This window comes from Gordonia otitidis NBRC 100426, assembly GCF_000248075.1.
In the GTDB taxonomy this organism is placed as follows: Bacteria; Actinomycetota; Actinomycetes; order Mycobacteriales; family Mycobacteriaceae; genus Gordonia; species Gordonia otitidis.
Genome location: NZ_BAFB01000098.1, coordinates 1 through 48,016, shown reverse-complemented (window position 1 = coordinate 48,016; position 48,016 = coordinate 1). Strand labels below are relative to the sequence as shown.

Genomic DNA, 48,016 nt, shown 5'->3' with positions numbered 1-48,016 from the left:
GTCGCATATGGCGTTTACGGTGGTGCCGAAGCGGTGGTGTTCGACCTCGCTGACACCGCGACCGTGATCGCCGTGCGTCGCAGCACGCCGTCGAACGTGATCGTCGACCTGCGTCACGAAGACGTACTCGCGCCGGCCGAGGACGACGTCGAATTACTCGGGGCGATGGGTCCGCGCGTCATGTTCTCCAACGATCTCGACGTGGCCCGCCGTGTGTGCGACCGGCGCATGGTCGCGCTGGCCAACAACGCGCCGTCGTACGTCGAGGTGTTGTGGGACGAGGGTAATTGGGCGCTCGGGTCGATGCCGTTGACCAACGATCCGACCCAGCTGGACACCGGACTCGAAGTGGTGCGACGCTTCGCGGATCTGCTTCGTGTACTCCCGCCCGTGCAGGACCCGCAGGATCCGCCGGACCCGCGTGATCCGCACGGACCCACACGCGAGGAGTTCGCCGACGAGAAGACCGAATCGATGCGCGACAAGGAACGGCGTGCCCGCGCGCAGGCGCAGGAGTCTGCAGCCCCGAGCGCTCGGCGCGAACCCGCTCAGGGTGCGGGCGAGACGGGCGCGCGCAGGCCGTCGACACCGACCACGGGGCGGGGCATGACCCCGATGCCGGTGCGCCGCTCACGAACCGCGCAGCCGCCGGAGACGGGCGATCGGCCTAATCGGCACCATCGTCGTGACTGATGGTGACACCGGATTCGAGCCATCCGACCACGACGCACGAGCAGGAAGATTGAACCCACTGTGACTTCATCGACGCCCTTCGCATCCTCGACCCCTGACGTCGACGCCGAAGCTCGCGCTGCACTCGCGCGACTCGTCGCCGAACTGTCGGTGGTGCACGGCAAGGTGACGCTCTCGTCAGGACGTGAGGCCGACTATTACGTCGACCTGCGGCGCGCAACGCTGCACCACGAGGCGTCGCCACTGATCGGTGCGTTGATGCGTCAACTCACCTCCGACTGGGCGTATCAGTCGGTCGGCGGGCTGACCTTGGGGGCCGATCCCGTCGCGACGGCGATCATGCACGCACCGGGGCGTCCCGTTGATGCCTTCGTGGTACGCAAGGCAGCCAAAGCCCACGGGATGCAGCGGCGCGTCGAGGGGCCCGACATCGAGGGCAAAGCCGTGCTGATCGTCGAGGACACCAGCACGACCGGCGGATCGCCGGCGACCGCGGTCGAAGCCGCGCGTGAAGCCGGTGCAGTTGTCGTGGGGGTTGCGACTGTCGTCGACCGAGCCACCGGCGCAGACCAGGTGATCACGAAACTCGGTGTACCGTACCGGTCTCTGCTCGGGCTCGCCGATATCGGTCTTGCCTGAGGCGATGCCGGAGGACGCGTCCGAGCAGCCCGGCCCAACGGAATGGCAGTCGGGGGCGGCCGTCGGGGTGGGCCCGTGGGCCGTCGAACACGACGATCCCGTTCCGGACGACCCCCGATACGACCCGGAGTTGCTCGCCGAGGGTGACACGCGCAATGTCGTTGACGCCTACCGGTATTGGCGCCGCGAAGCGATCGTCGACGACATCGACTCGCGGCGACACCCGTTTCACGTGGCCATCGAGAACTTTGCCCACGACGCCAACATCGGCACCGTTGTACGCACCGCCAATGCTTTCGCCGCCGCCGCCGTCCACATCGTCGGGCGACGGAGGTGGAATCGCCGGGGAGCGATGGTGACAGACCGCTACCAGCATCTGCTACACCACGAGTCGGTGTCGGAGTTGATGGCATGGGCGCGCGAGGAGGGACTTGCAGTGGTCGCCGTCGACAACACCCCGGGGTCGGTGCCGCTCGAGACCGCCGATCTCCCGCGCGACTGCGTACTGCTGTTCGGTCAGGAGGGGCCGGGCGTCAGCGACGACGCCCAGGCCCAGGCCGACCTGACCGTGTCGATCGCGCAATTCGGTTCGACGCGAAGCATCAACGCCGGGGTGGCGGCGGGCATCGCGATGCACGCGTGGGTTCGGCAACATGCCGACCTCGACTCAGCCTGGTGATCGAGGAGCCGTTGCACGCGCAGCGCTGCGACGCGTAGATACTCTTCGGCCAATGACATCCCCGGTTTGACGGTTCTTGCCCCGGCGATCACCTCGCGCGCATCGCTTTCGGCACACCGACGACCGTGTTTTCGCGGTCGACCACAGTGGTGCCAACGGCCGCTGGTTGCCGATCAACCTCGCGGAGACATCGGCGGAGTAGTGGGCGCTTTTCATCTCTCGATGTCGGCGCCTCACAGCCAGTGCGGCGCAGTCACTTCGGTGGAGGTCCGCACACAGTCGACGGTGCGTCCGGTCATCCAGCCGACGACGGCCGACAACTTGCCGCGCACCTCGATACGGTCGCCGGTGAAATGCCGGTCGACATCGGTGATGCCTACCGGCGTGATCAGCCGCAGATCTGCGCCGCTGCCCTTGCGTCCCCACGCGCCGACGATGTCGTCGAAGAGGTCGATCAGCACGGCCTCGGGGAGGTCGGCGAATGAGCCACCGGCACCGAGGTCGATGGTGTGGATCCAGACCTCTCGGGTGCGCATCCACGCGGTCTCCGTGGCCGGGACAGTTCGCCCCTGAATGGTCTTCACCTGCGCGTCCCACTTCTCGGTGGGCAGGTTGCGCCACGCCTCGTCGAGACGTGCCGCAGTGTGATCGACGAGGTTACGCAAGGCCTGCGCCCCCAACGTCGATCCTTCGTCGATCTCCTCATTGCGTTGCGCGGGCGAGGAATACATCGGTGTTTCGTACCCGGTCGCTGCCCAGGTCATCAGGTTGCACAGGGCTGCGGCGTTGTAGCCCACGTGCGCGACGAGATGCTTGCGGGACCAGTCGGGCAGAAGAGACGACCCGGCGAGGTCGTCGTCGGAGACCCGTGCCAGGTGTTGTACGAAATAGGCGGTTCCATTGCGGGCGATGGCGAGTTGTTCATCGAGGGAGAGTTGGTGGTAGCCCGCGATGTCGGTCCCCGCCGCGTTGGCGCTACTTGACAATGGTCTTGTTCCGGACGGTTCCGAGTCCCTCGACGGTGACCTCGACGGTCTGGCCGTCGCCGATGTAGCGGGCCGGTTTGCGGGCGTGGCCGACACCGCCGGTGGTGCCGGTGATGATGACGTCGCCCGGGTTGAGGGTCACGATGTGCGAGATATATTCGACGAGTTCAGCAGGCTTGAATACCAGGTCATCGGTGGTCGATTCCTGCATGACCTCGTTCTCGAGTCGGGTCTCGATGCGGGTGCCGAGCTGGTAGTCGGTGTCGAGCCACGGCCCGAAGCCGCTGGTCTTCTCGAAGTTCTTGCCCTGATCCCACTGCAGGGTGCGGTATTGGTAATCACGCATCGTGTAATCATTTATGACCGAGTAGCCGGCGATGTGGTCGGCGGCTGACGCTGCGGTGACCTGATATGCCTGCATGCCGATGACGACGGCCAGTTCGGCCTCCCAATCGAGCTGCGAGGCAGCGTAGTCGGGGACGACAACGTCGTCGTACGGGCCTGTGAGGGCATCGGCGAGCTTGAGGAACAGGGTGGGATACTCCGGCAGGTCGCGGCCCATCTCCTTGATGTGCGACGCGTAGTTCAGCCCGACACAGAACACCTTGCCGGGGCGGGGGATCACCGGTGCGTAGTCGGCGCCGTCGAGGGCGACGGTAGTACCGTGGGCAGCCTGGGCGATATCACGCCAGTTGTCTTGGGCGAGAAGGGTTCCCAGATCGGCGTAGCCATCGATTAAGGTTGCGGTGGTGTCATCGACACGGGCGGCAGTGGTGGTGCCGGCGAGGCGGAGGGTGCTGAGTTTCATCCGGGGGCGGTCCTTTTCGTGGGGATGGTGGGCTTGTCGGGTGTACTACTTCTGGATCTGGGTGCGATCGAAGTGCAGGCGCTCCATGATCGGTGCGTCGGAGAAGGTGAACAGATCAATCCCGGCGTCGGTGGCCAATGACCACGGCACCCACGAGGGGATGACCACGAGGTCGCCGGTGGACAGCTCGCGGCGGTCGTCGCCGATGGTGACCTCGCCCTCGCCGTCGAACACCTGGAAAACGGTAGAGCCGACGTCGCGACGGTTGGCGGTCTGTGCGCCAGCGCGCAGCCGATGGAACTCGGCGCGGATGGTCGGCATGACATCGCCGGCGGTGGTCGGGTTGGTGTAGCGGACGGCGGCGTGACCGGGTTCGGTTGTCGAGGCGTAGCCCTCGGCCTCCAGCTCGAGCTGCTGACGCAACGCCGCGTCGGTGTATTCCCAGCGGTAGCACGCGATCGGGGAGCTGGCCCTGGCGTCGAGCCCAACGAGCGGACGCAGACCCGGATTGCACCACAGGCGTTCCGATCGCGACACTTTGGGCATCGACTCGTCGGTGACGCCATCGGAGCCGAACTCGAAGAAGCCGGTGTCGGCGTAATAGCTGAACGGGATGTCGAGGCCGTCGATCCAGGCCATCGGTTGATCGGTCTCGTTGTGGTGGCCATGGAAGTTCCAGCCGGGGGTCAGCAGGAAGTCGCCGCGGCGCATAGCGACCGGGTCTCCGTTCACGACGGTCCAGACGCCCTCACCCTCTACTACGAAGCGGAAGGCGTTCTGGCTGTGCCGGTGCTCCGGTGCGGTCTCGCGCGGTCCGAGGTACTGGATGGCGGCCCACAGGGTCGGGCTGACGTACGGGCGTCCGCCCAGGCCCGGGTTGGCGAGGGCGATCGCGCGGCGTTCGCCACCTCGGCCGACGGGCACGAGTTTGCCGGCCTGCTCGGCAAGGGGCAGGAGTTCGGCCCATCGCCAGACGTATGGAATCGCCTGGGGTGCCGGGGACATCGGCATGAGGTCGCCGATTTGGGTCCATAGCGGGATCAGGTTCGCGGCGTTGAAGTCGGAGTACAGGGCGTTGAGGGCGGCGTCTTCTTCGGAGGCGCCGACGTAGGCGGTGTCGGTCTCGCGGGAGGTGGTGGTCATCTCGTTCTCCGTCTGGCTATGGGGTGAAGCACAAATCCTGACGGTAGAGGGCGGATGACATTTGATCTCGAGATTTCTGCACAGAAGAAAAGGGGCCAGTGGTCGGGTGGATCTAGGTGTCAGGGTTCGAGCTCGGCGACGTCGATCTCTATCTCGTGCACGCACCGGCGCATCTGTCCGATCAGCGGTCCGCGCGCGTGCTGCTGGTAGCGGGTGGACGGCACGGCGACAGTGATCGCGCCGAGAGCCAGGCCGCGGTGATTGTGGATGGCGATGCCGAACGCGGACACCCCGTTCTCCGACAGCTGGAGGTTGATGCCGACGCCTGAGTTGCGGACCGTGGACAGCGCTGCGGTGAACGCGGCGAACTCGTCGGTCGGGAGTCGGGGGTCGGCGTCGTCGCGACGCTCCTGACCATCGGGGAGCAGGTAGAGCTGGGTGAGCACCGCCTCGTCGAGTTCGGCGAGTAGCGCCTGACCTCCCGCGGTGCGGTGCGCGTCGAGCACTTGGCCCTGCCGATCCCCAACCCGCAGGATGGTGGCGGATTCGGCCGAGTAAAGGAATCTCGCTTGAGTTCCCACGCGGATCACCAGGTTGGAGGTCTCCCCAGTTTGGGCGGTCAATGCCTCGAGGTGCGGCCGTGCGCGATCGGTGAGATCGCGAGTCCAGCCTCGTCGTGCTGGTCCGGCTCCGAGCGCCGGCCCAGGGTGATAGATGCGATGTTCGTCCTGTACTGCGAAACCGCGGTACACCAGCATGGCGAGGAGTCGGTGGGCGGTCGAGTTGGCGACCCCGAGTTCGGCGGCTGCATCCGACAGACGCACCGCGCCCACGTCACGGAGTAGAACGACCAGGCGCAGAGCGTTATCGGCGGAGGCGATGACATAAGACGGCCGCTCGATCACGCGTTTCTGCATAGCAGAACTATATTGCGACGGGATTGTGGTGTCCATCACCGTAATGCCATGACCGCTACACCACATCACGCCCACTCGCTGGGTGATGCGGCCGCTCGTCACGGCCTGTCTCCACGTCGCGCCGCCATCACCGTCACTGTGTGCTGGCTCTTCGTCGTCTTCGACGGATATGACCTCATCGTCTACGGCAACGTCATCGGCAGCCTGCAGAAAGAATGGGGCATCAGTGCTTCGACCGCCGGAACCCTCGGCAGCCTCGCCTTCCTCGGGATGATGATCGGCGCCGTTCTCGCCGGCCGACTGTCCGACCAGATCGGCAGGCGCAACGCCATCGTCGGATGCGCCATCGTGCTGTCGGTGTTCACCGCTGCGTGCGCGTTCGCGCCCGGACCCTTCGTCTTCGGCATCTTGCGTCTGATCGCCGGGCTCGGCCTCGGCGGATTGGTGCCGACGGCCAATGCTCTTGCTGCCGAGCTTGTTCCGGACCGGTGGCGCTCACCGGTGGCCACCCTGATGATGTCGGGTGTGCCGCTGGGCGGATCGGCGGCCGCACTCATCGGTATGTCGGTCATCCCGGCTTGGGGATGGCAACCGATGTTCCTGTTGGCCCTCGTCCCGCTGGCGCTGTTGGTTCCGTTGGCCGGCTTCGTCTTTCCCGCCGCGCGAGTCGATCACGCCGGGCATCCCGTCGGATTCCGGGTACTGCTCGGCGAGCGCTATCGCACCCTGAGCATTCTGTTCGCCATCGCCACAGTGTTCACCCTGCTGGCGTGGTACGGACTGGGTACCTGGCTGCCGAAGCTGATGCAGTCGACCGGCTCCGATCTCGGCAGCGCGCTGACCTTCGCGCTCGCGCTGAATCTGGGAGCGGTGCTCGGATCGGTCGTGACCGCTTGGGCCGGAGCGCGATTCGGTGCGGTCCGCACCGCAGTGGTGGCGGCACTCATAGCCGGTGGTGCACTTCTGCTTCTTGTGACCAGCCCGACTACCGGCATGATCTATGCGATCTTCGTCCTCGCCGGAGTAGGAACCCACGGGACCCAGTGCCTGATCATCGCCGCGGTGGCCTCGGCGTATCCTGCGCCGTTGCGCGGCACCGCACTCGGGTGGGCGCTCGGCGTCGGACGTATCGGCGCCGTCGCCGCGCCGCAGATCGGCGGCTGGCTGATCGCCGCGGGGCTCGGGTCGAACTCCAACTTCATTCTCTTCGGTGTGAGCGCGTTGATCGCCTCGATGGTGCTCATCGCGGTCTCCGCGGTGCGCAGCTCGCAACCGTCAGCCGTCGCCAAGTCACCGATCGCCGCCTGACGATCGGTGACCCTTCTCCGTCAACGTTTTCCACTTTCTCACCTCCAGATCGGAGTCAAAGTATGTCATTGTCAACTTCCCGGGTCCTGATCGCCGGCGGCGGAATCGGCGGCGCCGCCGCCGCACTCGCCATGGCGCGTAAGGGCGCCTCGGTCACCCTCTTCGAACGCGCCGCCGAGTTCGGTGAGGTCGGCGCTGGCCTCCAGATCGGCCCGCACGGAGCACGCATCCTTGACTCCTGGGGCCTGCTCGACACCGCGCTGCAGCGCGGCGTGCTGCCCGGCAACATTGTCTTCCGGGATGCAGTCACCAGCGAAGAGCTGACCCGCGTCGACCTTGGCGCCGACTTCCAGAACCGTTACGGCGGACCGTATTTCGTAATCCACCGCAGCGATCTGCACTCGCTCATAATCGACGCAGCGCGCGGAGCGGGCGCCGAACTGCTCACTGGGCAGACCGTCGCCGACGTCACCACCGAAGGTGACAAGGCGGTGCTGTCGACCGCCGACGGACGGGCCCACGAGGCGGATGTGGTGTTGGCGATGGACGGGCTGAAATCCCGCCTGCGCCGCAAACTCTCCGTCGACGAACCCGTCGCGTCCGGATACGTGGCCTACCGTGGCACGTTTCCGAGGGAGGACGTCCCCGCGGGCGCCGGCATCACCGACGTGGTCGGCTACATCGGACCGCGCTGCCATTTCATCCAGTACCCATTGCGCGGCGGCTCGATGCTCAATCAGGTCGCCGTATTCCAATCACCGAAATATGCTGCCGGCGAAAAGGAGTGGGGTGGTCCAGACGAACTCGCGCATGCCTACGACCATTGCCACGAGACCGTCCGCCGCGCTACTGATCACCTGTGGCGTGACCGGTGGTGGCCGATGTATGACCGCGAGCCCATCGAGAACTGGGTCGACGGCCGAATGATGCTACTCGGTGACGCTGCGCACCCGCCGCTGCAGTATCTCGCTTCCGGCGCGGTGATGGCGATCGAGGACGCCAAGTGCATCGCCGATTACGCCGAAGAGGAACTGGCCGTTGGTGGTTCGGATGCTTGGGACCGAGCACTGGCGGCCGTCAATGCCGAACGGGCCCCACGATGCAACCGCATCCTGACCACCGGCCGGATGTGGGGTGAACTGTGGCACCTCGACGGGGTAGCGCGCATCGCGCGCAACGAACTGTTCCGGACCCGCGACACCTCGAGCTACAAGTACACCGACTGGCTGTGGGCCTACTCCAGTGAACGCACTACGGCCGACGCTCTGACCGTTTGAATCGCTACGTTGTCTGGCGGTACAACGCCCATCTGACGGCATCGATGGTCGATCAGACCGAGCCGGGGCCGGGATCGTCGACGGTCGTCGGTGTCGCCGCGACGGCGTCGGCGGCGACCTTCTTCGCGGCACGGTGGCGGCGGTACCACTCGATGAGCATCGGAGCGATCGACAGCACGACGATGAGAATGAAGATCGGCTCGATGAGGTTCTGCACCACCTCGAACCGCCCGAGCCAATAGCCGAGCAGAACAATGCCGGCGCCCCAGACGATCGCACCGATCACGTTGTACAGAGCGAACACCGACCACCTCATGCGGGCGGCGCCGGCAACGATCGGAGCGATCGTGCGCACGATCGGCACGAAGCGCGCAAGGAAAATGGTGATCGGACCGTGCTTGTCGAAGAAGTCCTGGGCCTCGGTCAGGTAGCGCTGCTTCAGGAAACGCGCGTCGGGTTTGAACATCTCGATGCCGATGAACCGCCCGATCCAATAACCGACCTGCCCGCCGAGGATCGCGGCGATCGGCACGAAGATGAGCAGCTGCCACAGCGATGCGAACTTGTCGATCCCCTCCTTGCCGCCCGCGGCGACAACCATGCCCGCAACGAACAGCAGGGAATCACCGGGAAGAACCGGGAACAGCACGCCGGACTCGATGAACACGACGAGGAGCAGCCCCCAGAATGCCCAGGCCCCGAACCAGCTGAGGACATTGATGGGGTCGAGGATGCCGGGTAGTGCGACCACAGTGGTCGTGTGGGCAAGCGCGGTGTCGATCACGGGTCACCAGGCTACTTGGCCAAGCTGTGGGAGAGCCAATGAGTGCCTGTCAGCCGCTACGCGACTCGACAGTATTGCCGCTACGCGACTCCACAGTATTGCCGCTACGCGACGTCGACCTTCTGTTCGACGACGGGTCGTCGCGCGCGGCGCCACCGCTTGAACACCTCGGAGACGATGGGGAGTACCGAGACGAACACGATCAGCAGGAAGATCAGGTCGACGTTGTCGCGGATGAAGGCGATCTGGCCGAGGAAGTAGCCGAGCAGAGTGACACCCGCGCCCCACACGACCGCGCCGATCGCGTTGTAGGCGAGGAACACCGAATAGCGCATCTTGGCCGCACCCGCGACGAGCGGGGCGTAGGTGCGCACGATGGGTACGAATCGAGCCAGGAAGATGGTGACCGGACCGTGCTTGGCGAAGAATTCGTTGGCCTCGACGATGTAGGCCTCCTTGAGTACCCGGGCGTCGGGCTTGAAGAGCGAATAGCCCAGCCTGTTGCCGATCCAGTAGCCGACCTGGTCGCCGAAGAACGCGGCGATCGGGATCGTCACGAGGAGCACCCACAGCGGGGCGAACGGTTCGATGTCCGCGGACTTCGCAGCCACGATCAGGCCGGCGGTGAACAGCAATGAATCGCCGGGCAGGAGCGGGAAGAGCAGCCCGGACTCGATGAACACCACGAGCAGCAGACCCGCGAGAATCCACGTGCCGAACGAGTTCAACAGGTTGACCGGGTCAAGAAAACCCGGAAGGAGTGCGAGGTCGGTGGTGGCCGTGGCGGCGAGTACGGAAACGTCGAGAACTGGGGCGGTCACGGCACCGAGGGTAGCGGAAACGGACAAATCGACCGATCCGAGCGGTTGAGCGCGGCGTCGAACATCGTCGTGCGGCGCGACGGCAGCCCAGGTGAGAGCGTCTTGCACACGCGTGAGCGCCACTTGCCATACTGAGATGGAGTCAACAGAACTCGAAGCGTGAGACCCCATCCGGTTGGAGGACGTGACATGCCCATTGCAACGCCAGAGCAGTATGCCGAGATGTTCGCGAAGGCGAAGGAGGGTGGTTACGCGTTCCCCGCGATCAACTGCACCTCGTCGTCGACGATCAATGCGGCCATCAAGGGCTTCGCCGACGCAGGTAGCGACGGCATCATCCAGTTCTCCACCGGTGGTGCCGAGTTCGGCTCGGGCCTCGGTGTCAAGGACATGGTGACCGGTGCGGTCGCGCTGGCCGAGTTCGCGTACGTCGTGGCGGCGAAGTACGACGTGACCATCGCCCTGCACACCGACCACTGTCCCAAGGACAAGCTCGACACCTACGTGCGTCCGTTGCTTGCCATCTCGCAGGAGCGCGTCGACGCGGGCAAGAACCCGCTGTTCCAGTCGCACATGTGGGACGGCAGTGCCGTGCCGATCGACGAAAACCTCGAGATCGCCCAGGACCTGCTCGCCAAGGCGGCTGCTGCGAAGATCATTCTCGAGGTCGAGATCGGCGTCGTCGGTGGTGAGGAAGACGGCGTCGAAGCCGAGATCAACGACAAGCTGTACACCTCGGCAGAGGACTTCGAGAAGACCGTCGACGCGCTCGGAGCAGGCGAGAAGGGTAAGTACCTCCTCGCAGCCACCTTCGGCAACGTCCACGGCGTGTACAAGCCGGGCAACGTGAAGCTGCGTCCCGACGTACTCAAGATGGGGCAGGAAGTCGCGAGCAAGAAGCTCGGACTGCCCGACGGCTCCAAGCCGTTCGACTTCGTTTTCCACGGCGGATCGGGTTCGCTCAAGAGCGAGATCCATGAGGCGCTGAGCTACGGCGTCGTGAAGATGAACGTCGACACCGACACCCAATACGCCTACACGCGGCCGGTCGCCGGGCACATGTTCAGCAACTACGACGGTGTGCTCAAGGTCGACGGCGAGGTGGGCAACAAGAAGGTCTACGACCCGCGTTCGTGGTCGAAGAAGGCCGAAACCGGCATGTCCGAGCGGGTCGTCGAGGCGTGCAGCGACCTGAAGTCCAACGGAAAGTCGATCAGCGCCTGACCGTCTGACTACGACACGACCGCCTACGACACGACCGCCCCTCCCGGAACCGGGAGGGGCGCAGTCGTCTCTGCGACCGCCCCGAGTCGGCAGAATGCTGTGCTCGGCGAACAAAATCGGACATAGTGTCCGCTATGAGGCGAATCAGGATGATGCGTGTCGCACGGGTCGTCGGCCATGCCGCGTGGTGGGTGTTCGTGGTCGCAGTGCTACTAGCGGGCGGTGTGACCTGGTGGAGCAGTTACTCGATGGTCGACGCATCCTTCTGGGGCAGCACCGGATGGACCGCGTACACGCCCCTGCGGACGACCGATGAGATCGGCGCCGGCGTCCGCTGGAGTGCGGGGACGGAGCACTGGTGGCAGGACGTCGGCGTGTATGCCCTGATCGCGTTCGTCGTGGTGATCGTTGCAGCGGTGATCGATGCGGTGGCGGGACGGCGCATCGCGCCGGGCCTGGTCACTGTGCTTGTGCCGTTCATCTCGCTCGGCTTCTTCGTCCTGGCGACGCCGGGAACATTCGACGGATTCACGTTCCGCGCAGTCCTGATGATGCTGATCGTCCTCGTCGGCGTTGCGATACGCGAGGTCTGGATGCGAGTGTTTCTGCCGCGCTTCGTCGATCGCTCGATTGCTGCGGACGGGTAGCTGGCGGGGGCGAGCCGAGATCAGGTCCAGGTCAGTCCGACAACGACCGTCAGGGCGAGCGCGATCATCGTGATCGCCGCACAGACCACGGCAGGATCCACGCGGCGCTGGACCCTCACCCGCTGCGAACGTGAGCTGGGCGAAGTCGGCCGCGGCGTCGAGTTCTCGACGAGTGGGCGTGCTGGATGGAGCGGCGGGGCGGCGGGACCGGCAACGTCGGCAGCAGGAACGTAGGGGCGACGCCCCGGTCGCGGCGCGACATGCAGCGGTTGGGTCGGATGATGGCCGGGGGCCTGTCGCCCGGGCACCCACCCCGTGCCCGGGATGTTGTCGCGAGTGGCCCCAGGTGCCCGGCGAGCGGTCACCGCGGCGTGCAGACCTTCCAGTCGCTGCCGTCCTTCTGCAGATTGATGGTGACGGTCTGCGGTTCGTTCGGCTTGCTGGTCTGGTATGCCGTCACTTCGACGACAGCCTTTGCTCCGTCGTCGGTGACCTTCGACGCCTTGATGTCCCCGGTGCGGACCAACTCGTTACGCGCCTTCTGGGCGTCGTAGATCTTCTGGAAGTCGGCGTCGGAGATATTGGAATAGAACTGGTTCTCTTGGCCACAGGTGATTGACCGCAGCGTGGAGAGGTCACCGTTGTACAGCGCGGAGGAGAACTTCGACGCTGTGTCGGCAGCTTCGTCGGCGGCGGGCTTGGCGCGTGAGGCGAGCACACCCCACACCACTCCCACGACGATCAGCGCGATGACGACCACCGCGCCGATGGTCAGCAGCAGGCCGCGCTTCGATCGCGTGGTGCTCTGCGGCGTGGTCGTCGTGGTCTTCGTAGAGCCAGCGGGCGGGATCACTTGCGGCTGGTGCGCTGTGGTCGACCAACCAGACGACGTTGCGGGTCGCGACGTCGAGGCGCCTGCGGTCGCGGCACCTGCCGCCGCAGCGCCGACCGCTGCCGCACCACCGGCAGCGACAGCTACCTTGCCCGCCGCGCCGTCTTCGTTGTCCTCGTTGTTCGAGGTGTCGGAGCCTGCGGTATCGGTGGGATCGGCCTCGCTGCCGGGCTTCTGCGCCCGCAACGCGACGGTCTCCGCGTCCTCTGCTTCGCTGTCTGTTTCCGCGTCGCCGTCTGTGCTCGTGTCGCCGTCGGTGTCCGATTGCGATTCGTCGGTGTCGGGCTCGTCGGCTGTGGTGTCGGGTTCGTCGGTGACTGTGTCGGTGTCGGGCTCGTCAGTCTCGCTCGCGGCCGACTCGGCATCGGTCTCGATCCCCGTCGTGGGGTCGTCGTCGTGCTCGGCCTCGGCGCTGCTCTGGGCCTCGGCGTCGCTCACGTTCTCGGTGTCGTCGGCAGTTGCGTCCTCGTCGGGGACGGACTCGTCGGCGGCGACGGGCTCGTCGTCGATCTCGTCGATCGGTTCGAAATCGCCGATGTCACCGTCGGTCGCTGCCTCTGCGATGCTCGCGTCGCCCGCGTCCGTCGTCGCCTCGAATGCTTCGAGGCGAGCCTCCGCGTCTTCCTTGTCGGCTCTCGACTCTTCCGCTGATTCCTCAGCGGCTGCGGCGTCGGGATCCGACTCCTCGAGCTCTGCGTCGGACTCCGCCTTCGCCTGGTCGGCGGCGACAGCATCCGCCGTGTCGTCTGCATCCTCGATCTCGGCGGCAGAGGATTCGTCGGCTGCGGGGAACTCGGTGGACGTCGGCGTATCAGGTTCTGCTTCAGGTTCCGTTGTGTCGGATTCGGCGGCTTGTGTTCCGTCAGGGTGCGCTTCGTCGGAGCCAACGCTTGAAGTGTCGGTATCTCCGGAGGAGTCGGTATCCGCAGCGTCGGTGTCTGCGGTGTCTGCGGTGTCGGCGGGGGGCACGCCCGCGGTGTCGACGTCAGCGTCGGCATCCGGGGTCTCGCCGTCGGCGTCGCGCTTCACCAACGCCGCCGCCCCGGCAGCGCCAGCCACGGCCGCACCCGCTGCCACAGCTTTTCCGCGGTGTCCGTCGGCGTCTTCGGCGGTTCCGTCAGCTTCTTCTGCGGTGCTGTCGGCGGGGTTCGTGGTGCTGTCGGCGGGTTCCGTGGTGCTGTTGGTGGCTGTTTCGGTGCTGTCGGCGGCCGTTTCGGTGCCGTCGGCGTCTTTTTTGGTGCCGTCGGCAGCATCGTCATCGTCGGCCGGCGAGCTGTTGCCTGTGATGTCGACGTCGTCGAGTTCGGGCATATCGCTGGTGTCCGGCAGCTCGTCACGCTTGATGACCGTGGTGTCGGTGGCGCTCGGGGACGCAGTGCCTGACACCTTGGCGACCGCGGATTTGCCGTTCGAATCGGAGGAGTCAGCGTCGGAAGCTGAAGTGTCAGGATCGGAGGCGTCGGATTCTGCGGCGTCGCGCTTCTGTCCGCCTGCGAGCGGATCGATGTCGTCGAGATCCTCGAGGGTGCTCGGATCGGGCAACTGGTCGCGCGAGATCACCTTGGTCGCGGAGTCGATTCCACGCCCGCCGCGCGGAGTCGGACCAGCAGGTCGCGGGTCAGAGGCCTTCGCGCCGTCCGCGTCCACTTCGTCGACCCGAGATTTGTCTACCGAAGTACCAGTTCCCCCCGCGTGAGCGTCCGTGGTCGCCGTCGATGCTTTCGATGACGAACCGCTCGGTGTCGGGGACGACGACTTCGTCTGCGACGAGCCGCCTCGGCTGGAAGCGCCCTCCAGGCGTTCGACGGCCTTCTTCCGGATCACCGAGAAAGCCTTGGTGACAGCCGATTTCCGATCACCGGATTGCGGCATCGTCGATCACCAATCCTTCCTCGACCAAGTGGATTCCGCCGCGCAGTGCGGCATGGGGGGTCGTGCAACGACCAAGTGCGCCATTCACCCTAGCGAATCGCGATTGTCAGAGGCATCTGGGCAGGGCGATGTGCATTCTGCGCAGACTACTACCGCCGCGTCGACGTCGTCGGGCGCCTCGGGCGAGCATTCTGCGTTGTGGATATGCCGGGAGACCCGAAGCGGACACCGCGCCGGGGCTCGATGCTTGAATAGGGGAGTGACTTCCTTCGGAGATTTGATGGGCCCCCAACCGACGCTCCTGCCGGGCGACGACGAGTCCGAGTCGGACCTGCTCAACGGTGCATCTCCCGCTGCGGTCGCCGCAGCGCATCCCACGGCGTCGATTGCTTGGGCATACCTGGCAGAGGCGGCGTTGTCGGCAGGTGGCGTGAGCGCCGACGGCCAGCCGGAAGGCGGCCAGACACCCGATGTGAACGCGGTCATCGCGGCCTACGCCTATGCACGCACCGGATACCACCGTGGACTCGACCAACTGCGTCGAAACGGATGGAAGGGTTTCGGGCCGGTCCCATGGGCGCACGAGGGCAACCAGGGGTTCCTGCGCTGCGTCGGTGCGTTGGCACGAGCTGCTCGCGTCATCGGCGAGCATGACGAGTACCTGCGCTGCCTCGACCTGCTGAACGAAAGCGACCCGTCCGCGGCAGAGCAACTCGGACTGGTGTGATCGCTACGCTGCGTGCGCGGGTCAGCGCCAGGGTCAACGCGCTCCCGCGTCCCTTGCGTACCCGCGTCCGGCGGCTGTACCTCTCACTCCAACCGATCCTGCAGTGTTCGGTCGCCGCCGGTCTGGCGTGGTGGATCGCGCTCGACCTGCTGCATCACTCGCGCCCGTTCTTCGCGCCGATTGCCGCCGTGATCTCGCTCGGGCTGTCGCTGGGACAGCGATGGCGTCGGGCAGTCGAACTGGTCGTCGGCGTGTCCATCGGCATCCTGATCGGCGACCTGCTCATCTCCCGAATCGGCTCGGGCACGTGGCAGATCATGGTGGTGGTGGCCCTCGCGATGGCGACCGCGGTGTTCCTCGACGACGGTCCACTCATCCCGATGCAGGCCGCATCGTCGGCAGTACTGGTCGCCACACTTCTGCCGCCCGGTCAGGCCGGCGGCTACTACCGTGCGTTCGACGCGCTGATCGGCGGGCTCGTCGGCATCATCGTGGGGGCGCTGCTACCTGCCAATCCGGCCTCACGCGGACGACGCGACGCCGCCGGCATCCTCGCCACCATGCGCGACGCCGCGAAGACACTGGCTGCCGGGCTGCGCGTCGGCGACGCGGACGTGGTGTTCTCGGCGCTCGAGAGCGCTCGTGGGACGCAGGCCGCGATCAACACCATGCGGTCGGATATGCGGGGCGGCAAGGAGATCAGCACCATCTCGCCGCTGCACTGGCGTCAGCGATTGCGCCTGCAGAGAATCGCCGCCACCGCCGACCCCATCGACAACGGCGTGCGCAACTTCCGGATCATCGCGCGACGCGCGCTCGGGATGACACAGCGCGGCGAGAAACTGCGTCCCGAGCTGATCGAGATCATCGACGACCTCGGGGACGCGTTCGAGACGTTGAGACGAATGATGCTCGCCGAGCCAGGCGAATCACCAGACCCGGCAGACGCCGCCCGCGTGCTGCGCACCATCGCGCGTAAGGCGCGTGCCGAGCTCGTCGCGGAGAGCGGCATGAGTGAGACGGCATTGCTGGCGGAGACGCGATCGCTGCTGATCGACCTGTTGATGGTGTGCGGACTCAGGCGTTCATCGGCACAGGCGACGCTGCGCTGACCGCCGACTCCCTGAAATGGCGAGCTCGCGCGACGGCACCGAGAAACCCGCCGACGGCACCGGGAAACCCGCCGACGGCACCGGGGAACGCGCCGACGGCACCGGGGAACGCGCCGACGGCACCGGAAGACCCGCTGATAGCACCGAGTTGCGCCTTTGCGTTGCTCTGGTCCGGAGCCATGCAGCGCATTTAGGTGGTCCTAATTCTTGTCATATATGCGAACTCGTGCATATATTGGCTGCACCATGGGTCACTCGCATTCACACACGCACTCGCACGGTGTCGCCGCCGTGACTCCGAATCGTCGAATCTGGCCGATGGGCGTCGCGGTCGCGATGATCGGAACGTACTTCGTGGTCGAACTCGTCGTCGGAATCGCGGTCAACTCGCTCGCCTTGATCGCCGACGCCGGGCACATGCTCACCGACGTCGTCGCTCTGCTGATGGGTCTCGTTGCGCTGCTGCTCGCGCGACACGGAACAACTACCGCCACAAGGAGTTTCGGCTGGCATCGCGCCGAGGTGTTCACGGCCGTGGCCAATGCCGTCCTGCTGATCGGTGTGGCGATCTTCGTGCTCTACGAGGCGATCCGACGCATCGGGTCCGACCCCGAGGTCCCCGGGCTGACACTCATCGTGGTGGCGTTGGTCGGTCTGGCGGTCAACGTCGCGATGATGCTGCTCCTCCGTGCCGACTCCAAGGAGTCGATCGCAGTGCGGGGGGCGTACATGGAGGTCCTCGCGGATGCCGTCGGCAGCATAGGGGTGTTGATCGCCGGCATCGTCACCATGACCACCGGCTGGGGTTATGCCGATATCGTCGTCGCGGTCCTGATCGCCATCTGGGTGGTGCCCCGCGCGGTGCGACTCGCACGCGACGCTCTGCGCATCCTCAACCAGCAGGCGCCCGACCATGTCGACGTCGACGCGCTCGAACACGAACTCGCCGCCATCCCCGAGGTGCACGACGTCCACGACCTCCACGTCTGGTCGCTGACCACCGGGATGGACGTCGCGACAGTGCATCTGGCAAGTAACTGCCCGAATGACGAGGTGCTTCCCCGGGCGCGTGAGGTGTTGGCCCGTCATGGGCTCACCCACGCGACGATCCAGGTGGACCCTGACCAGGTCGAGAAGCGTTGCCGCGACGATCTGGGCTGGTGACCTCGGCTCTCGCACGATGTGACGTAACGAATGCCGTCAATGTCGCGAATGTCGGTGTAAGCGATCCGACCCGCATGAGGAGCACGGCATGAACATCGACAGCACGCGTTTTCATACGACCGCCACTGTTCGACGTATCGCGACGGGAGCGGCTGTCGCAGGTCTTGCCCTCGGCGGAGCCCTCGTCGCCGGAGCGGGTGACGCGCAGGCGGCCTCGCCACGCGACTGCAGAACCTACAGCTACTGGGCCGGGGCATCGATCAACTGCCCTGCAGGTGTCCGGGCTGTCCTCGAACTCGACTGCGTCGGACTCGGTCGCAATTCGGGTGAGCGAGATGGCGTTCGGGTGTTCTATCACCGCACGAGCCCGGTGACCGACCGCAGCGGGTTCGCTGCAACCGACTGCGGTCAGGGCAGCTACATCGGTAGCGGGGTGAACACCCGCTCGTGGGTACGTGGAGCGTGACCACGGACTGCGGTGCAGGATGCCCCACTGATCGAGCGCAGCGTGAGTTACCTGCTCTGCTCCGCGTACCTCGCGGTTCGGCAGCCCCTGTCGACGGTCATGTGCGCCAGAACATGAAGACGTTCCAGCCCTGGATAGCGAGATTCGACGGAACGCCCGACAACTCGTACAGCCACCGGATGAGGTCGAAGAAGGCGGCGTTGAGCTGGGGGATGAACAACAGCGCGAACACGATCAGAAACCCGTAGGGCGCGATCTTCGCTGCATTCGCCCGTGCCTGCTGCGACAGGTAGGGCTCGATGGCGTTGTAGCCGTCGAAACCCGGCATGGGGATCAGATTGAGCACGGCGGCGGTGATCTGCAAGAAGGCCAGCATCGCCAGCGCCGCCCACAGATTCACGCCGTCGACCGCAAGGATCATCCCGGACAGCACACCCGAGTGCAGCGGGACGAACGCGTCGGGCGCCGCGATTCGGATCACCACCAGCAGGATCACCGCGAGCACGATGTTCATCCCGGGACCGGCAAGCGAGACCAGTGTCTTCTGCCGATTGGTCATGCCGCGTTCGTCGAGGTAGACGGCCCCACCGGGGAATCCGATGCCGCCGAGCAAGATGATCAGCAGCGGCAGACCGAGGGAGAGTCCCGGGTGGGTGTAGCGCATCGGGTTGAGCGTGAGATAGCCGCGCAGTTCGGCGTTGCGGTCGCCGAATCGGAACGCGGTGACGGCGTGCCCGAACTCGTGCAGGCACAGCGAGATCACCCAGCCTGCGAGCACCAGCAACAGCGTCCCGCCGATCGACATCGCGTTGCGGCCGGGTGCCGAGACAGCGCACATCCACCCGCCGACTACCGCGACGGCGACGAACGCCAGGAACAACCAGCCCGGTCGGATCGCCCGTGCGATCTCACGCGTGGTCGGCCGCTCGGGCCTTCCGCCGGCCCATGCACTCGAGGTCACGGACATACCAACTTCCAGTCGACGTGGTGGCGGTAGAAGGTCGACCGCTTCACGATTCTCTCGGTCACGACGCCTTCGCGTTCGACGACGAGATTGGTGCCGCCGGTCTGGGCCGCCCGACCGATGTGCCATCTGCCGGAGCGCAGCCGACGTTCGACTCGTGCGCGCAGGCCCGGAGCCTCACGCATCGGTTCGATGCGGATGCCACGCACCGATCCTGCGAAGAGTCGGGAATCGTCGACATAACTCTCACCGTGCAGTTTCGCGTCGGCACCGAGATGACGCGCGGTGCCGACGAGCACGGTTGCGGCGTCGTCGCGGATGAGCGGCAGCTCGCGGGCGTCGCCGTGGCGTGCGAGATCGAGCGCTGCGGGTCCATGTGGCAACCCGTATCGGGTCGTGGCCGCGGTCGCGGACGTTGGTGCGTAGGCGATCTCGACGTCGAGTCGTTCGGCGATCATCAGGGTCGCGACGACTTCGGCGAGCAGAACGTCTGGATATGCGGAATCCCCCGGTTCGACGATGAGCCGATCCGGACGGTCGGCCAGAGCAGCGTCGACGACCCGCCGCACAGCCTTGCGCGTCGGAGGTGACTTCCGGGCGTCGTCGACGGTCACCGACGAGATGACTGCATGGGACACGCCGACGAGCGTAGCCGTGCCCGAGCGAGAGGGTGGGGGGTGGAGCCGCCAGTGTGGGGCGTCGTCGCGGGTTCTGCCCGGTCAGCAAGTAGGGTAGGTCCGTTACGGCGCGCACCGCATGCCTGCGACTGACGTTCCGCACGCGTGCGACTAAGGAGTATTGGGACATGGCAGCGATCGTGCTTATCGGCGCCCAGTGGGGCGACGAGGGCAAGGGCAAGGCGACCGATCTGCTCGGCGGGAAGCTACAGTGGGTGGTCCGCTATCAGGGCGGCAACAATGCAGGTCACACCGTTGTGCTCCCGAACGGCGAAACGTTCGCCCTGCATCTGATCCCGTCGGGAATCCTGACACCGGGAGTCAACAACGTCATCGGCAACGGCGTCGTCGTCGATCCGGGTGTGCTCCTCACCGAGCTCAGCGGCCTCGAGGATCGCGACGTCGACACCACCGGCCTGATGATCTCGGCCGACGCCCATCTACTCATGCCCTACCACGTCGCGATAGACAAGGTCACCGAGCGATTCCTCGGCAACAAGAAGATCGGCACCACCGGCCGCGGCATCGGGCCGTGCTACCAGGACAAGATCGCGCGCGTCGGTGTGCGCGCAGCCGACGTGCTCGACGAGAAGATCTTCGCGCAGAAGGTCGAGGCGGCGCTCGAGCTCAAGAACCAGATCCTGGTCAAGATCTACAACCGGCGCGCGCTCGAACCGGCGCAGGTCGTCGACGAGGTCCTCGCGCAGGCCGAGGGCTTCAAACACCGCATCGCGAACACGCAGCTCCTGCTCAACGAGGCGCTCGAACGCGGCGAGACCGTGCTGCTCGAAGGGTCGCAGGGCACGCTGCTCGACGTCGACCACGGCACCTACCCCTACGTGACGTCGTCGAATCCGACAGCCGGCGGTGCGTCGGTCGGATCCGGCATCGGACCGAACAAGATCAGCACCGTGCTGGGCATCCTGAAGGCGTACACCACCCGCGTCGGCTCGGGTCCGTTCCCCACGGAACTGTTCGACGAATGGGGTGAGTACCTCGCCAAGACCGGGGGCGAGGTCGGCGTGACCACCGGCCGTGCCCGACGTTGCGGTTGGTTCGACGCTGTGATCGCCCGCTACGCGACACGCGTCAACGGCATCACCGACTACTTCCTGACCAAGCTCGACGTGCTCTCCAGCCTCGACCGCGTGCCGATCTGCGTCGCCTACGAGGTCGACGGCGAACGCGTCGACGAGATGCCGATGACACAGACCGGTTTCCATCACGCGAAGCCCGTCTACGAGTACATGCCGGGCTGGTGGGAAGACATCTCTCAGTGCACGACCTTCGACGAACTACCGCAGACCGCGCAGGACTACGTGTTGCGACTCGAGGAGCTGTCGGGCGCGCACATCTCGTGCATCGGCGTCGGTCCCGGTCGTGACCAGACTGTAGTGCGCAGGGCCATCGTCTGAGTCGCGTCAGCGTCGGCGGCCGGCGGTCGGGTGTGGTACGCCGGGTCATCGTCTGACGGTCGCTGTCGGGGCGCATCCGCCTCTCTAAACGGAATCAGTCGCCGAGGGGCCGTATCGCATCGAATTACCTCCCGATCAGACCGTCGATTGTGCTGAATCCGCAGCATTCCGGTTCGAGTCTTGTCGATTCACTCAGCGTGAGGCGACCTCGGCTACTACATTCGTAGGGGAGTCGGCCGAGCGGGCCGTGCGTGCAGACGAGGAGAGTCCGATGAGCTTGTACCAAGTGGTCGACCCCGCGACCGGCGACGTCGTCAAGGAGTATCCGACCGCGACCGACGAACAGGTCGACGCCGCGATCACCGCGGCGTACGACGCGTTCCAGACGTGGTCGAAGAAGTCCACGGTCGCCGAGCGTGCCGCTCTGATCCGTCGCGTCGGCGAGTTGCACACCGAGCGTAAGGACGAACTCGCCAAGATCATCGTCCGTGAGATGGGCAAGCCGTACGACCAGTCCGTCGGCGAGGTCGAGTTCAGTGCCGCGATCTACGAGTACTACGCCGACAACGCGGAGAAGTTCCTTGCCGACGAGCCCATCACGTTGCTCGAGGGTGAGGGTTCGGCGTTCATCCGACGCAGCGCTGTCGGTGTACTGCTGGGCATCATGCCCTGGAACTACCCCTACTACCAGGTCGCGCGATTCGCCGGACCAAACCTGGTGCTGGGCAACACGATCGTACTCAAGCATGCTCCGCAGTGCCCCGAGTCGGCGGCGGCTCTGCAGCAGATCTTCCTCGACGCGGGTTACCCGCCCGGTGCGTACGTGAACGTCTACGCCACCAACGAGCAGATCGCCGAGGCCATCGCCGACCCGCGTGTGCAGGGTGTCTCGCTGACCGGTTCCGAACGTGCGGGGGCTGCGGTCGCCGAGGTCGCGGGACGCAACCTCAAGAAGGTCGTTCTGGAACTCGGCGGGTCGGATCCGTTCATTCTGCTCTCCACCGACGACCTCGATGCGACTGTGTCCGCCGCTGTCGACGGTCGATTCGAGAACACCGGGCAGGCGTGCAACGCGGCCAAGCGGTTCATCGTCGACGAGAGCGTCTACGACGATTTCATCGTCAAGTTCACCGAGAAGGTCAAGGCTGCGGCCGAAGAACTCGGGCCGCTGTCGTCGGTGGCCGCGGCCGAGCGACTCGACGAGCAGGTGCAGTCGGTGTTGGCTGCCGGGGCGAGTCTCGAGTCGGCGGGCGAGCGAAAGGGCGCCTACTTCCCGCCAGGTGTGCTGACCGGCGTCGACCCTGAGTCTGCGGTTGCCAAGCAGGAGCTGTTCGGTCCGATCGCGACCGTCTACAAGGTGTCGGGTGAGGATGCCGCTGTCGAACTCGCCAACGACACCCCGTTCGGTCTCGGCTCGTACGTCTTCACGACCGATCCCGACCAGGCGCTGCGCGTCGCCGACAAGATCGAGGCAGGCATGGTCTTCGTCAACGCGGTCGGCGCGGAAGGGGCCGAACTGCCGTTCGGCGGCGTGAAGCGATCGGGCTTCGGCCGCGAACTAGGGCGCTTCGGCATCGACGAGTTCGTCAACAAAAAGATGATCAGGATCAGCTGAATCCGGTCGCGAGGCGTCGTTTCCCCTCATTGTTCGACGACGCCTTGCGGTCGGATTGTTTCATCACCGATGCCCACCATTTCTCGAGTGGGGATGGTTCGGGCCAGACGACGTCGACGCGATGATGCCCACCGTGATTGCTGTGCTTCGTTTTGATCCGTTCGGCGATGTTGACGCGCTTGCGGAGTGCGCCGTCTGACGATGGTGTGCAATGGCTTGCGAGCGAACGTTTTTCGGGGACGTACCGAAGGCAGGTGTCCCTCGGTGAAGGTATCGACGTCACGAAGATCGTAGCCAACTACGACAACGGTGTGCTGTCGGTGACGATCCCTCTCGCCGAGGAGGCGAAACCACGCAAGATCGTCGTCGAATCCACCGGCCGTCAGCAGGCCATCACCGCGAATGCGAGCGGCTGAGCACTGCCCCGTGGGCTGATGCCCGTGGAAGATGCTGCTGCACAGGTTCTTTGAAGAAAAATTTCGGACATTGAACGAAGGGGGTGGTATATCACTGCGAGTCGATTGAGGATCTGTCCATCGCGCGGCGGGACCGGTCGAGCCGTCAACGAGTTTTGGAACGGTGCGACCGTCCCGCCGCCCGTCTGTCGCACGTTCCGCCGATACATGTCGCTGTGGCCGCTGTCGCTGTGGAAAGCGACTGTGACACAGTATGTGGATGATCCGGGGTCGATCCGAGCGCGATTACGGGTCGATCCTGCTGGGGTCGGCCGCCGAAGGCCGAATCAAACGACGGGTTCGTGTCCAGACGGTGCTGACCGCGACGATCGTCGTCACCAATCTCGTGGGTGCGATCGCCGCCATCGCCCTGTCGACCGTCGGCATTCCGGAACCGTCGACTTTCCTCCCCGAGCTGTGGTGGGTCAACTACATAGTCGTGCCGCTGTATGTCTCCCTGGCATTCGTCGTAGGTATCGGTTGGGGCACGTTCACCGTCACGCGAGATCTACGGTGGGCAATCAGACGCGAGCAGCCGACCAAGGGTGACGCCAAGCGCACCCAGCGGGTGCCCATCCGACTGTTGGGGCTACAGGCGATGCTGTGGCTCGGGGCCGTGGTGATGTTCACCATCATGTACGGCGTCCAGAGTCCGATGCTCATCCCGAAGATGTTCTTCGTCATCGGGTTGTCAGGCACAGTCGTCGTCGGTGTCTCCTACCTGTTGATCGAACTCGCGCTCCGCCCGGTCTCGGCGGATCTCATCAGTGCCGGGTACCGCCGACGCAAGCGATCGGGTGTGTTGTCACGGTCGGTGGTGGCGTGGATCGTCGGTTCTGCGACGCCCATCGTCGGAATCCTGCTCGTGGTCTCGTTCGGCGCATTCCGCGAGGACACGAGCAAACTCGACCTGTTCGTCGGGGTGTTCGTGCTCGCTGTCATCTCCCTGGCCACCGGCCTGCTACTCACGGTGTTGACCAGCCTGAGCGTGACCGGACCACTGCGCAGCGTGCGTAACGGTATGAACAGGGTGCAGGCGGGAGATGTCCGCGACGAGGTCGACCTGGTTGTGTACGACGGCACCGAGCTCGGCGACCTTCAGGTGGGCTTCAACTCGATGGTCGGCGGACTCCGTGAGCGTGAGCGCATGCGTGATCTCTTCGGACGACATGTCGGTCGTGAGGTCGCCGAAGCCGCACTGAGTTCCGACCCCGCACTCGGCGGCACCGAACGCACCGTTGCCGCACTGTTCGTCGACGTCATCGGTTCGACGACGCTTGCCGCCGAGCGCTCACCGACGGAGGTCGTCGAGATCCTGAACAGGTTTTTCGCCGTGATCGTCAAGCAGGTGGAGCGGCACCGGGGTCTGGTCAACAAATTCGAGGGCGATGCCGTGCTCGCAATCTTCGGCGCGCCGATCGATCTCGACGACGCCGCGGGTGCCGCGCTGGCTACCGCCCGCGAGATCGCATGCGAACTCGCGCGTCGGGTTCCCGAACTCTCGGCGGGCATCGGTGTCGGGTTCGGGTCGGTCGTCGCGGGCAACGTCGGCGCGATCGAACGGTTCGAGTACACGATCATCGGTGATCCGGTCAACGAGAGCGCCAGACTTTCCGAACTCGCCAAGCGGGATCCGCGCCGCCCGCTGGCTTCGGGGCGGGCCGTCGACGTAGCCAATGCCGAGGAGGCCGCTCACTGGGAGGAACAGGAGACCACCTCGCTGCGTGGGCGCACCGAGGAGACCCGCGTGTACGCGGCGATCCCCGAGGACGATCCCTCCGCCCCGACGGAAGCCGACTGATCGTTACCCGCGGTCGGCGGAAGGCCCCCGGATGGGAGTCGACCGACGTCCTCGACGCCTCATCCCTCGCGGTCGGTGACCCCTTCGGCGAAGTCGAGCCGTCGCAGTGCTGCGCGCAGCACCTCGTCGTCGATGCGGCCGGCGTCGCGTTCGTCGATGAACACCTTTCGTTGGATTTCAAGCAGCTTGGTACGCATGCGGTTTCCCGCTGATGTCGGGGACTCGCCGATGTCCTCAGGCCCCCGGCCGAGTTCCTCCCACGCCGTATTGCGTTGGGTGGTCAGCCATTTGCGCAGCATCGCGACCTGCAGACGGCGCGGATCGTGCTCCTCGATGTCCTCCGACACCGAGTCGAGGTAGTTCTCGGCCTCTCGTGACGCGCGGTCCTGTGCCGCGGCGAATGCCAGGCGATCCGACGCGTCGTCGTCTCCGCACACACCGAGACGTCGGATCACCCACGGCAGGCTGATTCCTTGGATCAGTAGCGTCCCGACGACGACCACGAAGGTCAGGAACAGGATCTCGGCGCGGGCGGGAAAGGGCTCACCCGACTCGGTGGTCAGCGGAATCGAGAACGCTGCCGCCAGTGACACGACGCCCCGCATGCCCGACCATCCGACGACGAACAGCCAGGACGGTTTGGGTGGGGGTTCTCGCCGTCGGACGCCCGGCAGCAAACGTGACAGATACGTGAACAGATATACCCACGCGAAGCGCACAAGGATCGTCGCGAGCAGAACCATCACGGCGTCGAAAGCGATGTGCAGCCACGATTGTCCTGCCAGACCACGGATCAGGTCGGGTAACTGCAGCCCGATCAGTAGGAAGACGAACGCCTCGAGCAGCGCATCGATCGATTTGCGAACCGCTTCGTCCTGCAGACGTGTCGCGTATCCGAGTCGAACGGACCGCTGGCCGAGGAACAATCCGGCGACGACGACGGCGATCACTCCGGAGGTGTGCAGTTCCTCGGCGACGAAGTACGTCGCGAACGGCACGATGAGGCCGATCGCCGTCTCGATGGTGGGATCAGTGAGCCAGTCGCGCACGCGGAACACCAGGTAACCGATCAGCAGGCCGACAACGAGGCCACCGATCGCGGCCAGCAGGAAGGTCTCGAGCCCGTTCCAGACGGAGGTCGTGGCGCCGACTGCAGCGGCCAGGGCGACTCGCAGGGCGGTGAGTGCGGTCGCGTCGTTGAGTAGGCTCTCACCGCCGAGCAGCGTCATGATGCGTCTCGGCAGTCCGACCCTGCGCCCTATTGCCTGCGCCGACACCGCGTCGGGCGGCGCGACGATGGCACCCAGCACCAGTGCGCCAGCGAGCGGCAGATGTGGGACCGACAGGTAGGCCACCAGTCCGACGACGACTGTGGTGACCAGCGGAAGTCCGATTGCCAACAGGCCGATCGCCCGGCGATTCGCACGGATCTCCTGATACGAGCTGTCCTGCGCGGCCGAGTAGAGCAGTGGCGGAAGGATGACGAAAAGCACGAAGTCGGGGTCGAGTTCTGCTGCCGGAAGCCCGGGGATCCAGCCTATGGCGAGACCGACGAGTACGAGTATCAGAGGCGCCGACAGCCGGTAGTGCCGGCACACCGCCGCGATCGCCACCGACAGCACGCCGACCAGCAGAAGGGATGCGCTCACTGCGTCAACCTAGCCCGACTGTGACGTGCAGTCGCGCGATAATGGGGCATGCGATTGTTCGGTCGATCTCGTGCCCGTGCCGGTGAGTCCCGCAGCGAGGGTCCCGCGGCAGCCAGATGTCCAGAGCTCGCGGAGTCCGGAGTCGACGCCGCGACCGATCCACCGCCAGCGAACGGCGACATCAGCGTGTGTGAGGACTGCATGCAACTCGGCGAACAGCATTGGGCTCACCTGCGCATCTGCCTGGACTGTGGCCACGTGGGGTGCTGCGATTCGAGTCCGCGTAAACACGCCACGGCGCATTTCCACGATGTCGGCCATCCGGTGATGCGCTCGGCAGAGCCGGGCGAGATCTGGCGGTGGTGCTACATCCACGAGGTGCTGGGCTGAGGTCGTCGGGGTGTGCCACTGCGCTCGGGGTGATCGAAGGCGGAACGACAAATCCGGCACGTAAGATTGCGGTATGACCTCGACCAACGGGAGTAGCGCGGACAACCACGCCACCGGCGCGGCGACACCGAACGTGTCGCCCGTGCAGCCGACCGTGGGGCCGCCGGACATTCTGGGAACACCGCTGTCGCCGAACGCCACCAGGGTGATGGTGCTCGGTGCCGGCGAACTCGGCAAAGAGGTGATCATCGCCTTTCAACGGCTCGGCGTCGAGGTGGTCGCCGTCGACCGATACGCGGGTGCGCCCGGGCAGCAGGTTGCCCATCACGCCGAGGTGATCGACATGACCGACGCCGACGCGTTGATCGGGTTGGTCGAGAAGTACTCGCCCGCCTACGTCGTCCCCGAGATCGAGGCGATCGCGACGGACGCACTGGTGACGATCGAACAGCGCGGACTCGCAGAGGTCATCCCGACGGCGTCCGCGGTCGTCGCGACGATGAACCGTGAGGGGATCCGACGCCTCGCCGACGAGGAACTCGGCCTTCCGACGTCCCCTTACCTGTTCGCGGGTTCGCACGACGAACTGGCGGTCGCCGCCGAGCAGGTCGGCTATCCGTGCGTGGTCAAGCCGGTGATGTCGTCGTCGGGCAAGGGCCAGACCGTCGTTCGTGGTCCCGAGGACATCGACAAGGCGTGGGAGACCGCGACGACCGGTGGTCGGGTGGCGGGCGAGCGCGTGATCGTCGAGGGCTTCATCGACTTCGACTACGAGATCACGCTGTTGACCGTGCGCGCCATCGATCCGGCGACTGGTCGGCTGGTGACCCATTTCTGCGCCCCGATCGGGCACCGTCAGGTCAACGGCGATTACGTCGAGAGCTGGCAGCCCCACGAGATGAGTTCTTTCGCACTCGGTGCGGCGACGTCGATCGCCGCTCGCATCGCCACCGCGATGGGTGACGGCAATCTCGGCGGCCGTGGCATTTTCGGTGTCGAACTGTTCGTCAAGGGTGACGACGTCTACTTCTCGGAGGTCTCGCCACGACCACACGACACCGGGCTCGTGACGATGGCGACCCAGCGACTCTCGGAATTCGAGATGCACGCGCGGGCGATCCTCGGTCTTCCCGTCGACGTGACCCTTGCCTCGCCCGGGGCCTCGGCCGTGATCTACGGTCAGCTCGACGAAAAGGGTATCGGCTTCGAGTACGTCGCACAGGCACTTGCGGTGCCCGAGACCGATATTCGACTCTTCGGCAAGCCGGAGAGCTTTGTCCGTCGCCGCATGGGCGTGGTCACCGCAACCGCCGACGACGTCTCGACGGCGCGCGAGCGAGCCGTGCGTGCCGCGTCGATCGTCACGCCGGTCCCGGGACGGCCCGCGCGGCGGGGGGTCGTGGTTCCGCTGCGCGCCTCCGCACCTGCGCCCCAGCCGCCGGTCCGGCCCATCGCGCCCGGTGCAGCGAGGCCCGACAGTCGGGGCCCGCACGGGCAGCCGCATCAACCGGGTCCGTCGATGCAGCACCCGAATCAGCAAGCGGGACAACGTCACCCGGTCGGTCCGCGACCTCCGCAGGCGGGTCCGCGACCTCCGCAGGCGGGTCCGCGTCCGCCGCAGCGTCCGGCTCCGCAGGGTGACCCGCGGGCCGCTCAGCAGGGTGCCGCTCGCCCGACGGTTCAGCCGGGTCGGCCCGTTCCGCAGAACGGGCATCCGGCAGCTCCGAGTCGCTCGGCCGGAGACGCAGGTGTCACACGTGTCCCGGCCGGCCCGCCGCCAGGTGATGGCCGCGAGGTCGAGGACGCGGGCGAGACGCCGCCGTCACCCGATCGTCGGGCATCGGGCGCTGCGGTCGACTGACCACACGTCCGAGCACGGCGTGATGCGGATCAGTCCGCTTCCACGCCGATGGTGTGGTCGCCCACCGATGTCACGACGTCCCTGCGCGCGCTTCGCGTACCGATCGGCACGATCAACGGATCGCCGTACACCGGGTCCTCGATCACCCGTGCGGTGAGTCCGAACGCTTCCTCGAGGAGTTGCTCGGTGATGACCTCGTGCGGGTCGCCCTGCGCGACAATCCGACCCGATGTCATGACGAACAACGAATCGCTGTACCGCGCAGCGAGATTGAGATCATGGAGCACCATCACGATGGTCTTGCCGTGCTCGGTGCGCAGCGAGTACACGAGATCGAGCACGTCGACCGAGTGCGTGAGGTCGAGGTAGGTGGTCGGTTCGTCGAGCAGTAGTAGATCGGTGCCCTGAGCCAGGGTCATCGCGATCCACACGCGCTGTCTCTGGCCTCCGGACAGCTCGTCGATCTGCCTGTCGGCCAGTTCAGTGGTGGCTGTCATCTCCAGCGCCGACGCCACGGCCGCCTCGTCCTCGGGCGACGCCTGCTGATACCACTTCTGGTGCGGAAAGCGGCCTCGGCCGACGAGGTCGGCCACGGTGAGACCTTCCGGCGCAACAGGATTCTGGGGAAGGATGCCCAGCTTGCGTGCGACCTCTTTTGGCTTCGTGTGGTTGATATCGGCGCCATCGAGAAGCACCACGCCCTCGTGTGGCCGCAGCAGTCGTGACATCGAGCGCAACAGCGTCGATTTGCCGCAGCCGTTGGGTCCGATGATGGTGGTGACTGCCGCGTCTGGGATCTCGATGTCGAGTCCCTCGATGACGATGCGGTCGTCGTATCCGACGGTCAGTCCTTGGCCGACGAGTCTGCTCATACTGTCGCCTTCCGTGACATCGAGACCATGAGGTAGATGAGGAACGGACCGCCGACCGCCGCGGTGACGATGCCGACGGGCAGACCGTCGGGAAGTAGCGTGCGGCACAGCAGATCGCCGGCGAGGACGAGGACCGCCCCGATCACGCCTGCGAGCAGCGGTGTCGGAACCGGCGTCCGGGCAAGGCGCAGACCGATCTGTGGTGCGAGCAGGGCGATGAATGCGATGGGCCCGGCAGCCGAGACGGCGAGTGCCGTCAGCCCCACGGCGACGAGCAGGACGGTGGTCGACACTCCCGTGGTGCGTACGCCGAGGCCACGCGCCATGTCCTGCCCGAGTGAGAGAGCGTCGATCTGTCGGGACATCATCACGATCACGACGACACCCACGACGACTGCGATCGCGACGGGCCACACACTCGACCAGGTCGACTGGGAGACCGATCCGACGAGCCAGACCTGTGCCCGGGCAACATCTTTGATGTCGGCCCGGGTGAGGAGGAAGGACGTGAGCGCCTGCAGCAACCACGTCACGCCGACGCCGATGAGAACGAGTCGCAACGGATTGATGCCGTGATTGGCCTTGCGTCCCGGCCACGCGAGCACGTACATGACGATCGCGGTGACGACACCACCGAGAAGTGCTGCCGCGGGGACGCCGATGTCGGCGAGCCATGAACCCCAACCGTTCCCGAACGCGATGGCAGCGACGGCCGCCGCGCTCGAACCTGCCGTGATGCCGAGGATATCCGGTGTGGCAAGGGGATTGCGTGCGATCAACTGACTCAGCGCACCAGCCGCACCCAGTGCGAAGCCGACGAGAACGGAGACCAGCGCGCGCGGAAGAGCGTCGGAGAGTACGACGACGTTCTCGATGCGGGTGCCCCCGCCGAGCAGGATGCGCGCCACGTCGAGAGGTGACAGCGGGTAGTCGCTGACGCCGACGCTGAGCAGGAACAGCAACAGGGTGAGCGCGAGGCCCAGGAGGGTGACGGCCACCATACGCGGACGGATGACCCACGACGACGGCCCGATTCGGACGATGCGGCGGCGACGGTCGGGCGTCGTCGATCCGGTGTCATCGGTGGACACGGGTGCGGTCTCGCGTTCGGTGGTTCCGGGTCGGGTAGTCATACGTTCGTCAGCTTCTGTCTGCGGACCATGGCGATCAGGAACGGCGCGCCCACCATCGCGAGAACGACACCGACCTGGACCTCACCCGGCCGTGCGATCACGCGGCCGATGACATCACAGACCAGCATGAGGGTGGCGCCGATCAGTGCGGAGTAGGGGATGATCCAGCGGTAGTCGGGTCCGGTGAACGCACGCGCGATATGAGGTACGACCAGGCCGAGGAAGACGATCGGTCCGCAGGCGGCCGTTGCCGCTCCGACCAGCAGGGTGATGGCGGCGATTCCGACGGCGCGGATCACCAGCACCCGCGATCCGAGCGCCGTCGTCATCTCGTCGCCGAGGCTCAGGATGTTGAGGAAGAATCCGCTCGCCAGGGCGAGGACCAGCCCGACGGCGACGAATGGGAGCGCAGCCCAGAAGATCTCGATGCTCCGGCCAGACGTCGATCCGACGCTCCAGAAGCGCCAGGCGTCGAGGGATGCGGTGTCGGAGAGGACGACGGCCGACGTGATCGCCGTGAGCATCGCGGACAGGCCCGTCCCCGCGAGGATCAGGGTCACGGGACCGGTGCCGGTCAGCGCGGAGACACCGAAGACCGCGCACGACGCGATGATCGCGCCGAGCAGGCCGAAACCCATGAACGCCATGGGGGAGGAGATTCCGAGCACGTAGACGCCACACACAACCGCGCACGCTGCTCCCGCGTTGACGCCGAGCATGCCGGGGTCGGCGATGGGGTTGCGGGTGTGACCCTGAGTGATGGCGCCTGCGGCACCTATCGCCAGACCACAGAGCAGACCCAACACGGTTCGCGGGATACGAAGATCCCAGATGATGCCCGCGGTGTCGTCGGGCTTGGTGACCTCGGGTGCGCGGAGATGGATGATCGCGCTCCAGATCTGACCGACGCCCGAGGTGAAGGCATCCCACGTTTGCGCAGGTGGGATCGTGCGAGTGCCGACGATCACCGACGCGATGACCGCGGCGGCGAGGACCGCAACGATCACCAACAAACCGGAGAAACGACGCACGAAGGGCAACCTTACCTGAGCTGATTGTGCGCTCCCGGATGCCCGGGGCCGAAGTCACGAGGAGATTGCCGAACGGGCAAGATCTTTCAGTGGGGTAACAACTTTCTGTGAGTTTCCGATAAGTATGTTCAGACGGGACGAACCGTCGGGGGGTGAACGTCCGCAGTGGTATCCCCCGGTGCATATCGGCAGTTTGCAGGTCGATCAACGCACGACGACACGTGAATCAGGAAGGTCATACGACATGAAGAAGTCTGTGAAGCGCGCTATCGCCGCGGTCGCCGCCGCCAGCGGTATCGCTGCGGGGTCGGTAGCCGCAGCAACACCCGCCCACGCTGCAGGTCCGGGAGACCTCGCGCTCGTCGGCGGCGTCAACTGCTACTTCAAGGGCTGGGGCCCCACCTGGGATAACCTCCCCGGCTGGCGCATGCACCGCTGGATGGGCGTGAAGAACATCGGTGGCGCGACCATGACCAACGTGAATGTCACCGAACCCGGTGGTGCCACCAAGCTCGCGACCGTCGACAAGAAGCATCCGGGCGTACTGAAGCCGGGCCAGTTCTACATGGCGTTCGAAACCACCTGGCGAGGCTGCTTCCCGTCGTCGATCTCCGGCTACACCATCGGCGCACAGGTGGAGAACATCTTCAACAACGCGGGCTTCTGGTGGAATCTCAAGCAGTTCGAAGGTGACCGCAAGCAGGCGCCGAACACGCAGAAGGTCGACCCGTCGCAGGCCAAGGTCGGCGACCAGGCTCCGCCCGCCGCAGCGGTCAAGGCTGCACAGAACTGATCGACCCGATCGCCTGGCGATCGGTTTCCTCTCACACAGAGAACGCCGACCGGAATCCCGGTCGGCGTTCTCTGTTGTTCGTTCCAGGCGGAGTCAGGCCTTCTGAACCTTGTGTGGCTCGGAAGCGGCGATCATGTCCTCGCGCTCGACGACCTTGACGCGTTCGCGGCCCTCAGCGGCGCCGAGGGCACGCTCGTGCTCATCGAGCCGGTACCAGCCGTCCCAGGTGGTGAACGGGATGCTCTTGGACTCGAGCAGCTCGATGACCGCGTCCTCCGACGGGTTGGCCGGATCGAGCAGCGCGTCGTTGCCCATGTCCTCGATGATGCACTCGACGGTCTCGTTGGCGTCGCCCTTGGTGTGGCCGATGAGGCCGACGGGGCCGCGCTTGACCCAACCGGTGGTGTACAGACCGGTGAGATGGGTGCCGTCGTCGAAGATGCGGCCGGCCTCGTTGGGGATGACGCCCGCCTGCGAGTCGAACGGGATCTCGGGCAGGTTGTCCGAGAGATAACCGACGGCACGGTAGACCGCGGTGACGTCCCAGTCGGTGTGCTTGCCGGTGGGTTTGACGTTGCCGGTGCCGTCGAGCTGTGTGCGCTCGGTGCGCAACCCGACGACCTCACCGTTCTCGCCGAGGATCTCGATCGGGCTTTCGAAGAAGTGCAGGAAGAGCTTGTGGATCGCGCCCTGCTTGGGCTCGCGCATCGCGTAGTTCTCGATGATCGTGGCGACCTGGTCGGTGATCTTGCTACCGCGCCGTGCGACGGCCGAACCCTCGTCGTAGTCGATGTCCTCGGGGCTGACGACGACCTCGATGTTCGGCGAGTGATCGAGCTCCTTGAGCTCAAGCGGTGTGAACTTGGCCTGCGCGGGTCCGCGGCGACCGAACACGTGGACCTCAACGGCCTTGTTCGACTTGAGGCCCTCGTAGACATTGGCCGGGATCTCGGTGGGAAGCAGTTCGTCGCCGGTCTTGGCGAGCACCCGGGCGACGTCGAGTGCGACGTTGCCGACACCGATGACGGCGACCTTCTCCTGATCGAGCGGCCATTCGCGCGGGAAGTCGGGGTGGCCGTCGTACCAGGCGACGAACTGTGCCGCGCCGTAGCTGCGGTCGAGGTCGATGCCGGGGATGTCGAGTGCGCGGTCGTCGGTGGCGCCGGTCGAGAAGATCACGGCGTCGTAGTGCGCCTTGAGTTCGTCGAGGGTGATGTCGGTGCCGTAGTCGATGTTGCCGAGCAGTCGCACCTGCGGCTTGTCGAGCACCTTGTGCAGTGCCGTGATGATGCCCTTGATACGCGGGTGGTCGGGGGCGACGCCGTACCGGATCAAGCCGAACGGAGCAGGCATCCGCTCGTAGAGATCGATGCTGACACCGCGATCTTTGGCGGTGTCGGACTTCATCAAGGCATCGGCGGCGTAGATGCCGGCCGGGCCGGCTCCGACGATGGCGACCCGCAGCGGGCGGCTCTGATCAGTCATAGAGTGTCGTCTACCTCGTACTCAGGGGTGTCTCGACGCGCCAGGTATGTCGCTGGAGTGCGGCGGAGCGTCGACGCTTATCCCCTCTACGGTAGGCGCTGGACAGCGATACCCAAAATCATCTGTGAGGGTTGCCTCAGTTGGCGCGAGGGCGCACCGTGCTCTTGCGTGCGGCGTCCGAGATCGGTCCGATCGTCTTGTCCGCGACCCAGGGCACGGTGAGCACGGTCGGCACCGACATCGCGCTTCCGACCTGCTGGTCGAGGTACACGGCGCGGCCCTGGGTGACGTAGCGCTGACGGTTCCAGGTCGCGTCGCTCTTCAGCTTCGCGTTCGCACCCGACCAGTCGACGACGACCACGACGTCGGCGGCGTCGAGCAGGTCGAGTCTCTCGGCTGAGATCGATCCGTAGAAGCCGTTGGTGATCGTGGACTTGAGGGCTTGGGGGAAGTTCAGCCCGTAGTCGGCGAGTGTCTGCGCGCGACCGTCTCCCGGACCGTAGATCGAGACGCCGCCGTCCGGCGAACCGGTCACCACGACGCCGGTCTTCGCCTCCAACTCGGGATGCTCGGCACGCAGCGCTTCGACGTGCTGTCTGGCCTCCGAGATCTTCTTCGACGCCGCGTCGGGTAGCCCGACGGACTTGCCGATCTCCAGGGTTTGCACCTCCCAGGGGACCTGCCAGTCCTGGTACTGCGCGGGCCTGACGATAGTCGGCACCGCCTTGCTGAGCGTGTCGTACTGCTCGCGGGTGGGCGCCGCGCCGACCGCGGTGACCAGCTGCGGATCGGTCGACAGTGCCTTGGCGATCTGCGCACCGAACTCGGCGGACACGTTGGGCAGGATGACCGGCTTCGCGTCACCGAGGAGCTTTTCGTTCCACGGGGCGCTGCGCTGGGTCGGATCGGCGAACGGGGCGATCGTCGTCGGCGTGATGCCGAGTGCGAGGAGTGTGTCGCCGTCGCCGACCCCCATCGCGGCTACGCGGGCGGGTTGTGTGGAGATGGTCGTCGACCCGTATTTGTGGTCGATGGTCACCGGCAGGGCGCCGGGTTCTGCAGCGGGTACCGACGACCCGGCCGCGGGCTGGTTCTCGTCGGGCGACGAGCATCCGACGAGAACCATCGTCGACGCCGTCACGATTGCCAGAGCTGCGAGCGCGTGGCGGAGGTGTCGTGGGTGGTGCACAGGGGATCCTCTCGATGATGCTGCCTTCTCTTAGGCTCACCTTACGAGACTCGTTGCCGTGTATGTCCGGATCGGGGGCCACGAGAGCCACCACGACCGACCACTACACTCCCGGGCATGGCCAAAGGTGCACGTGAGTCAGCCGCCGGTGACGAATTCGAGGACGAGCAGCGCCCACGCACCTGGAAAGACGCGTGGCCGTTCTGGATCGCGTTGGTCGTCGTTGCCCTGGCGATACTCGGCGTGGTGCTGTCCAACGTGTTGCGTCCTGCGCAAGAGCGGGCCAGTGATTCCGGCCAGGTCCAGTTCGCGATCAACGACAACTACACCGCGCGCAACAATGTCGACTACGGCAAGTACAAGGAATCGACGTGCGCTGCAGACACGTCGTCGCCGTCGTTCATCTCCGAGGCCGAATTCGTGCGTCAGAACCGCACATCGGTCGAATCGAAGGGCCGCATCGTCATCCCGGAGATCACCGACGTGACCGTCAATGGCGAGCGCGCGACGGCGCGGGTGCACTGGCACTTCGACAAGACGCCGGACGACGAACAGACCACGAGCGTCGTCGTGGTGAAGGACGACGGGACGTGGAAGCTCTGCACGAGCTGACGGTTCACTCGTGGTGTAGAAGTCACTCGTAGCTGTAGAAACCCTCGCCGGTCTTGCGGCCGAGCTTGCCGTCGTCGACGTAGCGCTGGAGAAGTTCACGCGGGCCGGTCGGCAGGTTCGGATTCTCGGCGGCGTAATGATTCTCGATGTCGAGTACCACGTCGAGGCCCACGCCGTCCATCATTGCGAACGGGCCGGTTGGCAAGTGCCAGTTGATCTTGAACATCTCATCGATGTCGTGTGGCGTCGACACACCCTCTGCGACGACCTCGAGCGACTCCCGCTTGATTGCGGCCCAGATGCGATTGAAGATGAATCCCGTGCTCTCCCTGTGTGCTTCGAACGGATGTATACCGAACTCGGGCAGCACGGTGAGCAGAGAGTCGAGGACGTCGCGGGCAGTGTCGCCGTCGGACATGAGGTCGACGGCGTTCGACGTCGGGGGCATGTAGAAGTGCATGTTGCACATACGTTCCGGGTTGCGCACGTTCTCGGTCATCGTCGACGACGCATACGACGACGAGTTGGTCGCGAAGATCGCGTCGTCGTCTGCAGCTGTGTCGATCTCGCCCCATAGCGGGATCTTGATGTCGAGGCGCTCGGGAACGGCCTCGACGACCAGCCACGCGCCGGAAACCGCATCAGCGAGCGTCGATGCCGGGATCACTTTTCCTGCAACGCCTTTGCCGATGATCTTCAGCGTTTCGTCGATGGTGTCATCGACGTACTGGACAGCCGCGTTGCGTTGCTCAGGGTTCTGGTCGAAGATCCGTACCTCGCCGCCTCGCGTGGAGAACATGAGGGCGATTCGACGCCCGAGGGTGCCCGCCCCGACGACGGCCACCGGCCGTGCGTCGATGTCGTCGAGGGACTTCGCGTATTCGCTCATCGCGTGTACTTCTTTCGAGAGATGTTGTGGTGGTTTATGTAGGTCGTACTCAGAGACCTGCGATACCCGTGAAAGTCGAGTCGGGCAGATGAACGATCTCGCGTACTGTGTGGTCGCCATCGATCTCGACCGTTCGGATCGAGCCGCCGAGGTCGCTGACGTAGACCAACGCGGCGTCGGTGTCGACGGCAAGGCCGATCGCCTCGTCGAAGCCACCGGCGAGAATCTTCGGGGCGGCGCCCGAATGACCCTTTCCGGGTATCGCTGCCCGGTTGAGCGTGTTGCCCGAGGGCGCTTCCCCGCGATCGGTCCAGAAGACGGTGTTCGTGTCGGGATCGAGGTGAAGGTCGATCGGCTCCGGCAGGCCATCCCACAGCACTTCGATATCCGTTCGGGTGGAGGCAGTTTCACCCTCAGGGAGGTCGAGGCCTGCACGCAAGATCCTCCCGAGTCCACCCTTGCTCGGGCCCTTCTGTGTCCAGTAGATGAACCCGTTGACAGGGTCACTCGCGACACCGACGCATTCCTGCGTCCAGGTGTCGTCGCGTGTGTTGTGGACCAGCGGGGTGAGACCGGTGCCGTCGGTGGCCACGCGATAGACGGTCGTGCCCTCGCGGTCGCAGAAGTACAGCAGGCCGGCGTCGACGTCGGCGGTGAGCTGTTTGCCGGTGGTGATGGTGCCGTCGGGAACCACTTGGGTTTGTCCGGAACCGTCGAGGGCGCACGTGCGCACCGAGCCGTTCGGAGTGCTGAAATCCCAGGCGGCGTCGGACGAGGCGTCGGCTGTCGCCAGGGTGCGGGTGGGCTTGCCCATGGTCGTCCAGTAGATGCGGTCGGGCGTGGTGACGATCCCGTCCGGCATGTAGCCGGTCTGATCGGTCACGGTCTCGACGACTCCATGTCGGGGATCGACCCGCAGGATGGAGTGGTTGCGGCCATCCAGAACGTATAGGTGCTCGAACATGATGCCTCTCGATGCGCTGGCGAACAGAGCTGATCTACCTCCACGCTAGGAGTGGTGTGACCGGAAGGGAACGACCAGTTCGGACTCTGCGGTGTTGCCCGAACGGAAATACCGAGTTCGATTTGGAGCGTTGGATATTTCTATGGATGTCATGCACCTGCGGTACTTCCTCGCTGTGGCACGTGAGCTCAACTTCACCAGGGCTGCGGAATCACTTCACATGTCCGCGCCCCCGCTGAGCAAACGGATCAAGGCGCTGGAGTCCGAGCTCGACGTCCGCCTCTTCGACAGATCGACACATCACACCGCGCTCACCGATGCGGGCCGGGCATTGATTCCGCTTGCCGAGCGGGTCGTCGCAGATCTCGACGCACTACCGTCCGCGGTACGCGCGACCCAGCGCACGGACTTGCGTCTTGCCGTTCCGGACGAGCTCACGCATGCACAGCGTCGACGTATCTCGGCGGTTGCCGATCAGGTCGACGAGACGCATCGTGTGATCATCTCGCAGATGCCGTCGCTAGAGATGCCTGAGCAACTCCTCGGCGGTGAGATCGATCTCGCGATCTCACATCTTCCCGAACACCATCCCGACCTCGTGGGCACGCTGCTCACGACGTCGAGAGTGGTGGCCGTCGTCGACGCGTCGAGATTTGCGGCCATCGACGCAATCACGACCGCTGACCTGCGGGGAATGACCCTGGTGTCCGGGCCGAGGCACTGGGACCTGCGGTACGGACCGTACACACGGCTCCTGCGCGATCTCGGTGTGCTCATCGACACCTCGCACCGCTACTCGACCATCACCGGAATGGCATTGATGCTCCGCGGCGGTGACCGATTCACGTTGGTTCCGGAGGAAACGGAATCGATGCGCGCTATCGATCGCAGCGAGTTCACGCTTCTTCCCATCTCCGATCTCGCGATGCGCATGGACACGTGGGCAATCAGGCGTGCCGACGGCAACGATCTCGACGCCGTCGTCGCGGCACTTGCGGTGGACGCTTGAGTGGAGCGGGTCGTGGCGGGCTCGGGTCGAAATCACGCCACGACCGGCGCGCGAGTACATTGCTAGGCGACGAAACTCCCGGCAAGCAGTGCGTTCGGGACAGGCGACAAAGGACAGCGGAAGGTGTGCAGGGCATGACCTATGCAGGCGATCTGACTCCCCAGCAGGCCTGGGAGAGGCTGGAGACCGACCCCAACACGGTTCTGGTCGACTGCCGCACCACAGCGGAGTGGGCCTTCGTCGGTGTCCCCGACCTCGAGGTCATCGAGAAGAAGACCGTCTTCGTCGAGTGGAACACCTTCCCCGACGGCACCCCCAACCAGGCATTCATCGCTGAGCTGCGCGATGCGGGTATCCGGGACGACAACGAAGTGATCTTCCTGTGCCGCTCCGGTCATCGCTCGATCGGCGCTGCAGAGGCTGCGACGGCTGCTGGAATCACCAAGGCGTACAACGTGCTCGACGGATTCGAGGGTGCCCTCGACGAGAACGACCACCGTGGCCGTGCGGGCTGGCGTGCGTCGAACCTCCCGTGGAGGCAGTCGTGAGTCACGAACTGCCGGAAGGCGTTTCCTTCGACACCCTCGCCGTGCGCGGCGGCCTGGCCAGGTCCGGGTTCTTCGAGACCTCCGAGGCGCTGTACCTCACCAGCGGCTATGTCTACGACTCCGCGGAGGCCGCCGAACGCGCATTCACGGGCGAAGACGAGCGATTCGTCTACTCGCGCTATGGAAATCCGACGACCGCGATGTTTGAGGAGCGACTGCGACTACTCGACGGAGCCGAGGCCTGTTTTGCGACGGCGAGCGGAATGGCCGCGGTGTTCGTGGCGCTCGGAGCGTTGCTGAAGGCGGGCGATCGGTTAGTCGCCGCACGCAGTCTGTTCGGCTCGTGCTTTGTGGTGTGCAACGAAATCCTGCCGCGCTGGGGCGTCGAAACGGTTTTCGTCGACGGCGAGGACCTCGATCAGTGGGAACAGGCGCTGTCGACACCGGCTGACGCCGTGTTCTTCGAGACCCCGTCGAATCCGATGCAGACGCTCGTCGACGTCGCGAAGGTGTCAGAGCTCGCTCACGCTGCGGGCGCAAAGGTGGTGCTGGACAACGTCTTCGCCACACCACTACTGCAACGCGGATTCGATCTCGGCGCCGACGTGATCGTCTACTCGGGTACCAAGCACATCGACGGCCAGGGCCGCGTGATGGGCGGTGCGGTGTTGGGTACCAAGGAGTTCGTCGACGGTCCGGTGCAGACCCTGATGCGGCACACCGGTCCCGCGTTGAGTCCGTTCAACGCGTGGACCCTGCTCAAGGGGCTCGAGACCATGCGCCTGCGCGTCGACGCGTCGGTGGCATCGGCGTTGCGCATCGCCGAATTCCTCGAGGCCGACCCACGCGTGCGGTGGACCAAATACCCGTTCATCACATCGCATCCGCAGTACGACCTCGCGACCAAGCAGATGTCGGGCGGTGGCACCGTCGTGACATTCGAACTCAACGATCACGACGGCGTCGACGGCAAGAAGCGGGCGTTCGAGGTGCTCAACGCGTTGCAGGTCATCGACATCTCGAACAACCTGGGCGACTCCAAATCGCTCATCACCCATCCCGCCACCACCACACATCGTGCGATGGGGCCGGAGGGCCGGGCTGCAATCGGCCTCAGCGATGCGGTGGTACGGCTGTCGGTAGGACTCGAGGGCGTCGACGACCTGCTCGGCGATCTGGATCAGGCGCTGGGCTGAACGCAGCGATCGCACGGGGTCGGGTTACCGGGCATAGTTGAACGACACAGCACGACCACCCAGCTCGCGAGGACCGACCATGACCGGCAGTGCTTTATCCGACGACGCCTTCTGGGATACCGCCCACGATCATCTGATCCGCTACATCCCGTCGTTCAGTCCGCGCATCATCGAGCGTGCCGCCGGGTCCTACGTCTACGACTCCGACGGCAACGCGATCCTCGACTTCACGTCGGGTCAGATGAGTGCCGTGCTCGGCCATTCGCATCCGGCGATCGTGGGGGCGGTGTCGAGTTCGGTTGCCACGCTTGACCACCTGTTCAGCGGAATGCTCAGCAGGCCAGTCGTCGACTTCGCGGCGCGGCTTTCTGCGACCCTCCCCGACAACCTGACGCGCACCGCACTGCTGACCACGGGCGCCGAGTCCAACGAGGCCGCGATCAAGATGGCCAAGCTCGCCACCGGCCGCTACGAGATCGTGTCCTTCGACCGCTCCTGGCACGGGATGACGTCGGGCGCGGCGGCAGCGACGTTCTCGGCCGGTCGACGCGGCTACGGTCCGACGATGCCGGGCAACTTCACACTCCCCACGCCGAATGCGTATCGGTCGCCGTTCCGTCATGCCGACGGGTCCTATGACTGGCAGGCCGAGCTCGACTACGGGTTTGCGGCCGTGGACACACAGTCGAACGGCTCACTGGCGGCGTGCATCGTCGAACCGATCCTGTCGTCGGGTGGCATCATCGAGCTTCCCGAAGGGTACCTCGCGCGCCTGCGGCAGATGTGCGACGACCGCGGCATGCTGATGATTCTCGACGAGGCGCAGACCGGGCTGGGCCGGACCGGCACGATGTACGCATTCGAGCGTGACGGTGTTGCTCCGGACATCCTCACGCTGTCGAAGACGCTGGGGGCGGGCCTGCCGGTGGCGGCCGTGGTGACGAGCTCGGAGATCGAGGACCTGTGTGCCGAGCGGGGTTTCCTGTTCTACACCACCCACGCATCGGACCCGCTCGCGGCGACCGTCGCGCTCACCGTGCTCGATGTGATCGAACGCGACGGGCTCGTCGATCGTGCTGCCAAGCTCGGAGATGTGTTGCGCGAGCGGCTCATCGGGCTTCGCGACGACTTCGAGGTCGTCGGCGACGTGCGCGGGCGTGGACTGCTGCAGGGGCTGGAACTGGTGACCGACAAGGCGTCCCGCACCCCGGCGGATGCCCTGGGCGCAGAGGTCACGGCGGCGTGCCTCGAGCGAGGACTGCACATGAACATCGTTCAGCTTCCCGGCATGGGCGGCATCTTCCGCATCGCTCCGCCGCTGACCATCAGCGACGACGAGCTGCATCGAGGGCTGGACATCCTGACGGAGTCGCTGGCGGCGTCGGTCTAGGGGAGCAGCTCTGCGGCGGGCGCGCAGAAAGTAGGGGAAAGGGTCTTTCCGCTGGTTTTGTGCGCTTCCGCTAGAAGTTTCGCGGGGAAGGGTGCAGAACCCGGGGAAGAATGCAGCGGAGGCGCAGAAAGTAGGGGAAGAATGCAGCGGAGGCGCAGAAAGTAGGGGAAGCGTGCAGCCCGGGCGCAGAATATCGGGGAAGAGTGCAGCCCGAGCGCGAAAGTAGGGCTCAGCTGGCGCGCAGAAAGTAGGGGAAACGGTCCTTCCCCTAGTTTTGTGCTTCCCCTAGAAGTTTCCCGCGAAAGGGTGCAGAACCCAGGGAAGGAATCCTCCCCCTACTTTCTGCGCGGCGGCAGCGCACAGAATCCCCCGCAGCGCAGCAACCCTCGCAGCCAACACCGGGACAGCTCCTACACCTCGACGCCGAGCGCCCGCAGCACCGTCGCGAGCTTCGCCGACGTCTCGTCGAGCTCGGCCTGCGGTTCCGAGCCCGCGACGATGCCGCCGCCTGCCCAGGTGAGTACGTGGCGCAGATCCTCGGATAGTTCGAGCGACCGGATCGTCACCATCCACTCGCCGTCACCGGCGGACCCCGACCAGCCGACGGCGCCCGCGTAGAAGCCCCGCGGCTCCTCGCGCGTCGAGATGAACTCTGCGGCAGCGTGTCCCGGAGTTCCACACACCGCGGGCGTAGGACTCAACAGCAGTGCGAGGTCGAGTGACGTGATCGTGGGGTCGGCGAGAACCCCCCGGATCGGTGTTGCGAGATGCCACATCTCGCCCGTCGAGACGAGCGCCGGCTCGTCGGGGACGTGTAGCTCTCGGCAGAGGGGATCGAGCGCGTCGCGCAGATGGTCGACGACGAAGGCGTGCTCGGAGCGGTCCTTCGTCGATGCCAGAAGTGCCTGTCCCGCAGCACGGTCGACGTCAGGATCGGATGACCGCGCGGCCGACCCGGCATAGGGACGACACACGACCTCCAAACCCTGCTTGCGCAGCAACACCTCGGGGCTCGCTCCCAGAAGCCATCGCGCGCGCGGATCGGTCTGTTCGTCGACGCTCAGGTCGACGAGAAACGCCGAGTGCTCTGCGTTGCCGTATGCCAGCGCGCCGAGAAGTCGTTGTGGATCAACAGGATTCGAGAGATCGAACTCGACGGCGCGTGCGAGTACGACCTTCGACAGGGCGCCCGATTCGATCTCGTCGACGGCCCGTGCCACGCGGTCGCGGTGGGTGGCCGCGTCGGGGACGAGAGTGACGCCAGCGGCGACGTTGCGTTCGGCCGCACGTCCCGTCAGCGGGTCGCCGCTGTGTCGGATGGTCTCGGGTACGAGGAGTGCGGCGTCGTCCGCGGGGTCGAAGGGCAGCGCGCCGGTGATGGCACCGATTCGTCCGGAGCGCAGTGCTTCGGCGGCTTGGGTGGCATCGGTGAATCCCTCCGAGGCGCCACGCGCCCGAACGGTGCCGTGTGGCCGGGAAAGGACGAACACCTCCGATGGGGACATGGAGTCACGCTACCTGGTGCGCTGAAGGCCGAGTGCGACGATCCGGAGTGCGCCGGCACACAGACGGGTTCACCGGCGAGGCCGATCCCGCCGCACTTCGGTGCCGGCAGCTGCGTTTTGTGCACGTTGAGCGAAAGTTGACAGGTCAGCGTCGAATCGGTGATTCTTGGAACAGGTCATGAGTGCCAGCGACAAGCCCCGGCTAGCTGGTCGGCAACCCTCCTCCGCGGTGGGGTGCTCCGGGTGACGACCTGGCCGTACCCGAGGTGGGTACGGCAAGCGTGGATTCCAAGGAGATCATTCGATGACTGCTGTCGTCACCCGTTCATACCCCCGCTCGTCGCAGGTGGACGCCGTCGAGACCCCAAAGATCGCTCCGCTGGCGCCGGTCGTCGGCGCAGCCGAATGCGCCCCGCTCGCCGACGGCACCACGGTGCGCTACGCCAACTTCGACTACGCGGCCAGCGCCCCCGCTCTCACCGCGGTCGCCGACGCCGTCGCAGACGCGTTGAGCACCTATGCCAGCGTCCACCGCGGTGCCGGTCACCTGTCTCAGGTCACGACGCGGCGCTACGAAGAATGCCGTGAGACGGTTCGACGCTTCGTCCGGGGCCGCGCCGACGACACCGTCGTGTTCACCCGCAACACCACCGACGCGATCAACCTCGCCGCGCACGTCACACCCGGTGACGTCGTCGTCCTCGACATCGAGCACCACGCCAACCTCCTGCCGTGGATCGAACGCAAGGACAAGTGGACACGCATCGTCGAGGTGACGCCAACCATCGACGAGACCCTCGCCGCCGTCGAACGCGAACTCGCGAGCAAACCCGCAGCGTTGCTCGCGGTCACCGGGGCGTCGAACGTGACCGGAGAGGTGCTGCCGATCTCACGGCTCGCCTCGGTCGCCCACCGCCACGGCGCCCGCATCCTGGTCGACGCCGCGCAGCTGGTTGCGCATCGACCGGTGTCGTTGGTGAGCCACGGCATCGACTACCTCGTCTTCTCGGGGCACAAGCTCTACGCACCGTTCGGAGCAGGCGTGCTCGTCGGTCGTGCCGATTGGCTCGACGCCGCGCAGCCCTACCTCGCAGGCGGTGGAGCGACGGCAGACGTCGACGTCGACTCAGGCTGCGCCTCGGTCTCCTGGCACACGGGCGCCGCACGCCACGAAGCGGGATCGCCCAACGTGCTCGGCGCCGTCGCGATCGCGGCCGCGTGCGATGCGATCAGCGAACTCGGACACGAGTGGATCGGTGCGCACGAGGCCTACCTGTGTGCACAACTCGACGCCGGGCTCGCCGAGATCGAGGGCGTCAGCCCGCTGCGCGTCTTCGACGACGGTCTCGAGCGTGTCGGTATCGCCGGGTTCACCGTCGACGGGTTCACACCGCGCGAGGTCGCGGAGTATCTGAGCGACCATCACGGGATCGGGGTGCGCGACGGAAAGTTCTGCGCACATCCGCTTCTCGACCGGCTCGGTCATCCCGACGGCGCCGTGCGCGCCAGCTTCGGTCTGGGCTCATCGTCCGACGACGTCGAACGCCTCGTGTCCGCGCTGCGTCACCTGTGCGATCACCGACCGTCCGACGGCTCCGTGCGTCCCAGTACGGCAACTCCCGACACCCGAAAGGCACACCTGTGACCATCGAATCGAGTCCTGCAGCAGACGCTTTGGCGCCGCGAACGTCAGCAGCGCGGCTCGTCGGGGCGGGCGAACTGCTGGCCGCCGACACCGGCCTGATCACCATCGGCCGTCCCGCACTGCGTGTCGCCATCGTCGGCGACGCCGCCGCGGCGGAACTGCCGATCGTCGTGCGGCGGCCGACACTGCGCGAAGCACAACGCACTCGCTCGTTGCTCCGGGCCGGAACCCGCGATACCGCGAACTTCTCGGTCGCTCTCACGGTGGAGGTTGCGATCGCACCCCATCCTGCCTCGGCGCGGGCATCGGCTGCCGCGGTCGCGTCAACCACTCCGACGGGTGTCGACACCCTCCTGAGACACGGTGCGGCCCAGACTGGTACGTCTCCGGGCGGAGCGTCGGAAACGGTGCGCTACGTCGGAACACCACACGGGCTGGTGACCCTCATCCGCGACATCTACGCCGCCGAGGTCGCCGACGCCGTGCTCATCGTGCCGATCGACGGCTCGGCCACCGAGCATCGCGTGCGCGCAGAGGTGCTGCCGCAGCTGCAGTCTCGTCGCGCTGCGTGAACCCGACACGACAGGTCCGCCGGGCAGGCGTGACTCCGCGGTCCGGGCTCGCTGCGGACCCGTACCGTCGACGGCCGTACCGTCAGCAGGCATACCGTCAGCGGGCTGCATAAGCGCTGGCGAGGTCCAGTCGCTGCCACGACTGCGCGCCCGCACGTTGATCGTCGAGCGGATACCCCGCCGGGTACGCGCCGCGGCGCAGCAGGTCGGTTGCCTGCGCGCTCGTCATGCCCGGGTGTACCCGCTGCACCAGGGCGACGGCGGTCGGCGGTGCGACGAATGGTGCCTCAGCGGAGCCGATCCGGCTCAGGCCGTAGCTCATCCGTTGCCGGTAGTCGCTGACCGCACCTGCGGTGCTGCGATAGGGCGTGTCACGGGCGATGCAGACAGATAGCGCTGCGCCACAACGCCATTCGAGCTCCGACCGCAGTTCCTGTCCCGCGGCCAGGATGAGCGGACGGAAGCGGGGATCGGCGTATCTGTCGGCCACCGCGGCGTCGGCGACCATGCGGCCGCCGATCACGTCGAGCGGATAGTGCACGCCGAGAACGACGCGGTGGTAACCGGCCTCGCTGCCGCGGGCGAGGAGTTGCGGAGCGAACTCGGGCACCATCAGGGCGAGCAGCCCGGTGCGGATCATCGCCGACGCGGTATGGCCTGACGGGAACGACGACCCGGTCGACAGGACGTCCTTGTCGGTCTTGCCGGGCAGGTTGTAGACCTTGATCCGGTTCGGTGCCACCACGTAGGGCCGCGGATTGTCGGAGATCTCCTTCTCCACCAGAGTCGACGACGCGACGCCCTGACCACGGGCGGCGAGTGAGTCGACCAATGCGGTCACCTTCGGAAGCCGCTTCTCGGTGAGTGCTTGGCGCATGTCGGCACCGAGTTCGGTTCCGAAGGCGTCGGTCATGGCGTAGAGCTGCGTCTGCGACAGCCCGTCGATCGCATACGCATCGTCGAGTGCTCGCTTCTGCAACTGCGGATCGTGTTGCGCGGCATTGTTGATCGCGATCGCCTTCGCGAGATTCTCCGACATCGTCGCGGGATGCTTCGCGCGGATATCGGTGAAGCTGGAGATCACCGGCCAGTAGAGCACGTCGTCGCCGTGCACATCCGACTGGTAGACGGTGGCCAGCGCCCCGACGGGAAACGGCGTGGGCGTCGGCTTGGGCGGCGCGGCATGCGCTGCGGCAGGAACAGCGAACGCCGCGCACAGAGCCGTCGTCGTGGCGATGACCCCGCGGGTGAGGGTGCGCGTGAATCTCATCGTGCTGCTCCTGTCGATCCGTGTCCGAGGTGGGTGAGGGGGTTCGGTGACATCGCCTACGTGCGCCGAAGTTTCGGGTCGCCCGCGCGGGTGTGCCAGCCGAATGCCCGCCGAGTTGCCGAGCGCGGGTCGAGGACGTCGTCGACGTAGAACCACTCCATCTCCGCGCGCGCGGCGGTCACGGTCATCACGCCGAAGCCGTGGGAGGTCAACTCGACGTCCTTGATCCAGGGATTCGTCAGTCTGATCGCCTCGCGGCCCGCGGACAGCAACGCGGTCGTCGGCGCCTCGAGCGCGCGGTTGACCGCGATGGTGTCGTGCGGGCTCGCGGCCGTGATGCTGGGGACGGTGAACTCGCACGCGACGGTACGTCCCGAACGATCAGACCCGTAGTGAGAGACGTTGAGCGGCAACTCACTCGCCCACGAGCTGTGGATGTCGCCCGCGACCAGTACGACGTTCTTCTTCCCGGCCGCGTCGATCGCGGACAACAGTTTTCGACGCTCTGCGGCGTACCCGTCCCACTGGTCGTTGTTGACCGGAATGCCGTCCTGCGGCAGTCCGATCTTCTCGTGCAGCCAGTCGGCCAGCCGGGGGTCGGTCGACTCGGGGATCGTCAGGGGCACCATCATCACCTCGCTTCCGATCACCTGCCAACGGGTCGACGACGTCGTGACCGACGTCTCCAGCCACGTGTACTGCTCGGCGCCGGTGATGCTCTGCGTCGGATCGTCGACGCGCGCCGACGACTGCTTGTCGCGATAGGAACGCAGGTCGGGGATGATCAGTTCGGTCAATGTGCCGAACCGGAACCGCCGGTAGAGGTGCTGCCCGCCGGCCAGGGACGTGGGCCGCACCGGCATCCACTCGAAGTACGCCTGCGTCGACGCGTGCTTGCGTGCGGTCCAGCTTCCCTGCGTTCGCGGA

At 65.8% G+C, this 48,016-nt stretch carries 46 protein-coding genes, 1 pseudogene and 1 riboswitch; of the genes and pseudogenes, 25 read left to right on the top strand and 22 right to left on the bottom strand.

The genetic code is table 11. The annotated features are described in order from the left end of the window. From GOOTI_RS10080 to GOOTI_RS10070, 3 genes are all read left to right on the top strand, one after another. The coding region (locus GOOTI_RS10080; protein ID WP_007238483.1) for a TtfA family protein at window positions 1–693 on the top strand (693 nt) is incomplete at its 5' end. Window positions 694–753: 60 nt separating this feature from the next. Then, window positions 754–1,332 carry an orotate phosphoribosyltransferase gene (pyrE, locus tag GOOTI_RS10075; protein ID WP_007238482.1) on the top strand — a complete coding sequence of 193 codons (579 nt, stop codon included), beginning with the start codon at window positions 754–756 and terminating at the stop codon, window positions 1,330–1,332. 4 nt (window positions 1,333–1,336) lie between these two features. Next, window positions 1,337–2,011: a TrmH family RNA methyltransferase gene (locus tag GOOTI_RS10070; RefSeq protein ID WP_007238481.1), complete on the top strand. Its 675-nt coding sequence runs from the start codon at window positions 1,337–1,339 to the stop codon at window positions 2,009–2,011. 233 nt (window positions 2,012–2,244) lie between these two features. Here the strand turns inward: GOOTI_RS10070 and GOOTI_RS10065 are convergent, their stop codons facing one another. The 4 genes from GOOTI_RS10065 to GOOTI_RS10050 form a co-directional block, all read right to left on the bottom strand. Beyond that, window positions 2,245–2,997: a maleylpyruvate isomerase family mycothiol-dependent enzyme gene (locus GOOTI_RS10065; RefSeq protein ID WP_007238480.1), complete on the bottom strand. Its 753-nt coding sequence runs from the start codon at window positions 2,995–2,997 to the stop codon at window positions 2,245–2,247. Beyond that, entirely contained in the window at window positions 2,987–3,805 is an 819-nt protein-coding gene (locus GOOTI_RS10060) for a fumarylacetoacetate hydrolase family protein (protein WP_007238479.1), read from the bottom strand. Before GOOTI_RS10060 ends, GOOTI_RS10065 begins: the two co-directional genes overlap by 11 nt. Before the next feature lie 45 nt (window positions 3,806–3,850). After that, window positions 3,851–4,948, bottom strand: a complete 1,098-nt coding sequence (locus GOOTI_RS10055; protein ID WP_007238478.1) for a cupin domain-containing protein — start codon at window positions 4,946–4,948, stop codon at window positions 3,851–3,853. Between the two features lie 119 nt (window positions 4,949–5,067). Then, window positions 5,068–5,865: an IclR family transcriptional regulator gene (locus GOOTI_RS10050; RefSeq protein WP_007238477.1), complete on the bottom strand. Its 798-nt coding sequence runs from the start codon at window positions 5,863–5,865 to the stop codon at window positions 5,068–5,070. Between the two features lie 48 nt (window positions 5,866–5,913). Here GOOTI_RS10050 and GOOTI_RS10045 point away from each other — a divergent pair, with 48 nt between their 5' ends. Further along, window positions 5,914–7,173 (top strand): MFS transporter, encoded by a 1,260-nt coding sequence (locus GOOTI_RS10045; RefSeq protein WP_007238476.1) that lies wholly within the window; start codon window positions 5,914–5,916, stop codon window positions 7,171–7,173. 62 nt (window positions 7,174–7,235) lie between these two features. Continuing rightward, window positions 7,236–8,450: an FAD-dependent monooxygenase gene (locus tag GOOTI_RS10040; RefSeq protein ID WP_007238475.1), complete on the top strand. Its 1,215-nt coding sequence runs from the start codon at window positions 7,236–7,238 to the stop codon at window positions 8,448–8,450. A gap of 52 nt (window positions 8,451–8,502) precedes the next feature. On the opposite strand, the gene GOOTI_RS10035 is transcribed toward GOOTI_RS10040, so the two are convergent. Both GOOTI_RS10035 and GOOTI_RS10030 read right to left on the bottom strand, forming a co-directional pair. Next, window positions 8,503–9,234: a DedA family protein gene (locus GOOTI_RS10035; protein WP_007238474.1), complete on the bottom strand. Its 732-nt coding sequence runs from the start codon at window positions 9,232–9,234 to the stop codon at window positions 8,503–8,505. A gap of 104 nt (window positions 9,235–9,338) precedes the next feature. Beyond that, window positions 9,339–10,055 carry a VTT domain-containing protein gene (locus GOOTI_RS10030; protein WP_039993885.1) on the bottom strand — a complete coding sequence of 239 codons (717 nt, stop codon included), beginning with the start codon at window positions 10,053–10,055 and terminating at the stop codon, window positions 9,339–9,341. A gap of 189 nt (window positions 10,056–10,244) precedes the next feature. Between GOOTI_RS10030 and fbaA the strand changes: the two genes are divergently transcribed. Both fbaA and GOOTI_RS10020 read left to right on the top strand, forming a co-directional pair. Next, window positions 10,245–11,279 (top strand): class II fructose-bisphosphate aldolase, encoded by a 1,035-nt coding sequence (gene fbaA / locus GOOTI_RS10025; RefSeq protein ID WP_007238472.1) that lies wholly within the window; start codon window positions 10,245–10,247, stop codon window positions 11,277–11,279. A 134-nt stretch (window positions 11,280–11,413) separates the two neighbouring features. After that, window positions 11,414–11,926: a hypothetical protein gene (locus GOOTI_RS10020; protein WP_039993876.1), complete on the top strand. Its 513-nt coding sequence runs from the start codon at window positions 11,414–11,416 to the stop codon at window positions 11,924–11,926. 20 nt (window positions 11,927–11,946) lie between these two features. Here the strand turns inward: GOOTI_RS10020 and GOOTI_RS10015 are convergent, their stop codons facing one another. Together GOOTI_RS10015 and GOOTI_RS10010 are read right to left on the bottom strand one after the other, a co-directional pair. Next, window positions 11,947–12,291, bottom strand: coding sequence for a hypothetical protein (locus GOOTI_RS10015; RefSeq protein WP_039993875.1), 345 nt, complete (start codon window positions 12,289–12,291; stop codon window positions 11,947–11,949). After that, a complete protein-coding gene (locus tag GOOTI_RS10010; protein WP_007238470.1) occupies window positions 12,288–14,690 on the bottom strand; it encodes an Rv0361 family membrane protein in 2,403 nt (800 codons plus the stop codon). Before GOOTI_RS10010 ends, GOOTI_RS10015 begins: the two co-directional genes overlap by 4 nt. A 259-nt stretch (window positions 14,691–14,949) precedes the next feature. Here GOOTI_RS10010 and GOOTI_RS10005 point away from each other — a divergent pair, with 259 nt between their 5' ends. Beyond that, window positions 14,950–15,417: a DUF3151 domain-containing protein gene (locus tag GOOTI_RS10005; protein ID WP_039993874.1), complete on the top strand. Its 468-nt coding sequence runs from the start codon at window positions 14,950–14,952 to the stop codon at window positions 15,415–15,417. Further along, window positions 15,414–16,529 carry an FUSC family protein gene (locus GOOTI_RS10000; protein ID WP_007238468.1) on the top strand — a complete coding sequence of 372 codons (1,116 nt, stop codon included), beginning with the start codon at window positions 15,414–15,416 and terminating at the stop codon, window positions 16,527–16,529. Before GOOTI_RS10005 ends, GOOTI_RS10000 begins: the two co-directional genes overlap by 4 nt. On the opposite strand, the gene GOOTI_RS09995 is transcribed toward GOOTI_RS10000, so the two are convergent. Next, the gene (locus GOOTI_RS09995) at window positions 16,495–16,710 is read right to left on the bottom strand and encodes a hypothetical protein (RefSeq protein WP_039993873.1); all 216 of its coding nucleotides are present in this window, start codon (window positions 16,708–16,710) and stop codon (window positions 16,495–16,497) included. The two genes, GOOTI_RS10000 and GOOTI_RS09995, sit on opposite strands and share 35 nt — an antisense overlap. A 65-nt stretch (window positions 16,711–16,775) precedes the next feature. Here GOOTI_RS09995 and GOOTI_RS09990 point away from each other — a divergent pair, with 65 nt between their 5' ends. Both GOOTI_RS09990 and GOOTI_RS09985 read left to right on the top strand, forming a co-directional pair. Next, window positions 16,776–17,693: a cation diffusion facilitator family transporter gene (locus GOOTI_RS09990; RefSeq protein WP_039993872.1), complete on the top strand. Its 918-nt coding sequence runs from the start codon at window positions 16,776–16,778 to the stop codon at window positions 17,691–17,693. Window positions 17,694–17,781: 88 nt separating this feature from the next. Beyond that, window positions 17,782–18,159 (top strand): hypothetical protein, encoded by a 378-nt coding sequence (locus GOOTI_RS09985; RefSeq protein ID WP_007238465.1) that lies wholly within the window; start codon window positions 17,782–17,784, stop codon window positions 18,157–18,159. 97 nt (window positions 18,160–18,256) lie between these two features. Here the strand turns inward: GOOTI_RS09985 and GOOTI_RS09980 are convergent, their stop codons facing one another. Then, a complete protein-coding gene (locus tag GOOTI_RS09980) occupies window positions 18,257–19,126 on the bottom strand; it encodes a site-2 protease family protein (protein ID WP_007238464.1) in 870 nt (289 codons plus the stop codon). Next, on the bottom strand, window positions 19,117–19,761 hold the full coding sequence (locus GOOTI_RS09975) for a hypothetical protein (protein WP_007238463.1): 645 nt from the start codon (window positions 19,759–19,761) through the stop codon (window positions 19,117–19,119). Before GOOTI_RS09975 ends, GOOTI_RS09980 begins: the two co-directional genes overlap by 10 nt. A 167-nt stretch (window positions 19,762–19,928) precedes the next feature. Here GOOTI_RS09975 and GOOTI_RS09970 point away from each other — a divergent pair, with 167 nt between their 5' ends. The 4 genes and pseudogenes from GOOTI_RS09970 to GOOTI_RS09955 all read left to right on the top strand — a co-directional run bounded on the left by GOOTI_RS09970 (window position 19,929) and on the right by GOOTI_RS09955 (window position 25,086). Next, the gene (locus GOOTI_RS09970; RefSeq protein WP_007238462.1) at window positions 19,929–21,215 is read left to right on the top strand and encodes an adenylosuccinate synthase; all 1,287 of its coding nucleotides are present in this window, start codon (window positions 19,929–19,931) and stop codon (window positions 21,213–21,215) included. A 271-nt stretch (window positions 21,216–21,486) separates the two neighbouring features. Then, window positions 21,487–22,830 (top strand): NAD-dependent succinate-semialdehyde dehydrogenase, encoded by a 1,344-nt coding sequence (locus tag GOOTI_RS09965; RefSeq protein ID WP_007238461.1) that lies wholly within the window; start codon window positions 21,487–21,489, stop codon window positions 22,828–22,830. A gap of 170 nt (window positions 22,831–23,000) precedes the next feature. Beyond that, a pseudogene (locus GOOTI_RS09960) lies at window positions 23,001–23,246 on the top strand (Hsp20/alpha crystallin family protein); the annotation flags it as partial. 259 nt (window positions 23,247–23,505) lie between these two features. Further along, the gene (locus GOOTI_RS09955; protein WP_007238459.1) at window positions 23,506–25,086 is read left to right on the top strand and encodes an adenylate/guanylate cyclase domain-containing protein; all 1,581 of its coding nucleotides are present in this window, start codon (window positions 23,506–23,508) and stop codon (window positions 25,084–25,086) included. Between the two features lie 59 nt (window positions 25,087–25,145). On the opposite strand, the gene GOOTI_RS09950 is transcribed toward GOOTI_RS09955, so the two are convergent. Further along, window positions 25,146–26,735, bottom strand: a complete 1,590-nt coding sequence (locus GOOTI_RS09950; RefSeq protein WP_007238458.1) for a Na+/H+ antiporter — start codon at window positions 26,733–26,735, stop codon at window positions 25,146–25,148. Between the two features lie 48 nt (window positions 26,736–26,783). Here GOOTI_RS09950 and GOOTI_RS09945 point away from each other — a divergent pair, with 48 nt between their 5' ends. Further along, on the top strand, window positions 26,784–27,125 hold the full coding sequence (locus tag GOOTI_RS09945; protein WP_007238457.1) for a UBP-type zinc finger domain-containing protein: 342 nt from the start codon (window positions 26,784–26,786) through the stop codon (window positions 27,123–27,125). A gap of 73 nt (window positions 27,126–27,198) precedes the next feature. Further along, window positions 27,199–28,986, top strand: a complete 1,788-nt coding sequence (gene purT / locus GOOTI_RS09940) for a formate-dependent phosphoribosylglycinamide formyltransferase (RefSeq protein ID WP_007238456.1) — start codon at window positions 27,199–27,201, stop codon at window positions 28,984–28,986. Between the two features lie 29 nt (window positions 28,987–29,015). Here the strand turns inward: purT and GOOTI_RS09935 are convergent, their stop codons facing one another. From GOOTI_RS09935 to GOOTI_RS09925, 3 genes are read right to left on the bottom strand one after another with little or no spacing between them, the layout of a single operon-like run. Next, complete coding sequence (locus tag GOOTI_RS09935; RefSeq protein WP_007238455.1) at window positions 29,016–29,858, bottom strand: ABC transporter ATP-binding protein; 843 nt, start codon at window positions 29,856–29,858, stop codon at window positions 29,016–29,018. Continuing rightward, complete coding sequence (locus GOOTI_RS09930) at window positions 29,855–30,991, bottom strand: FecCD family ABC transporter permease (protein WP_007238454.1); 1,137 nt, start codon at window positions 30,989–30,991, stop codon at window positions 29,855–29,857. The genes GOOTI_RS09935 and GOOTI_RS09930 overlap by 4 nt, the downstream gene beginning before the upstream one ends. Beyond that, window positions 30,988–32,022 (bottom strand): FecCD family ABC transporter permease, encoded by a 1,035-nt coding sequence (locus GOOTI_RS09925; RefSeq protein ID WP_007238453.1) that lies wholly within the window; start codon window positions 32,020–32,022, stop codon window positions 30,988–30,990. Before GOOTI_RS09925 ends, GOOTI_RS09930 begins: the two co-directional genes overlap by 4 nt. A 244-nt stretch (window positions 32,023–32,266) precedes the next feature. Between GOOTI_RS09925 and GOOTI_RS09920 the strand changes: the two genes are divergently transcribed. After that, the gene (locus GOOTI_RS09920; protein ID WP_007238452.1) at window positions 32,267–32,815 is read left to right on the top strand and encodes a hypothetical protein; all 549 of its coding nucleotides are present in this window, start codon (window positions 32,267–32,269) and stop codon (window positions 32,813–32,815) included. Between the two features lie 93 nt (window positions 32,816–32,908). Here GOOTI_RS09920 and GOOTI_RS09915 read toward each other — a convergent pair whose 3' ends face one another. Together GOOTI_RS09915 and GOOTI_RS09910 are read right to left on the bottom strand one after the other, a co-directional pair. Beyond that, window positions 32,909–34,300 (bottom strand): FAD-dependent oxidoreductase, encoded by a 1,392-nt coding sequence (locus tag GOOTI_RS09915; RefSeq protein ID WP_007238451.1) that lies wholly within the window; start codon window positions 34,298–34,300, stop codon window positions 32,909–32,911. 136 nt (window positions 34,301–34,436) lie between these two features. Continuing rightward, complete coding sequence (locus GOOTI_RS09910; protein ID WP_007238450.1) at window positions 34,437–35,426, bottom strand: ABC transporter substrate-binding protein; 990 nt, start codon at window positions 35,424–35,426, stop codon at window positions 34,437–34,439. A gap of 180 nt (window positions 35,427–35,606) precedes the next feature. Between GOOTI_RS09910 and GOOTI_RS09905 the strand changes: the two genes are divergently transcribed. After that, a complete protein-coding gene (locus GOOTI_RS09905) occupies window positions 35,607–36,101 on the top strand; it encodes an Rv0361 family membrane protein (RefSeq protein ID WP_007238449.1) in 495 nt (164 codons plus the stop codon). Window positions 36,102–36,123: 22 nt separating this feature from the next. Here GOOTI_RS09905 and GOOTI_RS09900 read toward each other — a convergent pair whose 3' ends face one another. Then, window positions 36,124–36,990, bottom strand: coding sequence for a 3-hydroxyacyl-CoA dehydrogenase family protein (locus tag GOOTI_RS09900; RefSeq protein ID WP_007238448.1), 867 nt, complete (start codon window positions 36,988–36,990; stop codon window positions 36,124–36,126). 49 nt (window positions 36,991–37,039) lie between these two features. Continuing rightward, window positions 37,040–37,954, bottom strand: coding sequence for a PQQ-dependent sugar dehydrogenase family protein (locus tag GOOTI_RS09895; protein WP_007238447.1), 915 nt, complete (start codon window positions 37,952–37,954; stop codon window positions 37,040–37,042). 142 nt (window positions 37,955–38,096) lie between these two features. Here GOOTI_RS09895 and GOOTI_RS09890 point away from each other — a divergent pair, with 142 nt between their 5' ends. The 4 genes from GOOTI_RS09890 (at window position 38,097) to GOOTI_RS09875 (ending at window position 42,097) form a co-directional block, all read left to right on the top strand. Beyond that, complete coding sequence (locus GOOTI_RS09890) at window positions 38,097–38,963, top strand: LysR family transcriptional regulator (RefSeq protein ID WP_007238446.1); 867 nt, start codon at window positions 38,097–38,099, stop codon at window positions 38,961–38,963. Window positions 38,964–39,097: 134 nt separating this feature from the next. Beyond that, window positions 39,098–39,511 carry a rhodanese-like domain-containing protein gene (locus tag GOOTI_RS09885; protein ID WP_039993870.1) on the top strand — a complete coding sequence of 138 codons (414 nt, stop codon included), beginning with the start codon at window positions 39,098–39,100 and terminating at the stop codon, window positions 39,509–39,511. Beyond that, complete coding sequence (locus GOOTI_RS09880) at window positions 39,508–40,707, top strand: O-succinylhomoserine sulfhydrylase (RefSeq protein WP_007238444.1); 1,200 nt, start codon at window positions 39,508–39,510, stop codon at window positions 40,705–40,707. Before GOOTI_RS09885 ends, GOOTI_RS09880 begins: the two co-directional genes overlap by 4 nt. Window positions 40,708–40,786: 79 nt before the next feature. Then, the gene (locus GOOTI_RS09875) at window positions 40,787–42,097 is read left to right on the top strand and encodes an aspartate aminotransferase family protein (RefSeq protein ID WP_007238443.1); all 1,311 of its coding nucleotides are present in this window, start codon (window positions 40,787–40,789) and stop codon (window positions 42,095–42,097) included. Window positions 42,098–42,507: 410 nt separating this feature from the next. Here the strand turns inward: GOOTI_RS09875 and GOOTI_RS09870 are convergent, their stop codons facing one another. Then, window positions 42,508–43,602 (bottom strand): isochorismate synthase, encoded by a 1,095-nt coding sequence (locus tag GOOTI_RS09870; RefSeq protein WP_007238442.1) that lies wholly within the window; start codon window positions 43,600–43,602, stop codon window positions 42,508–42,510. Window positions 43,603–43,776: 174 nt separating this feature from the next. After that, a riboswitch (SAM riboswitch) is annotated at window positions 43,777–43,890 on the top strand. 16 nt (window positions 43,891–43,906) lie between these two features. Between GOOTI_RS09870 and GOOTI_RS09865 the strand changes: the two genes are divergently transcribed. Together GOOTI_RS09865 and GOOTI_RS09860 are read left to right on the top strand one after the other, a co-directional pair. Beyond that, window positions 43,907–45,247 carry an aminotransferase class V-fold PLP-dependent enzyme gene (locus GOOTI_RS09865; RefSeq protein WP_007238441.1) on the top strand — a complete coding sequence of 447 codons (1,341 nt, stop codon included), beginning with the start codon at window positions 43,907–43,909 and terminating at the stop codon, window positions 45,245–45,247. Window positions 45,248–45,324: 77 nt separating this feature from the next. Continuing rightward, window positions 45,325–45,819: a hypothetical protein gene (locus GOOTI_RS09860; protein ID WP_039993878.1), complete on the top strand. Its 495-nt coding sequence runs from the start codon at window positions 45,325–45,327 to the stop codon at window positions 45,817–45,819. Between the two features lie 97 nt (window positions 45,820–45,916). On the opposite strand, the gene GOOTI_RS09855 is transcribed toward GOOTI_RS09860, so the two are convergent. Then, window positions 45,917–47,089, bottom strand: a complete 1,173-nt coding sequence (locus GOOTI_RS09855; RefSeq protein ID WP_039993869.1) for a phosphatase PAP2 family protein — start codon at window positions 47,087–47,089, stop codon at window positions 45,917–45,919. 56 nt (window positions 47,090–47,145) lie between these two features. Next, window positions 47,146–48,016, bottom strand: an 871-nt coding sequence (locus GOOTI_RS09850) for an alkaline phosphatase D family protein (protein WP_007238438.1), incomplete at its 5' end; no start/stop codon positions are given.

What these genes read in the sequence shown, in the direction of transcription:
- GOOTI_RS10070 (WP_007238481.1), top strand. Translation starts at nt 1,337, where the DNA reads ATGCCGGAGGACGCGTCCGAGCAGCCCGGCCCAACGGAATGGCAGTCG.
- GOOTI_RS10060 (WP_007238479.1), bottom strand. Translation starts at nt 3,805, where the DNA reads ATGAAACTCAGCACCCTCCGCCTCGCCGGCACCACCACTGCCGCCCGT.
- GOOTI_RS10055 (WP_007238478.1), bottom strand. Translation starts at nt 4,948, where the DNA reads ATGACCACCACCTCCCGCGAGACCGACACCGCCTACGTCGGCGCCTCC.
- GOOTI_RS10050 (WP_007238477.1), bottom strand. Translation starts at nt 5,865, where the DNA reads ATGCAGAAACGCGTGATCGAGCGGCCGTCTTATGTCATCGCCTCCGCC.
- GOOTI_RS10045 (WP_007238476.1), top strand. Translation starts at nt 5,914, where the DNA reads ATGACCGCTACACCACATCACGCCCACTCGCTGGGTGATGCGGCCGCT.
- GOOTI_RS10040 (WP_007238475.1), top strand. Translation starts at nt 7,236, where the DNA reads ATGTCATTGTCAACTTCCCGGGTCCTGATCGCCGGCGGCGGAATCGGC.
- fbaA (WP_007238472.1), top strand. Translation starts at nt 10,245, where the DNA reads ATGCCCATTGCAACGCCAGAGCAGTATGCCGAGATGTTCGCGAAGGCG.
- GOOTI_RS10020 (WP_039993876.1), top strand. Translation starts at nt 11,414, where the DNA reads ATGAGGCGAATCAGGATGATGCGTGTCGCACGGGTCGTCGGCCATGCC.
- GOOTI_RS10010 (WP_007238470.1), bottom strand. Translation starts at nt 14,690, where the DNA reads ATGCCGCAATCCGGTGATCGGAAATCGGCTGTCACCAAGGCTTTCTCG.
- GOOTI_RS09995 (WP_039993873.1), bottom strand. Translation starts at nt 16,710, where the DNA reads ATGGCTCCGGACCAGAGCAACGCAAAGGCGCAACTCGGTGCTATCAGC.
- GOOTI_RS09990 (WP_039993872.1), top strand. Translation starts at nt 16,776, where the DNA reads ATGGGTCACTCGCATTCACACACGCACTCGCACGGTGTCGCCGCCGTG.
- GOOTI_RS09985 (WP_007238465.1), top strand. Translation starts at nt 17,782, where the DNA reads ATGAACATCGACAGCACGCGTTTTCATACGACCGCCACTGTTCGACGT.
- GOOTI_RS09980 (WP_007238464.1), bottom strand. Translation starts at nt 19,126, where the DNA reads ATGTCCGTGACCTCGAGTGCATGGGCCGGCGGAAGGCCCGAGCGGCCG.
- GOOTI_RS09970 (WP_007238462.1), top strand. Translation starts at nt 19,929, where the DNA reads ATGGCAGCGATCGTGCTTATCGGCGCCCAGTGGGGCGACGAGGGCAAG.
- GOOTI_RS09965 (WP_007238461.1), top strand. Translation starts at nt 21,487, where the DNA reads ATGAGCTTGTACCAAGTGGTCGACCCCGCGACCGGCGACGTCGTCAAG.
- GOOTI_RS09955 (WP_007238459.1), top strand. Translation starts at nt 23,506, where the DNA reads ATGATCCGGGGTCGATCCGAGCGCGATTACGGGTCGATCCTGCTGGGG.
- GOOTI_RS09945 (WP_007238457.1), top strand. Translation starts at nt 26,784, where the DNA reads ATGCGATTGTTCGGTCGATCTCGTGCCCGTGCCGGTGAGTCCCGCAGC.
- purT (WP_007238456.1), top strand. Translation starts at nt 27,199, where the DNA reads ATGACCTCGACCAACGGGAGTAGCGCGGACAACCACGCCACCGGCGCG.
- GOOTI_RS09935 (WP_007238455.1), bottom strand. Translation starts at nt 29,858, where the DNA reads ATGAGCAGACTCGTCGGCCAAGGACTGACCGTCGGATACGACGACCGC.
- GOOTI_RS09930 (WP_007238454.1), bottom strand. Translation starts at nt 30,991, where the DNA reads ATGACTACCCGACCCGGAACCACCGAACGCGAGACCGCACCCGTGTCC.
- GOOTI_RS09920 (WP_007238452.1), top strand. Translation starts at nt 32,267, where the DNA reads ATGAAGAAGTCTGTGAAGCGCGCTATCGCCGCGGTCGCCGCCGCCAGC.
- GOOTI_RS09915 (WP_007238451.1), bottom strand. Translation starts at nt 34,300, where the DNA reads ATGACTGATCAGAGCCGCCCGCTGCGGGTCGCCATCGTCGGAGCCGGC.
- GOOTI_RS09910 (WP_007238450.1), bottom strand. Translation starts at nt 35,426, where the DNA reads ATGGTTCTCGTCGGATGCTCGTCGCCCGACGAGAACCAGCCCGCGGCC.
- GOOTI_RS09905 (WP_007238449.1), top strand. Translation starts at nt 35,607, where the DNA reads ATGGCCAAAGGTGCACGTGAGTCAGCCGCCGGTGACGAATTCGAGGAC.
- GOOTI_RS09900 (WP_007238448.1), bottom strand. Translation starts at nt 36,990, where the DNA reads ATGAGCGAATACGCGAAGTCCCTCGACGACATCGACGCACGGCCGGTG.
- GOOTI_RS09895 (WP_007238447.1), bottom strand. Translation starts at nt 37,954, where the DNA reads ATGTTCGAGCACCTATACGTTCTGGATGGCCGCAACCACTCCATCCTG.
- GOOTI_RS09890 (WP_007238446.1), top strand. Translation starts at nt 38,097, where the DNA reads ATGGATGTCATGCACCTGCGGTACTTCCTCGCTGTGGCACGTGAGCTC.
- GOOTI_RS09885 (WP_039993870.1), top strand. Translation starts at nt 39,098, where the DNA reads ATGACCTATGCAGGCGATCTGACTCCCCAGCAGGCCTGGGAGAGGCTG.
- GOOTI_RS09875 (WP_007238443.1), top strand. Translation starts at nt 40,787, where the DNA reads ATGACCGGCAGTGCTTTATCCGACGACGCCTTCTGGGATACCGCCCAC.
- GOOTI_RS09870 (WP_007238442.1), bottom strand. Translation starts at nt 43,602, where the DNA reads ATGTCCCCATCGGAGGTGTTCGTCCTTTCCCGGCCACACGGCACCGTT.
- GOOTI_RS09865 (WP_007238441.1), top strand. Translation starts at nt 43,907, where the DNA reads ATGACTGCTGTCGTCACCCGTTCATACCCCCGCTCGTCGCAGGTGGAC.
- GOOTI_RS09855 (WP_039993869.1), bottom strand. Translation starts at nt 47,089, where the DNA reads ATGAGATTCACGCGCACCCTCACCCGCGGGGTCATCGCCACGACGACG.